The organism is Ruegeria sp. BE3, assembly GCF_056538865.1.
This window is the reverse complement of sequence record NZ_JBQFTW010000003.1, coordinates 1-55,335: the sequence shown is the minus strand read 5'-3', so window position 1 is coordinate 55,335 and position 55,335 is coordinate 1. Positions and strand designations below refer to the sequence as shown.

Here is a 55,335-nt window from a genome sequence, read left to right as displayed (position 1 = left end):
GTCTTGCATCGATCAACCCAGAAAGGCGCAGACGGGACAGTTGCTGCGAGGCTGCAGCCTGGCGCATGGAGAACATGTCCTGAATTTCTCCAACAGATTTCTCCGGTGAGAAGCAAGCACAATATCTGCAGACGACCATCATGCGCCATGGCCTTCAGAAAGTCGGTTACTTCAAGGGCGTTTTCGCTGAGGTCTGCCTTCAAGTGGCGCTCCAAAACAGTGCTAAATCTTGATATCACAATGTCTGTTAACAGTCCCTTCGCCGCGCGGATAGAGTAGCAATCTATTTACATGCCTGCGTATTGGTTGGCCACTGCTGGCTATTGGACCTTTCAGTATTTCCGCTCATACTCAGAGCATCTGAGCATCAGAAAGAGATATTCCCGATGATTAAACTGATCATGTGTTTGCGCCGCCGTTCGGACATTAGCCGAGAAGAGTTTCAGGATTATTGGCTGAACAAGCACGGGCCATTTTTTCAAAAGAACGCGACGGTAATGCGCTCTAAGCGGTACGTACAAAGCCATACAATTGACAGCCCACTGAATGGTGCGATGAGAGAGTCCAGAAACATGCAACCGGAATTTGACGGTTTGGCTGAGGTCTGGTTCTCTTCTGAAGAAGATCTGATGGAGGCGATGGGCACCTCTGAAATGCAAGAACTAAGCGTAGAATTGCTGCAAGACGAGTCCAATTTTGTCGACCACACAAAGTCATGCGCATTTATTGTCCAAGAGCGGGAATTCTAGATCAGTTGAATAAAGTCGTTCAGCCCACAAGTCGCGTTCGCCAATTTCCCCAGCGACGCAATGCTCACTTCATCCCGCAGACCGATCAGGACAATCCGGATCTTTTCTTCAGAAGAGAAGTGTTTGCGTGTTTGGCGCTAAACGCCCCTGACTAACTTGCCAACGGTATATTTCGATGTTCCGGATTTCCTGTTAATCCAAGCCCAAAACCTGTCCGGCGAGCGCTGATGTCAGACACCCAGAGCAACAATACGACGAGATCGAAATGAGCAATCTTGGTTTCACTTACCGGCGCGCCAACAATGGCGACGTAGTTGTCGATCATCACGGTCGGCGTGCAACGATTCTTCGGGGCGACAAGGCGGAATGGTTTCTGCAAGATATGAATGGTCTGGATTTCGAGAGCCAACAGCAGGAAATGGCTCGCGTCACCGGCAACTACAAACGGGGAAATGAACGCAAGGCGCGCAACCATCCCCGCAACCGATAAGCTTTGGAAAAGATACAGAGCCGGCGCCGCGCCGCTGTATTTGGCGCTCCTCAGGTGATCGCATTAACCGTCACGCGTATAACAAGTGAGGTCATGGACTTTGCCGTTTTTCAGGCGCTCGAATTGGATCAACCCGCCGAGGGCAAGTTCATGCAAAACACGTTGCTCGTGCTTTGAGATAGCTGCCGTTCGACCCTGGTCACCGTCGCCGCGACGCGGCCCGTTAGAGGAGACCTCCGCCGAGAGCGCAAAATCGGGGGCCGGTTGAACTCACGGTCAGCGCGGACAAAGCGATCTTTCGCCGGACAAGTGCCAAGGTCTGCTTCCGGATTTTTTGGGAATATCAAACGTTTCTTCTTTGGCTGAATAAGGTGCCAATTGCGGCTTCAAAAAAACACAAATGTCGGCGATCTTGCTTATGCCAGCGTCTATTAAAGTGTTCTGTGAAATATCTACTTGCCACGCCACAGCAACCAATACGTGACACCAAACGCCAGACCGAGTCCAGAATACCCAACGAAATAAAGCGGCTCCAGGTCCGTCGTATCGAGTGTAATGACCTTTCTGGCAACGGCCATCAGGGCAGTTGCAACTACCAGCTTCACATGTATGACATCGGCCGTCAGGTAGAGCGTGACATTCGTGTAAATCTCGATAGCGATCAGCACAACAAGCGCGGCCGCAAAAACCTCCAACAGAACACTGACGTCAAGAATCAGGGCCGGTGGACTTACAAGCTTGATGTAGAACGAGTAACCGGCGTCGATGACGGCAAATCCGATCACAACGACCATGAACAAAGACATCACCCGAACGGCGTGTCGAATGAGCCGATTGCAGCTTCTGACAATCAGATCCTAATGGTCAGGGTCAAGCTCGACATGCGCTTGCGCATTGCGTTGCATCTGATCGGCCATCAAGACCTCCCTATTTTCGACGTTTCATAAAAAGTTCTTCAGCCAAACGTCAGCGCCCTCTGGGCAAGACGACCTGAGCCTGCAAACGCAAGCGAACGCCTTCGGCACCCACTTCGGGCGCTTCGAGCCAATAGCCCGCCCCCGCTTGCAGATTGACCAGCAGCGCCCCCCATTGGACCAGCTTGGAGACCGAAGCGTTTATAGGCACAGCCCAGGCATCAGTTTCCCAGTCATAGGCGCTTTCGCTCTGCAGCGAATAGGTCCACGCGCCTTCGGTGGAATAAGCAAGAAAGGGCTGGACAAAACTCACATTCGTGGAGGTGTCGGGGTTGCTTTCTAGATCCCACAGATGATTGGCCAGCGCACCATAGGTCCACGGACCGGTCTGTCGCAGTGCAATGCCGGTGATCCCAGCAGCCCATGTATCACTCGATACGTCGCTAAAGGTTGGAAAGCGCACAACGGGACCCACGCCCCACGTTATGTCCCCGGTTCCGATTGGCGAGAACCACGCAGAGAAAAGGATATCTCCGAACCCCTCCTGGCGTGTGCCCGGCACAACGTCTTCCTGCCAGATGTAAGGAATGATAGTTCGGGTGATCAGGTTAAGGTCATCGTTCAGTTGAAAGGGCACGACTGGTTGAAAGTTCAGCGTGGTGCGCGAGCCCTGATCAGAGACGCCCAGATTTTCATCATGGTTCAATTGAAACGGAACCGAGACGATTGCCGCAAGCGGGTTGGCCAGTTCCTGGGCCAGATCGGATGCCTCGTCTGCAACGGTTGTGGTTCCGGCACTGGCTGCAAAAAGCAGCCCCATAAGAGTATGGGATCGACGCATAGCCGTGTACTCCTTTTGAAATGCAGGTTGGGCGAGTGGCCTAGTTGATCGGCTCCAACTTCGGGAAGGTCCAATTGCCGTTCAGGATTGCATCCTCCGGCTCATAAAGGCGGATCGCATAGTTCCAGCCCGAAGTGATCGGCAGACAGTTCACGCGGCCATCGTCGCACCCACCGAAATGCAACGTGACCGAGCCGTCTTCTGCTGCTTCGGCTGTGTAACCGTTGTAGCTGTTTATGCCCAGATCATTGGCTTCCAGAAAGCCGTCACCGTTATAGACAGTCACCGACCAGAACGCCCGAACCGGCACATCCTTGACGGTTACCGCATGCGGTGTTTCGCCGTCATTCTGATCGACCGCGTCCAACAGATAGATCGCGGCCTCAGGCGGAAGACCGCCCCAACCCGAGAACGCACCGACCAGAAACTGAACCGGATCAATCTCGTCCTTTGTTCTGCCAAAGGCGCGGGCTGAATCGGTGCCCAGCAAGGATAAATCGTTTATCGCCTGACGCGCAGTGGCAAGTTGTTCGGTGTTCCAGTTGGGCGCGTCAAACGGGCCCGTTCCACCGCCGCTGACGACAATTCCATCCTGTGCCGCTTGCGCGGCGGCAATATCATCCGGGTCAGTCACATCGACGAATGTGCGAAACGCGATGAAACCAAAGCGCGTACCAAGGTCTTCCTGTGTGATTTGATACGTGCCGGGCTCTGCCTCGGCATACATGAAGTGGTCCTGATTGATGACATGCATCGAGATATAGCGGCCATCCGCTTTAGGCAGTGTCACTTCGACGGGTTTGCTCAAATCCAGCAAGATGCCGGAGTAGAGCGTGTCCTGATTCATGCGGATAACCGGCTGGTTGTCCGGTGTGGTGGCTTCGCGCATATGCCCTAACTCGCCAACAGCGAGGCCGAGATTGGCTATGTTGGTGCGAAACATGTGATCTGTCTCGGCGCGCACAAGGGTGTCGACGGTCACATCGACCATGTCTTCGGCCCAAACGCCTGTCGGGAGTGTAAGCGCGACTGTCAGAAGAAGCTTTTTCATCGTAAGCATCCTGTTGTTCAGTTTGCGGGTTCTACGGAGGGGAAGACCCAGCTTCCGTCGATGACCTCTGGGCCCGGCTGATAAAGGCGCACGGCATAGTTCCAGCCATCCATGATCGGGAGACAGTTCATGCGTCCGTCGTCGCAGCCGCCGAAATGCACGGTCACACTGCCATCATCATTCTTGGTGCCTGAGACCGAATTGACCACATACGAGTCGAGGGAATTGAGTTCAAAAAACCCGTCTGCATTATAGAGGCTCACGGACCAGAACGCGTTCACTGGCACTTCCGCTGGGACCTGGATTTTGTATTCTCCAAGCGGCAGGCCGGGCTCGATATTCAGATAAAAGGCCTCGTCTTCGGGCAGTCCACCAAAGCCGACGGCGGTGCCAAGGAAATGGCGCAATGGGTCTACATGATCTGCCGTACCAAAAGTTCGGACGCTGTCTGTGGCGAACCTGCCCAGCTCAATTGCGGCTTGGCGCAGCGCCTCAAAGCTCTCCGTGTCGTAATTGGGCATCTCGAAAGGCGTCGCGGAGGCGGCATCAATGGTGAACCCGTCCTGAATTGCATTGACTGCCGCGACATCCTTGGGGCTCTCGGCATCCACCAGTATTCTCATGAAAACAAGTACGTAGGGGGTATGGAATGTATCCATGTCAAGCTGGAACACACCGCCACCGTCGAACACTTCATTGATGAAATGATCCTGATTGACCACCATCGTCGTCATGTATCGGTCGCCCACATCGGGCAGAGTCAGGGTTGCGCCTTGGCTGATATCAATAACCGCAACGCTGTAGAGTGTGTCGCGGTTCATCCGAATGGTGGGCTGATTGTCGATGGGGGTGGGTTCTTTGAAGTGAAAGAACTGATTTACGCCTCCGGCCAGGCCATTGTACGTCTTCAGTTCATTGTCTGTAGCAGCCCGAACAAAGTTGTTTATGGTAATGGGCACTTCGTATGTCTCAGCAAGTGCATCGACCGTGGTATCAAAGCTCTGAGCGGTCGCTGTGCTTCCAATCAGGACAGCTAAAGCAGCAAGTTTCCAGCGTTTGTGCGTGAGATTCATAGTTTGCCCGCTCCACTAGCCAATTACAGAAATGCATTGTTTGATGGTCCCGGCACCTGATCAAAAGCGCACTCTCGCGCCTCTCATTTTGTTGTTCTTAAAATGCTACAATCGGAGCCTTGGCCATCTCTCTCCAACAAACCACAAAGTTCGAATGTATGCCCTGACAGATTGGGGCGACCGCCTCCGAAAACTGGTCAAAAATGACAGGTAGCGATAGCACTTTGGCCAACAACTAGAGGCTCTCTATTAAAATTGACCCGGCGGCGGGCCTATCGTTCATGCAGTGGTGCCAGTTTGCTAGACTGCTCTCTGCAGTTGGCGTGGTTTAATTCCATTGAGCCTCTGCGAGCGGGCACCTGACTTTTTCATTCAAAAAAGTGTCTTCGGCTTTGACGCAGGTCAGGGACACAGAGCCGCGCTTGTCTATGCTTGACGTGCCCGGCCTTTCAATTGCGGTGTCTTAAGGGAGTTATGATGACAGGGCAGGACGCGCATGCTCGACACAGAACACCACCGCTTACACGCGGGCGGGTCATCGTCCCGCTTTTGCTTGCGTTTCAAGAATCCGGTCAATCTGTAGAAAGTCTCCTTGCGGAATTCGATCTATCCTTCTCGGAGTTGAGCGCTCCGAGTTGTTTCATTCCGCACGACACTGTCTATGCCGTGTTTGAAGCCGTCGCACAAAAGACATCCCCAGACTTTCCAGCACTTGTTGGTCAAACTTCAGATCCGACGATTGCATCCCCATTCGGACAGGCCTTTCGCGTCGCAAAATCGCTGGCTGATTTCATTGCCAGGTTCTGCGTTCATGCGGGAAACAACACAAATGCGGTCACCATGACACTTGATGTCTCTGGCGAGTTCGCCGTGCTGTCCGCCAAACGCAGATTCACGCCATGCTGTTCGCCCGCCTATATGGATGCGTTTCAGATCAGCCGATGGGCTACGTTGCTGCACGAAACTGCAGGTCAGCGTTGGGAAGCAAATAAGGTTCTTGTGCGTGTGAACCGTCCTGATCTTCTCCCGTCTTACTTCTACGGTATCCGGGCGATAGGTGCGGGCTCAGACGGGTATTCCATCCGCTTCCCAAGTGCTTGGCTTTTATTTGAACTGGTTAACCGAACCTCAACCGAGTACGTGTCGACCACTCAGGACGAAAAAAACCCAGTGCCTACAGATTTGCTGAGTTCGATCCAAAGCGTTGCCTACTCAATGGTCGGGCGCACGGACTTGTCGGTTACGACGCTCGCCAAGGCATGCGGTTTTCGAGGCGCGGTTCTCAACAGACGGCTTGCTGCCTATGGGACATCACTGTCTCGCATCGTTATCGAAGCTAAATGTGACCGGGCGAAGCGCCTGCTTTCAAAGTCTGAAATCTCAATGGGCGATATCGCGGCTCAGTTGGGGTATTCTGACGCGACGGCCATGACACGGGCCTTCAAGAAATGGACGGGTCAGACACCCTCAGAGTTTCGCACCCGTGAAATGAATGGCGTTGAGGCGTCTGTTCCGATACTCGACCCGGTCGAATGCGATTGTGAAACGTAACAGGAATACGACGCGGCTCACGTTTTTGCCGCGCTTCAATCTTGGGATCAAAAAAGGGGAGCAGATCGTGGACTTCACACAAGTAAGGAGTATCGTGTGTAGCTTTCTAGTTGCGCCGACTACGCTGCTCTACGGATCTCCAGCAGTGGCTCAGGACTCTGGCTGGAGCTTTTACGGCAGCTTCTACATCTATGGCGCAGATACCGAGACAACCATTGGCCCCTTAGAGTCGGAACTGAGCTTCAGCGACGCACTTGATAATCTAGACCTCGCCTTTATGGGCACGGTTGAGGCGCGACACGGTCGATGGTCACTGATCGCAGACTACATGCGCACAGATCTGACATTTAAAGGCGACACCCCTGGCCCGGTGTTCAGCGGCGCAGAAACCAGCCTGAAGACACAGTTCTTCAGCGGGTATGCGGCGTACACGGTCTATCAGGACCAAGCTCTGGACGTCGATCTCGGGGGTGGGTTTCGTTGGTTTGATACCAGCAGCACAATCACTCTGGTCGGTGGCCCCAGCCCGGCACCAAGTGCAAGAACAAGTGACGATTGGGTAGATCCCCTAATTGCAGCCCGTATCCGGTATCAGATCAATGACCGCTGGTCAGCAATTGCCTTGGCTGACTACGGCGGATTTCGCTCAAATCGCGAAACGGCGCAATTTGTAGCTACAGTGGGGTATGCCATCACTCCAAAGTGGAATTTGCGCGCAGGTTATCGCTACATCATGGTCGACAAAGGTGAAGGTGATAGCAAGTTCAAGCTCTCACAATCCGGACCCGTGTTGGGTGTGACATACAGCTTCTGAGCAAGGGCATTATGCGAAAGGCGGCCATGCCGAACACAAACAGGTCTGAAGTGTCGAAATTGCACCAAGGCGCGAGCAGCGGTGCCGACATGCTTGGGACAGACAATTACAGTTGGATGCGAACAGTCGGACAAAGGCAATTGAGGAAAGGAACGACGAGGCGACTGATTACCAGAGCTTTGCCTACGGCAACCGTGTGTTCGTTCTGTATCCTGGCTGCCTGCGGGCCAAATATCTATGACGAAATTGAACTGATGCCTTCACCAACGGTCTATGCCGAGGCTGCTTTTGACCCTTACAAGGACATCACGGCAGACAACTTCGTGCAGCGTTCGCAGCTATTCTACGCCACAGATCGGCTGCCCGCGGTTCCCGGCGACCCACAAGCCTATTACAACAATGAGCGCGGTCACATTCTGCGTACCGGCATTGCCGAAGTGCAAAGCAACCCCCCATTGGCGACGTTGGAAAAGCTTCGCCACGTTACTATGACGCGCGACCGCGCTAAGGACTACACGCTCAGCTTGTCTGACGTACAAGAGATTGGTGTCATGCCATTCAGCGTCACGCGCTACATGAACGATCCACCTTCGCAACAGGAGATGAAGGCAGCTGGACTTCGGTTTGCCCAACGGATTGACGATCACCTTGCAGCCTCTCGCAACAAAGACATTTTCATCTATGTCCATGGCTACAATGTCGATTTTGATTACTCGACCCTTGTTTCCAAAGAGTTGCAGCACTTTCTGGGCTATCAGGGCGCCTTCATCAGCTACAACTGGCCCGCTACACCCAATCGCCTGGCGTATTTTCGGGATCAGGAATCTGCATTGGCGACGCGCCGCAATTTGCGGTCTCTTGTCGAATACCTGTCGGCAAACACCAACGCCCGGCGCATTCACCTTATAGGATACAGCGCAGGCTCAAGGCTCGCATTTGAAGCCGCCTATCAGATTGCTCTGCAGCCTCGGTCAAAGCCACGGCTGGGACGGCTGATCCTGATCAGCAGCGATCTTGATCGCAGCTACTTCTTGCAATCGATTGAAGACGGCCTTCTGGATGCCGTTACAGATGTGACACTCTATCAATCGCAGACTGATTCAGCGCTGGCGATGTCACGGTTGGTCTTCGGTCGCGACCGTCTGGGTCAGGTTTCCGATGAAGCAATAAATGGGTCTCTGTTTCAGCGCCGACTTTCTGAGATGAAAACCCTACATATCATCGACGTGACCGAGGCCGAAGCGGCCGATACAGGAAACGGGCATTGGTATTTCCGATCTTCGCCATGGGCCAGCAGTGACCTGTTCATTTCTCTGCTTACAGACCGAGATCCTCAAGCGCGCGGGCTTGTGCGTGCTCCGGGCGAAGCTGTCTGGAGTTTTCCACCGAACTATCCGCAGACACTAAAACGGTATCGAAATGGCAGCTAATACTGGGATTCCAACGGATGAGAACCATTTGAACCAGATTTTGATTGTGTTCTATGAGCCTGACAACGCACCTAGAGTGCCAGCGCAAAGCTGACGTTCGAGCAACGCGCAGCATCGGTTTAAGCGGGCTCGTCCCAGACCTCGGAGCAGATGCAACATAAGCCCCTACCCTGTTTTCCGCGACATACTCAACGGCCCATAAAAGACATTGGTCGCACCGTCAGGATGCCGCGTTTGCAAACTGCTTTCTGGACATTCACTGCGCGAGAGTAATTTGGTGCCTGGATAACACGCACCTTGCCGGACCAAAGCGGTCAGACATAAGGTGTGACCGAACGTCAGCTTTTTTATTGATCAAGCCTGAGGCGCGAAATCACTATCGTCGCAACGAGGAGAATAGAGCCGCCGACTGTGAATGGCGCACCAACGGAAAACAGACCGACCAGCAATGCGCCCACAAATGGTGCGGTCAGCAGCGCCAACGTATTTGCGGCTTCGCTCAGTGCCGTTACCGACCCCATCCGGTCGGGCGAAACAGTATTTTGCAAGATGATGCGCACCGGGATCACGGCCATGGCGGACGTCAGTCCCAAAACAAGGAAGAGCAATATGAATGCCTGAAGGGGCATGGATGCGCTCAAGAGATCAAAGATCCCGAGCGTCAGGAGCATGCCGCCCCCGACAAACGTGCCGAACGCGATCCACCTTGGACCCTACGTCTTATGGCACGCACTCTATGCGGCGGACCAAGGTGGCACACATCTACAGGAAGACCGGTAACCTGCGAGCTGTTCAGTTGCTCCTCGGTCATGCCAAGATGGACAGCACTGTCCGCTATCTCGGGGTCGAGATCGAAGACGCTCTGGCGATCTCTGAAAGCGTGGAAATCTAAAAAGTGGGCTGCCTGCAATGGCGGCCCAAAGTTAAAGTTTTTCGAAGTCACCCGCGCTGCGCCGCAGTTCCTTGTAGCGGACATGGACGTGCACGAAATCTATCATCTCCCAAAGAGAAACCGATTTACCGCAGCGCAGTCAAAGTTTCGACTATCTGTTTACGTCTTCTACCTTTTTCAATGGTCCGGTCTGTAAACGTAGGAATTATGAACGGCGGTTTCGCTCACAAGCCATCTCTCTATTTGCTATTTACGCGCCTTTGCAATTAGGCAAACCATATCAAGCAAGAGCGATGCCCCGGCCAAAGCTGTAATCTCAGCATGATCGTACGGAGGTGAGACTTCGACGAGATCGGCCCCGACAAGGTTGACCCCGTCGAGCTTTCGCACCAAAGACTGCCCTTGATAGGTAGACAGTCCTCCGCATACCGGCGTTCCGGTTCCGGGCGCGAATGCCGGATCAAGCGCGTCAATATCGAAGGTCAGGTAAGCAGGCCGGTCTCCTACGGTTTCTTTGATGCGCGCAACCGTTGCATCAATCCCGTTCTCGTGAACCCAATTTGCGTCGAGTACCGTGAACCCGTGGGTCTTTTCATTCAGCGTGCGCATGCCTACCTGTACTGACGTCTCAGAGGATATGATGCCTTCGACAGTGGCATGGTAGAACATTGAACCATGGTCGATCCGCTTTGGGTGTTCTTCCCATGTATCCGAATGGGCATCAATCTGGATCAGCGAGATAGGGCCGTGGCGTTCTGCCTGCGCCTTAAGGATCGGATAGGTGACCGAGTGATCTCCGCCCATCGTCAGAAGAAAGGCACCAAATTTCAGGATTTCCCGCGCTTGGTCCTGAATTTGCAGCGCAATCTGCTCTGGAAAGCCTGGGTCGATATCACAATCGCCGTAATCAACCATGTTCAGGGTTTCGAAGGGATCAAACCCCCAGGGCCAGGGCCCACCATCCCAGGCGAGGTTGGTCGATACAGCACGAATGGCACGTGGCCCGAACCTGCACCCCGGGCGATTGGTCACAGAGAGATCATAGGGAACGCCCCATGTAACCATATCCGCGCTCTTTAGATTGCGGGAATATTGTCGCCGGAACAGACTTGTCGCTCCGCTAAAGGTCGGCTCATACCCCATGCCCATTTCGTTTTGCGCCAGAAAGGCGCGGTCGGTTGAAGTCACCATTATTGGCTCCGTTGATTTTGATGGTTGCTGCCCGAGTGTCGGGGAATTGCAGTTCTTTCCCGCCTTTGCCGGGCTTGGCAGGGTTCAGGTGCCGGATTTTACATTCGTCCAAAGACGGTTGCGATTGCGCAGCGTTTTCGCGCCGACACTCAGATCAGGGAAGAGTCGTCTAAATGTCGCCTCATCCGGGTAGATTCCCGGGTCGGTCAGAATGGCTTCCTCTACAAATGTATCTGCTGCGGAATTCGCATTCGCAAAATAGACGTAGTTGGACACTCCTGCGATGACATCAGGCCGCAGCATGTAGTCAATGAACCGATACGCTTCATCCGCCCGCGTAGAATCCACCGGAATGGACATGAGGTCGATCCACATCAACGTGCCTTCGCTTGGAATTGAATACAGAATTTCGACACCATTGCCGGACTCCATGGCACGGGCCTGAGCTATGCCGGCATCACCACTGTACATCACTGCCAAACAGGCATCTCCTCCGGGCAAATCTGTAGATGCTTTCTGGTTGTGAAAATAACGAATGGACGGTGTGACGGCCTCGAAGAGGTCCTGAACCCTGTCGAGATCGGCCGGGTCATCGGAGTACGGGTCAGCCCCGAGATAGTTCAGCGCCACCGAGACCATTTCTACCGGTGAGTCCAGCACGGCAATCCCACAGTCGGCAAGCTTGGCGGTGATCTGAGGATCAAAAAGAACGTCCCAGGATGTGATGACATCCGTGCCCAGCCGCTCTTTGATCATGGCCGGATTGTAGGCAAGCCCTACCGTGCCCCAAGTGTAAGGTACGCCCAATTGCCGGGCACCGGGCATACTTTCGAGCGACGCCAGAATTTTCGGATTGAGATTGTCGTAGTTGCTCAGGCGCGCTGGGTCGATCGGATGCAACGCCCCGGCCTGAAACTCTCGCTGCGCATTGGACGCGGCGGGGAAAACGACATCGTAACCTGACGCCCCTGTCAGCAGCTTGGTTTCCAGAACCTCGTTTGAATCGTAATAGTCCAGGCTGACATGTGTCCCGGTCTCCTTTTCGTAGTCCGAAATCGTCGTTTCGCCAAAGTAATCAGCCCAATTGTAGATTGAGAGGTCTTCGGCGGAAGCCGGAAAGGTAATCGCGAGGTTTGAGGCAATGGCAACAGCCGAAAGGCCAAAATGCGGTTTCATCGTATCTCCTCCTTGTTGCAGAATCTCGCCCTGAATTTTCACGCCCGGAGAGGCTTTGGTGACGAGGCACAGTCAGCACCCCGGGCGAGCGCTCTGACATCAACAATGGAATTGAATGGCCATCACTGTAAATTTGCGGTAGGATATATATCTTTAGTTATAGGAATTGGCTTTGTTACCAGACAGAGACGACATCTCGGCGGCCAAGTGGGATGAGACCTACGCAATCTTGTTGGAGCGGTTGGAAACAGACTTCTTCCCAACAGCTCTGAGGAAGATTCTGGAACTGCATGTCAATTTTGAAACGATGATCCTCACGCGGTATCAGGATCAAGCACCACCTGTCTCGCTTTATCACGATCTCGACGACGTGCAGGCGGCCATATCAATTCAGTTTTATGCAACCGGCCCATACCTGCTGGATCCGTTTTCGCAAGCGTGTAGATCGGGAAAAGAACCCGGCGCTTACCGTCTGGCCGATTTGGTCAATGAGGCGTTCTTTCGTTCAGAGTACTACCGCACCTTTTATCGCAAGGTTCGGATCAGCGACGAGTTGGGGGTGTTGATCAGACGAAACACCGGGGACTGGGTTGTAATATCCCTGTCGCGAGGCGCCCGTCAGCGCCGGTTTACCCCTGAGGATGTCGCGAAGATCAATTCCATCCATAAGACCCTGTCGGCCGCCGTGATCCGAAACTGGAACCTGAGTGGTGCCGAAGATCAACGGGAAGCCCTGAATCAGGTTGAGGAACGGTTGGCTGCGTTTGGGGCGGACAGGTTAAGCCCAAGAGAGGCCGAGGTCGTGCGCCTTGTTTTGCAAGGCCACTCAGCCGGCTCTGCTTCCGCATTTCTCGGGATCACCGAAGGTACAGTCAAAGTGCATCGCCACAACGCCTACTCCAAGCTAGGCGTCAGCTCGCAGGCAGAGTTGTTTTCCGCAGCCACACGATATCTGGCATCAAAGCAAACTTAGTCTTGGGAAGCTGACAGACTACAAAGTTATTCCGATTGCCGGAATCTGTTGAATTTGGCCCATTCCCGACATTGGGCATAACAATCATTTTCTGCGGTCGCAGCCCGCATTGCCGCCATTCGCTGCACAAGCAAAGTGAGGAGCCACTCGAACTCTCAGCCTAAAGGGCAAAGCTGACGTTCCATATGCAGTTTCGATTAACCACCTTGCTTGTCTTTTTGCAATTTCAATAATTCTGGTTAATTCTTTAAGAATTGTCTTTGGGCGTCAGCTCTTTCTCCGCTTCTATAGATACTATCCGAAGCTGCCATTCCTGCGTCCAGTACCAAGTACCTTAACTTCTAACCAGTGGAAGCCCAACGCGATCACACCCGCCACGAGAATGTAAAAAACCGCCAACAGGATGAGCGGTTCATAGATTATGAACGTGTCTGAACGCACCCGAGAAGATACTGCGTAGATATCGACAACGGTGATGGTCGCAACCAGTGGGGCTGCCTTCAATTGCAGGATGGTTTCACCACCCAGCGTTGGCAATACATTTCGAATTGCCTGCGGCAACCAGATACGGCGAAACATGGTTAGACGTGGCATGCCAAATGCCTTGGCTGCCTCAAGCTGGCCCTTGGCGACCCCTTTGAAGGCACCGCGCATCACCTCTCCTTCGTAGCCGGCATAGGACAACGTCAGCGCCAGTACTGCATAAGGCCAGGCCTGCCGCAAATAGGGCCACAACTCGGAAGAGCGTATCCAGGGGAACTGCGGAAACAAAGACCCAAGCCCATAATACAATAACCAGAGTTGCAGCAGCAGCGGTGTGCCGCGGATGATAGTGCAAAATGCCTTGGCAGGGGCGGCAAGATACCAAGGCCCAACCGCCTGTGCCAATCCAAGTGGAACGGCGAGTAGGAAACCCAAAACTACGGTGACCACCAACAGCCAGATTGTCGTCCAAATACCCTGAAGGGCGAGCGGCGCATATTTCGGGATCCAGTCCCACTGAAGAGAGACGGCGCACCAGACAACGATTCCAGCGAATATCAGCATCATCACAATGCGATGTGGTTGCATCAACGATCTGAAATCAATCATCTGCCCCCTCCTTTAAGGGAGGGTTGGCCGCGACGCGCCCATTTCTCAATCCGAGCGAAGATGCCGCCCGAACACAGCGTTACCATGAGATAAAGAAATCCCGCTGCCAGAAAGAAAGTAAAATAGGCGCGTGTACTGCTTGCAGCCTGGCGGGTTTCCAGTGTCAGCTCGTTGAAACCCACAACAGCGAGCAACGCGGTATCTTTGGTTGCAATCAGCCACAGGTTGGCAAGACCTGGCACGGCGAAGCTCATCATGGCCGGGATTGTCACGCGGCGCATGGTCATGAAGGCGGGCATACCGTAGGACTTGGCCGCTTCGATCTGACCGGGCGGAACCGCCTGAATCGCGCCGCGCAAAATCTCGGTCGCGTAAGCGCCCTGGACCACACCCAGCACCCATATGCCTGCGCCAACACCACTGACCTCAACCCGACCCCCGCCCATCGCGGCAGAGATTTTGTTTATGATGTCAGATCCCACGTAATACAGGATCAGGATCAGGACCAGCTCGGGCACGGCCCGGATCACCGTCGTGTAGATGGCGAGAAGATCGCGCGTGACCTTCCCGCCATAGAGTTTGCCATAAGCTCCGAACAATCCGATCACGAGACCGAGGGCGTAAGCGCCGAAAGCAATCTGCAATGAGTGGGACAATCCGCGCAGCAGATTGCCCCCCCATCCCGGTGGCGAGAGCGACAAAAGCTCTGCGCTCTGCGCCAATCCAAGTGAATCCAACAGTCCGTTCACGGCAGCGGCTTAGTAAATGCTGGCCGAGAAATAGTTCGAAGTGATCTTCTCGTGCGTGCCATCGGCAAGAATTGCGGCGATGCCTTTGTTCAGCGCCTCACGCAGGTCATCTTGCCCTTTGCGCACGCCAGCCCCGACGCCACGCCCCAGAATGGCGGGATCATCCTTCACGGCACCCTTGATTTCGCAACAGGCACCCGCATCCGAATTTACGAAGTCGGCCATGGCGATGCTGTCGGCCTGAGTTGCGTCAATACGGCCTGCGAACAGGTCCTGATTGGCCTCATCCTGAGTTTGATAGACGCGCAGTTCGGAATCCTTGAAGTATTCCTGTGCATAGGCCTGATGGATGGTCGAAGCCTGGATGCCAACAACTTTACCTGCCAGCGACTCTGGCGTCGCTTCGATATCCATCGATTTATCCGCAACTATGACGGCGGGTGTGTTGTAGTAAGGATCGCTGAAATCAATGGTTTTCAGCCGCTCTTCGGTGATCGACATCGAGGCCATGATGGCATCGATCTGCTGCCCGGTCAGCGACGGGATGATACCGTCCCAAGCCACCGGCGTGATAACACAGTCAAGTTCCGCTGCTGCGCAAACAGCATTGATGACATCGATCTCCCAGCCAACCCAGGTGCCTGAACTGTCCAGCGAAGCGAATGGCGGATAGGGTTCGGCCGCAATACCAATCTTGACCTCTTCAGCATTGGCGACACCAGCCGAAAAGATGGCGGCGGCAAGCCCCGATGCGAGTAGTTTCTTGACGTTCATTTTGTTACTCCCTTTTGGTTCATTCGTTTGTTTTGACTGAATCAAGCGACCGAGCTGAGGAATTGCTTCAACCGTTCTGATTTTGGGTTACCGAAAACCTCGGCAGGCGGACCTTGCTCTTCAATGCGGCCCTCGAAGAGATAGACAACGTGGCTGGCAACTTCGCGCGCGAACTTCATTTCGTGCGTGACCAGCAGCATGGTGCGGCCTTCGGCGGCCAGATCGCGGATCACGGTCAGAACCTCGCCCACAAGTTCGGGATCAAGCGCCGAAGTCGGCTCATCAAACAGCATGACCGACGGGTCCACCGCCAGCGCCCGCGCGATGGCGGCGCGCTGCTGCTGGCCGCCCGACAGATAGGCCGGATAGGTGTCGGCCTTATCGCCGAGGCCCACCCTTTTCAGCAATTCATGCGCCCGCGCGATGGCCTGAGCCTTAGGCACCTTCAGCACATGCACCGGGACCTCGATCACGTTTTCCAGAAGCGTGCGATGGGTCCACAGGTTGAACTGCTGAAAAACCATGGCCAGCCGGGTGCGGATACGTTCGATCTGTCGCCGGTTCGCGGGGTTGCCATCGGCGTGCATTTCAATCAGTTCACCCCCGATGGTGATCTTGCCCGAGCTCGGCGTTTCCAAGAAGTTGATACATCGCAGCATGGTGGATTTGCCAGAGCCTGATCCTCCGATGATGGCAACAACATCCCCTTTGTTAGCTGTCAGGGACACGCCCTTCAAAACCTCTAGCGAACCGAAGGATTTGTGCAGGTCTTCAACCTTAATCGCCTCATTGGACGCAGTTGCTTCGGGTGGGGATGTTGCTGCTTCGGCTGTGTCCATATCCAACAATCTTCTGATTTCCGCTTGCAGTAAGCCTCGAAAATCGCAATTATGCAAGTGTATAATAACACCCAGCCATGGATGAACCGGACGTGCAGGACCAAATCCGCAAGTTTACACGTGAGTCCGCCGAGTTTCGGCGCGAGGCGCTGATATTGGCGACTCTGAACCTGATAGCTGAGATGGGTGTTCGCGGGGCCACCGTACGAGAGATTGCAGCCCGCGCGAACGTGACCCAAGGGTTGATCCGCCATTATTTCTCTTCAAAGGAAGAACTGGTTCAGGCTGCGTATGAGCACCACATGAATACGCTGACCGATCAGACAGCGGCTTCGTCAGGAACGGGAAGCGCGGTATCTCAGTTGACAAACTTCGTTGACGCGTCGCTGCGACCACCGATCGTTGATCCAAGCGCCGTAGCCTTGTGGGCTGGCTTTCTGAACAAGGTGCAGAATGATCCGAAAATGCAAAGCATTCACCAACAGACCTATGACTATTTCCGGGGTCACCTTGAGGAGCTGATCGTTGCCGCATTGCAAGAAACCGGGCGCTCGGTCGCAGCGTCGGAGGCAACGCAACTGGCTATTGCCTGTAACGCGGTGATCGACGGCCTCTGGCTGGAAGGGGGTGCGCTTCCGGATGCCTTTTCCGAAGGACAACTGGCACAGATCGGACTGGACTCTGTCGGCGCTATTGTCGGGATTCCGTTGACGAAAGAGGTGGAGCAGCCATGAAAACCACATCAGTGACCGAAAGGTTAGCAGGCCTGGGTGGCGCCAAGTGGGGCGTACATCTAAAAGCCCGCGACCTTATCAAAGCCGGCGCGGATATCGTCGAGATGACGATTGGCGAACCGGATGTGCCTGTGCCCGATGTGTTGGTCGAGGCCACCGTGACCTCACTACGTGCGCAGCGGACAGGGTATTCCAACGGACGCGGTGAAGCTGGACTGCTCGACGCGCTTGCCGTGCGCTATTCAACCTCTCGCGGGCGGGCTTTTTCACTCGAGAACTTTCTCTGCTTTCCCGGGACACAAACCGCCCTGTTCACAGCGATGGCTGGAGTTGCTGAGGCAGGTGATGAAGTTCTGGTTGGTGACCCGATGTACGCAACATACGAAGGGGTCATACGCGCCTCGGGTGCGGAAATGGTTCCCGTTCCACTGCATCCAGAGCACGGGTTTCGCATGCAGGCCGGAGATATCGCGGCGCGGATCACGCCGCGCAGCCGCGCCATTCTTCTAACCACGCCCCATAACCCAACAGGTGCAATCCTGACTGCTACGGAAATTGCCGAAATCGGACAACTCGCGATAGCGCATGATTTGTGGATCATCTCGGACGAAGTTTATGAAGATCTGATCTTTGACGAGGCCGAATTTGCTTCACCATTGGCAGACCCGAAACTGGCGGATCGTGTCATAGGTGTATCATCCATCTCGAAATCACATGCTGCCCCAGGGTTTCGTAGCGGTTGGTGTGTCGGACCAGCAGCGTTTTGTGAAGCGCTGCTGCCGTATTCCGAAACAATGCTCTTTGGCAATCAGCCCTTCATCGCGGACATGACCGAAAAGGCAATCCGCGACGGGTCCGAGGTTGCGCCCGGCATGGCCGCTCGTTTCTCTGGCCGCGCCACCCTGCTGGCTGATCGTCTTGAAGCAGAAACGGATCTGACGGTTCATCGCCCAGAGGCGGGAATGTTCGCCCTCATCAACGTTTCTGCCACCGGGTTTGATGGCGAAGATTATGCGTGGGATCTGTTGCAGGCCGGGGTGGCTGTCATGCCAGGGTCCGCTTTTGGCAACGGTCTGAAAGACTGGGTCCGGGTCGCGCTGACGATTAGTGACGCCGATTTTGCCACAGCGGTTTCTCGCATCATTGATCACGCCAACAGCAAATCACGCGAGGTTGCATGAGCGGAATGACAATCGGTGAAGCTTTGGTTGCCAAGCTTCGCCAAAGAGATGTGACCTGCGTCTTCGGAATTCCGGGCGTTCACACGGTTGAGCTGTATCGCGGGCTTGCGGCCTCGGGCATTCGTCATGTTACGCCCAGGCACGAGCAGGGTGCCGGTTTCATGGCTGATGGCTATGCGCGTGTTTCGGGGAAACCAGGTGTGACCTTTGTGATCACTGGCCCCGGGTTGACCAATACGCTGACGCCCATGGCGCAGGCGCGCGCTGATTCAATTCCGATGTTGGTGGTCTCTGGTGTCAATAAAACCGCTTCACTTGGCAAGGGCTTGGGACATCTGCATGAATTGCCAGACCAACTGGGGCTGGCCAGAACAGTTGCGTTGGTGTCAGAACAAGTTGCTGACACCCAAGCGCTGGACCCGGTTTTGAACCGTGTTTTTCACAGCCTGACAGATGGTCGCCCGGGACCCGCGCATATCGAGATTCCATTGGATATCGCGGCTTCTGAGTATCAAGAAACGCCAGTTGAGGCATTCGACCCAAAGCCCTCGTTCAACCAAGCACAGATCACGAAGGCTGCGAAGCAACTGACTGAGGCAAAGGAAACTGTCATTCTGGCGGGTGGTGGCGCAAAACGTGCAGGGCCCGGTCTACGGGCATTGGCCGAAGCGCTGGATGCCCCCGTGGTGCAGACTGTAAATGCGCGCGGCTTGATACACGGGCATCCTCTGACCGTTCCAGCCAGCCCCAGTCTGAACGCGGTTCGTTCACTGATAGAAAGCGCCGATTGCGTACTAGCTTTGGGAACCGAGCTGGGGCCGACCGACTACGATATGTACGACACAGGCCAATTTGCTAAAATGCCGGGCCTTATCCGAGTTGATCGGTGCGCCAATCAACTGGCCCGTCATGACGCAACGCTTACCATTCTAGGTGACGTTGACTTGGTTGTGGGGGCTCTATCCGAAGCTTTACCGCATGAAGCAAAGCAAAACGGCGGAGCCGAACGAGCCAACAAAACACGCAAAGCCGCCTGGGAGGAGATTGGTGCGAGTTATCGCGATCAGGTAGAAATCCTGAATGCAATTCGCTCTACCGCGCCGAATGCGCTCATGGTCGGTGACTCAACTCAACCGATTTATGCGGGCAATCTTTTCTACGATCATGACCGCGCAGGTGGCTGGTTCAATTCAGCAACGGGATATGGTGCTCTCGGATATGGGATACCTGCAGCCATCGGCGCATCGATCGCCGATCCAACCGCACGGGTTATATGTATTACCGGCGACGGAGGCGCGCAGTTTTCATCGCCTGAGATCATGGCGGCGGTAGACGAAAAACTGCCGATTACCTTCGTGATCTGGAACAATCGCGGGTACCGGGAAATTGCCACGTCGATGCAGGATGTGGGCGTGACCGACATCGGATGTGAACCTTCGCCCCCCGATTTTGCTGCAATGGCAAAGTCCTTTGGTATTCCATTCACCACGGTTCCACCCGAACCGCAGACCATCGCGCAGGCGTTGCGCAAAACTGTCGCCCGGGGCGGGCCGGCAATGATCGAAGTCTCCGCTCCGCCATTCGAACCTCAGAAAGATTGAAACATGTCAGACCCAACCTTTGAATTTTCCCGCGCCATCACCCGACGCCCGGCCCCAACCATTGCCAGCGGATTGCGCGCAAAAGATATCGGCAACCCAGATTTCGACGGGATGGTGGCAGCGCATATGGCTTACGTGGCTGCCCTGAAAAGCACTGGGGCTGAGGTAATCGAACTTAAGCCCCTCGACGCATTCCCTGACGCGCAGTTTGTCGAAGATACGGCCCTTTGCCTTCCGCAAGGTGCTGTGCTGTTGCGACCCGGCGCGCCTTCGCGAATGGGTGAAGTGGCCGAAATGGCACCGACACTTCAAGCACGCTATGAAACGGTCTTCGAAATCAAAGGTCCGGGCCATATTGAAGGCGGAGATATCCTTGTGACTGGTCGCGAGATTCTCGTGGGTCGGTCTGACCGCACGGATGCAAATGGTGTCGCCGAACTCGCTAAGATCACCTCGGACTGGGGCCATAACTTGCGCGAAGTGTTCACCCCTGAAGGTGTATTGCACTTCAAGACAGATTGTTCCTTGATGGATGCCGAGACAATCCTGTCGACCCGTCGATTGGATGCATCGGGTTGCTTTGAAGGCTACCGGGTATTGTATGTAGCCGACGGCGAAGAAGCAGCCGCCAACGCAATCCGCTTCAACAATTTGGTGTTGATGGCCGCTGGCTTCCCGCGCACAGCAGAGATGTTGGATCAGGAAGGGTACTCGGTCGTTGAAATCGACAATACCGACTGTGCAAAGCTGGACGGTGGCATGTCATGTCTTTCGTTAAGGTTTTGAAGCGTTTGTCGCAGACTTTTGGCCATTGGGGTTCTTGAAGCTAATAAACAATTGAACCGTCCAAATTAGTTCCACTGACCAGACATCTGTTGATCACGCGGCAATCGACATATTGGGCTCATTCCGGACCTCGGCGCCATTGCAGCACAGTTCCCTGCTCCGCTGTCAGCTCATTGGGTAGAACCGGCCCTAAGCCGACCTTGGACGTGGGTCGCCAATGCTGCATTCGCAGCCTGCTTTGTTGACATTCGCTGCGAACGCATCGCTGCAGCTGGTTCAGGTGATTGAAAAGCGAGACAAACCGAACTTTCAATCAATGGTTCTGAACGTCCGCTCTCCTATTCCCGAGCATGTAAGTGTTTCGCCCATTCCTTACTGAAGTCTCCGAGTGGACAGAGATGATCATAGAGGTGTTGTCCCAGATCAGTCGACGCATATCCTTCGGCAACGCGATGAACAAATCCCGCCGCTTGAAGCTCTTTCAGTCGGGTGTTGAGTGCCGCAGGTGAGATTGTTTCGCACTCTTCTTGCAGCATTCGGAATGTGCATGGGCCAGCCTCGCTCAACGTCCAAAGGACTCCCATAGCCCAGTACCGTCCAAGCAGGTCGAACAGAGCCATAATGGGCGCGCCGCTTTTTGAGCCACGGACAGGCTGACCTGGTATCGGTATCTTAGTCACTTGCTATACTTTCTGTAGCGATTTATGTTGCTATGTAATTTGTAGCAACCCGAGCCAGTATTGCCAATGACCAAGACTGATACTTACGAAGTCCGTGATGATCGGTTCAAACGCAGCATCAAACTGGATGAGCCGATCGACCAAATCTGGACAGGGGGTAAATGGACAGAAGGACCGGTGTATTCTCCGACGTTCAGATGCCTGATTTGGAGCGACATTCCCAATGATCGACGGCTCCGCTGGGACGAACTAACCGGAGCAGTCGGAGACATCCGCTCAGGCCTCGGATGCTACACGAATGGCTCAACGCTCGACCGGCAAGGGCGGATCGTGGCATGCGAGCATGGGACGCGCAGTGTCACCCGGATTGAGCATGATGGGTCGGTTACGACTCTGGCCAGTCATTTCGAGGGAAAGCGGTTCAACAGCCCCAACGATGTTGTGGTGCGATCAGATGACACGATCTGGTTCAGTGATCCGGCCTACGGGATAGAGTCTGACTACGAAGGGTTTCAGGCAGACCCAGAGCTTGACGGTGAACATGTCTATCGTCTCGATCCGGCCACCGGCGATGTCACACAAGTGACTACTGACTTCGCCTGTCCGAATGGACTTGCATTTTCGCTAGACGAGCAAACGCTCTATATCGCTGACAGTGGTGGCACGCGTTACGCAAGCGGAGAGCATCATATCCGCGCGTTCTCCGTTGGTGCAGACGGCAAGCTCTCAGGCGGGGATGTCTTTGCTGAATGCGAAGAAGGCGTCTTTGACGGATTTCGGCTCGATACCCAAGGCCGTATCTGGACGAGCGCAAAGGACGGCGTTCATTGTTACCACCCGGATGGCACGCTGCTGGGCAAGATTTTCGTCCCAAAAGAGGTCTCGAATGTTTGCTTTGGCGGGCCGAAACGCAATCGCCTGTTCATCACCGCCTCCACAAGCGTATATGCGGTCCTCCTGCCAACAACTGGCGCTTTGCTGTTCTGATGGCAGAGACTTTTGTGCTGAAGGCCCGCACGGGCCGCGCGTTTCGTCTTGTCCAAGGCGCACAATTGAGAGTTACCAATACCTTCGGCTCTCAGGTAATCGACGCGCGGGCGTTCATGGCTGATGACATCGACTTAACTGCGTTCTGGGCCAGCAAGGCAATACGGTATCCGTCCTGTGCAAACCGGCGGGCAACCGATGCTCCGGTTCCGTCACCGACACCTGTAATCAGACAGACTTTATCGTTCATGGCGGCTCTCCTTTGGGAAGGATCAGCTTGTATCAAGCTGCTCTAAATCAAGGATTTCATATCCGCAGCGAAGGTCGGAAACGCATATAGCGAGGACTTGAGATCGCTGGCAGAGATGCCGTGACGCATGGCCATCGCAAAGAGATGAATCAGTTCGTCACCGTGATGGCCCAGAATATGAGCACCCAAGACTTGATCGGTACTCTTGTCGACTAAAACCTTGGACCAGGCTGCCGTTTCCGCATAGGTCTTGGTGGAAAACCAACCGGACATATCAGAAACCGTAACTGAGACATCGAGACCCTTTTCCCGCGCTTCGGCTTCAGTCAGGCCCACGGTGCTGAGCGCTGGAACGGTGTAGACGGCGCTGGGGATCACGCTGTAATCCGGCCTTTTAGTTGGTCCATGCACGATGTTGTGGCCGACAATCTGACCCTCATACGTTGCGATGGGGGAAAGTTGAGCGGAGCTGGTGACAGCATCGCCCGCAACCCAGACTGAAGAGTTGGAGGTGGACCGCATCGTATCGTCGATCAGAATGCGAAGTCCGTCATGCCCGACACCGGCGGCATCGAGGTTAAGCCCGTCGATATTGGCGACGCGGCCTGCGCCGTTGACGACCCGCTCGGCTAAAAGACTTTGGTTTCTGCCGTCATGTTCGAATTCAACACGCAACCCGTCGGCAGTCTTCTCGATTGCCGTCACCGATACTCCGGTTTTGACCGCTACGCCCAGGCGTTCGGTTTCCGCTTGCAGAGCCGATACGGCGTCACTGTCCATACGCGGCAGCAACTGTGGCAACGCTTCAAGGATTGTCACCCGCACTCCGGCTCGCGCGTAGACATGACTGAACTCCATGGCAATGACGCCGCCGCCAATGAAGACAACTTCTTTCGGCACTGTCGCATCGGAAAGAACTTCGTCGGACGTGATCATGTGCTCGGTGCCGGGAATAGGCAGAGGCCTTGGCTTCGATCCTGTTGCGATAACGATGTCCTTGCCATGTATAACCTGACCGTCGACCTCAACCTCGTTCGGCCCGACAAAACGCGCGGTGCCTCGAAAGACATCACCGCGTTTTTCGGCCAACCCCTGCATGGCTTCAGGGATGAAACCAATCAGGTCTTTCTCTCGGTCGATCAGTTTCGTCCAATTGAGCTTTGGCTTGCTGACTTCGATCCCATGGATGGGGGCTTGTTCGATCTCGTGCATTGCATGGGCGGCCGCCACCAGAACCTTTTTTGGCGTGCAGCCGCGATTGGGACAGGTCCCGCCGAAATCGCGCGCTTCGATAAAAGCAATCGATTTTCCGGCTCCATGTGCCACGGAGGAAACACCGAACCCTGCATTGCCCCCACCAATAATGATCACATCATATGACTCGCGCATATTGTTACTCCTCTCGTTCTAATTTCCGATTGCGGATCTTTGTCTATAGAGATCACATGGCGGAACCGAAACTTTCGGTGTGGATCTGCTCGGCGGGAACGCCTTGGCTTTCCAGGTCAGCCTGCACGTCGCCCATGAAACTGACTGGTCCGCACAAAAAGTAATGCGCGTCAGGTTTTTCGATCAGTCAAGCACGCAACGCTCCGGTGACGCGTCTCCGGGAATTGTAGTCGCGGCCATAGACATCTCCAGTTGCCGGTCTGCAAACGGTTAGGCAAGCTCACGCGCAATATGACGTGCCTGGGCCTGAGCTGAGGCGACCGAAGCTTTGTGACGCTCATCCGCGAATTCCTGATACTCGGCCGCAGCTTCGAACATGCGTTCTGCGCCTAGGTACTTGCGCAAGGTGCCTATATGCGCAGAAAGGTGGCCCGAGTCATTGCGAATCCCACCGTTCTCAAAGCCGAATTCGCCAGCCGATGTCAGCAGCACCAGTGTTTTTCCGGACATGATCGGTTCCAGAGGGAAGTCGCCGCGCGCCAAATCAAACGTAAATGTCTTATTGATCCGGATGATCTGATCAAACCAAGCCTTCAGGGCTGCGGGCATGCCATAGTTATACATGGGCGTCGAAATCAGAAGGATGTCGGAGCGGTCGAGCTCTTCAATCAGCGTATCAGACAAGCTGACCAAAGCGCTCTGTTCAGGAGTGCGTTCTTCATCCGGTGTAAAGACGGACGCGATCCAATCGTTGGAAATGAAGTCCGGCGGGGTCATTCCGACGTCACGCACAATAATTTCGACGTCCGGATCAACCGTTTTCCATTCTTCCACGAAACTGTCCGCCAAAGCGCGGGAAATGGAGTTATAGGCCGCAACAGGGTTGTCGGTGCGGCGCACGCTTGCGTCAATTCTCAGGATTGTGGTCATCTTGTCACCTAGTCAGTTTGCAATGAACCATTCAAAGGTGAAGCCAGAGACGCACAGGTACAAATGAAGAGAATTCTGAATAGAGTGAGCTGACCTCAGCCATCTCTAATCGCTGAAAAAATCTTCTCCAGATGAGACGACGTCGCAAGTATATCCGCGTCCCTGTTTGCGCCGCCGCTCAAGGATAGGCTGACCCCCGGTCTCCGTTCTCCAAATGGAATGGAAATTGTTGGGGCATTGAGGAAAGCGGCTTTCATCGATACCGACAGGATACGGGCGTTTTCCCGTGCAAAGACCCCTTTACCGCGGGTCACGGCTTGAACAGACGGCGGGTACGACGGCAATGTCGGGTAAAGCAGCATCTTCCCTGCCAGTTCCCTGCCAAAGTCTGAGATGAGTGCCCGCCGGATTTCCAGCAATGCCTGCAGATCTGTGCCAAGGATTGAAGCCGCCTGAGCAAGGCGATCCTGCACATTTGGGTCCAGTCTGGCCTGCTGGTCTCCGACCAAGCTTGGCAGAATACGAAAGGCTTCGGCACTCACCAGCGTTCCATAGGTTTGGAAGATCTCCGTGACACGAGTGAAACTACGGATATCAACCCTTTCCAATTCGATGCCATGATCGGACAATTGCTGCTGGGCCTGTTCGTACATAGCCCTGATTTCCGGGGTAAATCCCACCAGGGCGTCTTCCCTCAGGCACAGAATATGACGGCAGGCGTCCCCGGTTTCTTTGCAATCCGACAAAACGCGATCTACAGCGCAAATCTGACTGACGTTAAAAGCGAGTGAGCCTGGCGTATCCAGAGAAGGCGCCAGTGGTAAAATCCTGGCGCTTTCATAACGGCCCATAGTTGGGCGAAACCCCACCAGGCCCTGACAGGCGGCCGGAATGCGCACGGAGCCGGAGGTATCTGTGCCCAATGCGATGTCGGCCAAGCCCAAGGCAACGGCTGACGCCGATCCGCTCGAGGACCCTCCGGGCACCAGTGTGCTATCCAACGCATTTAGAGGGGTGCCGAAATGCGGATTAACTCCGAGCCCGGAGAAGGCGAACTCCGACATGTTCACATGACCCAGAATGATCGCGCCCGCAGAACGTAGCTTGGCCACGATCGGGGCGTCATTGTCTGCTGGTTGAGGATCGATGGCCAAAGATCCCGCATGGCTTCGGAGCGCTTGCACGTCGATATTGGCCTTCACCGCAAGAAACTGGCCGTCCAACGGGCCAAGCAGGCTCCCTGCGGCCTGCCGCGCGGAGGCGGATCGGGCATCATCCAACAGTCTATCTGGCGCAACGCTAAGGAATACCTCGCGCTGCGCGTCGAGCGAAGCCACGAAGTCGCGCGCCCGTTGAAGGATATTCATGTCGTCAGAGCCGGAGCCTTATAATAAGGCAGTTCTTCAACCCGTACGCTTTGCCGGTCTGCCTCATATTGCGTGCGCACGTGCTGCGCGATCTCTCCGAGAGTGGCGAACCAGACGTCACCCCTGTTCAAGATGGTTTCCATCCAGTCTTCCACCTGCCGCCACCGCGCCAAACGCCCGGTCAGGAAGGGATGCCAAATACCGATCCAGAAGCCACCTTCTTCGTATTGGGCTTCGAATTCCTCCCAAAATGGGGTCAGCCCGGCGCGTGGCCCGGCGACGGGCATCATGTAGCCAATCTCCTCAAAATGGGCGAATTGCGGCCAGTCGTCGGTCCCCCAATGCGGTGGAAGTTCGACCAAAGTCCGCCCGCCGGATCGCATGAGATATGGCACATCATCCGCCATCAGCGAACTGTCATAATCGAATTTATGCTTGTTCAGCAGGTCGATGATGGCTTGCGTCACATTGTAAACCGGTGCGCGATAGCCTTTTGGCACATTGCCCAGAACCCGCTTATGCGACTCCAGCGCGCGTTCAAACCAATAGGCTTGTTCAGACGCGCTGTGGTTTGTCGGGTCTTCGTGCAAATAGCCATGATGGCCGATTTCATGACCATCTTTCAGGATGGCTTGCATAGTATCTGGATATTGCTCCACGACCCATCCGGGTGCGAAGAAGGACTGTTTCAGCCCGAGGCGTTTGTAGGTTTCTAGAATCCGAGGGATGGCAACCGTCGGCCCGTAGCGCCCCATCGAGATCGGATACAGGCGATCATGCCCGTCGACCGGCTTTGCGATATGGATCAGGCTGTCCGCATCGATATCAAAGGTGATCGCACAGGCGCATCGCGCGCCGTTTGGCCAGATTATCTTTTTCTGCATGGTCTTGCTCCTCTGTCACAATTGCGGGGCATTGTTCGTCAGCCAATCGTCATACCAGCGCTGCAATGCGGATTTGACGACGGCATATTCACTGGCGCTCAGCCTTTGATCCGCGGCGCGCTGCATGCTGTCGGTGATGTTTTGAAGAATTTTCTTTTCGTCGCACTTTTGGGCCTCGCCGTGCGAAACGGCCAGTTGTCCGCCGGTGAAGACGCTCTGGATGTCCGTGGATTTTGCCGAGCTGACCAACAGCTCAACCGGATCAATGCCGGGGTTTAACCAGGGACCTTCAAGACGGTCCAGGCGCAGGATCACAAAGTCGGCGCGTTTTCTAACGGACAGGCTTCCGATGCTGTGATCCATACCCATCAAACGCGCGCCACCCAAAGTGGCCATGTCGAAAACATCCTTCGCGGTCAGGCTAGGGTTCGCCCGATCACTCGACCAATAAAGGCTTTGCGCCAGACGCATTTCGGCGAACATATCGTCATCGCCTGCCAGGCTGGTCCCATCCATCCCCAGTGCGAGGTTGATGCCCATCCGCTTCATCAATGGCGCGGGTGCAATGCCGGACCGCAGCCGCAAATTGGAGCTAGGATTGCACACAATATGCGCGCGCGCCTCGGCGACTCGCGCCAGATCTTTTTCGTCCGCCCAGACCATATGCGCCAAAGACAAGCCGTCAGTGAGCAGGCCAGCTTTGCCCAATTCTGCGATGGCACCCTGAAAACTCCAGGCTGTAGCCGACAGGTGCTGCAGCCGAGACTCTTCTGCATGGGTGTGAATGCGCTGGCCGCTTTCGCGAACCTCCCTGGCAATGTCGCGAAGGATCTCTCGGCCCGTCCAATGCGGTGCCGTGGGGCCAAACCACACATCAGCGCATTCAGATGCCGCGTATTCGCCATTCATCCGGGACAGAAGCCGTACAAAGCTTTGCGGTGCAATACGTGTACGCGCAACGTGTTGGCGTTGCAGTTTGCATCGCAGAACCTCGGGCAAGGTGGTCAGAAACGACTGGCTTTGCCCATATGGATGCACAAGCTGGTTGTGCCATCTCTCGCCCGGCGCGATGGCACAGGACAGGCCAAGCCCATTATATACGGCGATTTTGTCCCTTATCTTCACTTCGGCAATGGCCGTTGTCTGACCCGTGGTGCCAGCATCCACAACAGCCGTTACCCCATTCTTCAGCAAGCGCATTGCCGCGTATTCGGTGGCGAGGCGCGGCGCAATGTCGGCTGCGCCAGCGGAGGCGAAAATCCAAGGCTCTAACAGGTCATCCCGTATCCCTTGGTTGATCAGGTTCACCCCATAACAATGGTGATGAGCATTCACAAACCCGGGCAGGATCGCCGTGTTTGTGTCCGAGTGCACCCTTGCGCTGGGATAACGTGACTTCAATACGGCCAGAGGTGCTAAGCCACCTATTCTACCGTCTAGAACATAAAGAGCGAAGTCGTTGTGACTGTGAAAAGCATCTTCGATGATCCAGCGGGCAGAAAATATGTCGCCGCCATTAGCCGTCATGAACAACAAATTCCAGCGCGCTGGGTTTGCCTTCGTCCCCATTGACTGGAGTGATATCTTGCGGGCAGGCCGACATCACGGCGTAGACTGGCATCTCAGCTTTGAATGTCATGCTATCCCCCGCCTTTGACACCGGCGCAGCCCAGGCAAGGCTGCCATCAGGGTGAACTGGGACGTTCATCCACAGATTGAAGGGCGCTGGCACATGCGGTGCTTTTTTCCCGATAGCAAGCAAGGCCTGCCTCAAGTTGTCGGCGCAATTGTCGTGGTAATCAGTAACGCCCAATTGCTTGTACCGGTTGGCATCGCAAGCGGCGACCGTTGTGTCATGCACACCCGGCGATGTGTCTTGGGTCAGCGTCAGAAGAGGATTGCGCAGATTGCTGACCAACCTGTCACCGACCTTTGGGAAAACAGACAGAAGATCCGGATGCACATGCGGCATAGACAAATATTCATGCAGCTCTGCCGCATTGAACGCCCAGAAATCGCAGACTTGCCAGCCGGTCGGATTGGTGATGGTCAATGTCTGCCCGGCTGTCAAACGCACCGCGACACCGCAACGTGCTGGCACTGTATACCGTTGTGCAATGACCGGGACGCCGTCGGCAGAGACCGTGCTGTCCAGAGTTTGATTGAAACCATGGGGTTGGGAAGGGTCAAAACTTTGCATGTGCAAGAACTCCTGGTTAGGGGTTCAGAAACGCATGCTTCTCGGCAATTTAGAAATGACAAAAATTCAAGCGACGGATTAGATCGTTGCGGACGCGCTAATCTTCAAAAAACCTTTGACCGACGGCGCTGTCACGAAACTCATCTGCTTGGTCCAATAGCCATTCCCGGAACGCACGAACGCGTGCACGATTGGCGTAAGTTTCCGGGCAAACGAGAAAATAGCTCTTGTTCTTCAATGCCGTATCAAAGGGGGCGACCAGCATATTACGTTCCAGAAAACGCGCGGCGGCCAAAAGGCTGACCAGGGCCACACCATGACCATCGCTTGCCGTCAGCAGGCAGATGTGTTCCTCGGAATAAGTGACATAGGGCTCGACATCACCAGTCTGCAAGCCAGCCGCGTCCATCCAGCGCTCCCAACTCGGATCCGCATCGGAAAACCCGCTCCATTGGTATTCGATCAGACGAGACTTCAGAAGCTCTTCGGGGGAACTCAGTGACTTCGTCTTTTCCACGCTGCAGACAGGGGCTACCCAGTCATTCAAGACCCAAGCCACATTGCTGTCAGGATAATCGCCAAAGCCATACCGAATGGCCACATCCACATCACTGGATTTGAAATCCACCAGTTGATCGCTTGACAGAACCCTTACCGAAATCTCCGGGTATTTCTCGTAAAAGCCTCGCAGCCGCGGGCTCAGCCAGTTGGCGGCAAAGGACCCGGTGGTTGAGATTGTCAATGTGCCCGCAAGGTCGTCTTCCTCCAGCGCGAGAGAGGCGGCCTCGATGTTCTTGAAGGCCTCAATAATGTGGGGCGCGTAATTGGCCCCATCCTCCGTCAATTTCAAGGCGCGGGTCAGCCGGTGGAACAGGGGTACCCCAAGTTGATCCTCCAGCGATTTGATCTGATGGGAAATGGCAGTCGGAGTGACGCATAATTCATCGGCGGCATCCTTGAAACTCAGATGCCGGCAGGCTGCTTCGAAGGCCTGAATGCTTTTCAACGACGGTATCTTCGCCATGACGCGCGGCTTTGCTCTCCTGATGCGATGCTATTTCGTCGTTCCACTCTAACCCGATTGCCAGTTCTCATGTGGACGAATTTCTCAGCTATGAGGTGAAAACATCTAATTTGAGAAGATAGGACATTCTCTCTTGAATTTGCGTGAAAGTTGGGAGGTTGTCTTGGATCCATTTTTGAAAGTCACCGGCATCGACAAGTCGTTTGGCGCCGTTCGTGCATTGCACGATGTCAACCTGCTGGCCTCGAAGGGCGAGTGCATTGCGATTTTGGGCGAGAACGGAGCGGGGAAAACCACGTTCGCAAGCGTTTTGATCGGTCTGTATCAGCCCGACAACGGCGAAATCAAACTGGGCGGAACACCTGTTTCGGTGACCAGCCCAGCAAAAGCTATTGAGCATGGGATTGGCATGATCCACCAGCATTTCAGCCTGGTCGGCGCGATGAACGCCGAAGAGAACATTCTGATCGGCTTGCCCAGCACAAAGAGGGGTGCCGAAGCGCGGGCGCGCATTCGGCAGCTTTGCAGCGACTTTGACTTTAACGTCGATTTCGACATCCGCGTCACGGAAATGCCTGTGGGCATGAAGCAAAGGGTGGAGATCCTTAAGGCGCTGTTTCGCGATGTATCGATCCTGATCCTGGATGAACCCACCAGCGTTCTTGCCCCGACCGAAGTTGCGCCGTTTCTCAAAGGGGTGCGCAAGCTGGTCGCCAACGGCTGCCTCGTCTTTTTCATCAGCCACAAGCTCGATGAAATCCGCGAAATTGCCGATCGCGTCATGATAATGCGCCATGGGCGTGTCGAGGGAGTCCTTCCGGTTGCGACCACGCCGATGGCCCAGATGTCAGCGCTTATGATGGGAGAAAAGTCGACCGGCGAAACTGTCGAGACGCCCAAGGCCAAAAAGGCGCGCAACGACATCAGCTCAGCACCGGACGCTCTGGTTGTCTCTGATGTCTGCCTGATCGATCCAGGCGGCGCGGAAATCCTGCAGGATCTGACCCTCTCCGTGAAGGCTGGCGAAATTCTCGGAATCGCCGGGATCGACGGCAATGGCCAGACGGAGTTGAGCGAGGTGATCACCGGCCTCAAAAGACAAACCAGCGGCGCCATCCACCTTAATGACACGGAGATATCAAGCGCCTCCATCGCTTCGCGCATTGCAGATGGGATAGGCTTTGTGCCCGAGGACCGCCATGCCGAAGGCTTGGTCCTGTCGCTCAGTGTCGAAGAAAATATGGCTTTTCGATCCATTGGCGAAGACAGGTTCATGGCTGGCGGTCTGATTTCCCGGCGCGCGATGCACGAGATCACGTGCGACGTGGTCGCGGCCTTTGACATTAGGCCCCCAGACCCGAAATTGAACGCCTCAGCTTTGTCCGGCGGCAATCAGCAAAAAATCGTTCTGGCCCGTGAAGTGGCCCGGGCGCGCAATCTCTTGGTCGTCGTACAGCCGACAAAAGGGCTTGATGTCGGCGCAACGGAATTTGTTCAGAACCAGATCCGTGCTGTCGCCCAAAGCGGCGTGGGCGTTCTCTATATCTCCACTGAACTTGAGCATGTGCTCGACATCTCTGACCGCGTCGCCGTGATGGCTTTTGGTCGGATCACGGGTGTTGTCGATCCAGAAAACACAACTCTTCAAGACATTGGGCTCTTGATGACCGGAGCGCCGGAGGAGGTACAATGAACAGATTTACCATGCAACGCCGGATTGCGATTGCTTTGCTTTCAGCGCTGAGCGTTGGCGGCGTGCTGATCCTGCTGGACGGGCACAACCCGTTTGAAGCCTATAAGGTTCTGTTTCTGGAATCTTTCCTGAATTACTGGGGCTTCTCCAATACTTTGGTCAAAGCCTCGCCGATGCTTCTGGCCGGGCTGGCCGTGATCATTCCGATGCGCGCCGGTGTGTTCAATATCGGTGGCGAGGGGCAGATTTATATTGGTGGGTTGTTCGGCGCCGTCTTCGCTTTGGCGATCCCCAATCTGACCGGTCTATTGGGCGTGCCACTGATATTTATCGCCGCCGCCGCCGGTGGGGCGTTTTGGGCGGCAATTCCTGCGTATCTCAAAGCCTATCGGGGCACGAATGAGGTCATTGTCACGCTGCTGATGAACTTCATTGCGATCCACATCGTCAGCTACGCCGTGGCTGGGCCGCTATTGGCCGAAGGCGCGCCATATCCTTATTCCGAGGAAGTCTCAGAAGCCTATCGCCTGCCCATTCTGATGCCGCGATCTGATACCCATGTGGGCTTTGTATTCGGGCTGGCCATGGCGGTTATCTTGTATTTCTGGCTGCGCTTCACGCCATCGGGCTTCCAACTGGACCTTGTCGGGCACAATGCCCGCGCTGCGGCCTATGCCGGAGTGGACCAGAAAAAGACCGTCATCCGCGCCATGTTGATTGGCGGCAGCCTTGCAGGCATGGCCGGCGCAATCGAGGTGATCGGGTTGAAGTACCGCCTGTTCCACCTGTTTAGCGATGGCTACGGCTATGACGGAATTGTCGTCGCCTTCCTTGCGGCTCTTAACCCAATTGTCGCGCCTTTGACCGCGCTGTTCCTTGCCGGGCTTTCTGCCGGCGCGGGAACGATGCAACGTGCCGTCGGGGTCGACAGTTCCGTCATCGAAGTGGTCGAGGGGCTCGTCGTAGTTTTTGTCGCTGCCGCTCTCGTGACACCGCGAACCACGTCAAAATCCATTCTGAAACTCCTGACAAAAAACCTGGGGCTGCGCAGTCAAACACAACGCCGGAAGAAAGAGGCATAAGCTATGATTGATCTTGTTTTACTGGGCGACGTCCTTGCCGGAACCGCCCGATTGGGTACACCAATTGCTTTTGCTGCCCTTGGCGGGGTGATCGCGGAACGTGGCGGGCTGTACAACATCGGCCTCGAAGGTCAGATCCTAGCCGGAGCGCTTGGCGCTGCTGCTGGTTCTTTCGCAACGGGCTCCGCCGTGATCGGGTTCGGATGCGGGATAATTTGCGGCCTGATCTCTGGCCTGCTGCTTGGGTATATGTCGATCCGGCTGCGCATCAACCAGCTGGTTGGTGGTATCGCGCTCAACCTGCTGCTGGCCGGACTCACAGCATTTCTGTCCCGTCAGATATTTGGTGCTCAGGCCGGAGGGGCGCGAGTAAACGGATTCTCGCAGATCTATTTTCCCTTCTTGTCAGATCTTCCCGTCGTTGGCCCGTCCCTGTTTTCCCAGGATCCGCTGTTCTACCTATTGATCGGGTTGGCAATAGCAGCCTGGTTCTGGCTGATGAAATCCCACAAGGGTCTGGACCTGCGCGCCGTTGGCGAAAACCCGAAGGCCGCGGACTTGGCCGGGGTTCCTGTCTTTCGCATGCAATATCTCGCGATTGCAGCTAGTGGAGCCCTCGCGGCGCTTGCCGGAGTGCATCTGGTCTTGTCGCAAGTCTATGTGTTTGCGGAGGGCATGAGCGCGGGCAAAGGCTTCATTGCGCTTGCGGCAATCATCCTGGGACGTTGGTCGCCCATCGGCGCGATCTGCGCGGCGCTTTTCTTCGGCTTCTGTGATGCGGTGCAATTCAAACTGCAATTCACCTCGCCAGAGATTCCCTATCAGCTCTTCCTGATCTTGCCTTACCTGGCATCGCTTATCGCACTCGTGGTCCTCGGAGCCAAAGCCAGCGCACCTGCAAGCGTCGGACTGCCTTACGACCGAGAGCATCGATAAATCTCAGCCGTGACGTGAGAAACCATCGTTTTTCACGTCGCGATCCTCCCGTCACCCTGACAACACATATCCAGTATGGGAGAACAACAATGCAATTGAAGTCCAAACTATTGGCGGGGCTTGCGGCACTGATGTTGGCAGGGTCTGCGACTGCTGACGGGATCGAACGCGCCGCGATCGTTATGCCCGGATCGATTTCTGACAATGGCTGGAACCAAGCCGGATTCGAAGGTCTCACCAAGGCAGGTGAAGCGCTCGGCTTTGAAGCCGCTTTTTCCGAAAGCGTGCATCAGCCCGAACAAATCGAAGTCCTGAGCGACTACGCACGCCGGGGGTATGACCTTGTGATCGGTCACGGCGGAGAATTCCAGGACGCCGTGGAACGTGTCGCTGCACGCTTCCCGGAAACCATGTTCATGGTGAACAACGGACTGGGCACCAAAGACAACATTGCCAACGCGGATTTCTATTTCAGCCAAATCGCTTATCTGATGGGCTACGTTGCAGGCTCCATGTCAGACACAGGCACCATCGGCATCATCGCGGCGCAGCAGTTCAAGTTCACGACCGACACGGTTGCTGGCTATGAAGCGGGTGCCAAAGCGGCCAATCCGGACGTCAGAGTTCTGGTTACCTGGACCGGTGACTGGGATGACATCGCCAAGGGCAAAGAAGCTGCCTTGAACCAAATTTCCCAAGGCGCCGATGTCGTCTGGCCGACAATGGACAGCGCGACGCTGGGCTCCATGCAGGCCGTTCAGGAAAAAGGTGTCTATGGTATCGGCATCTATCGTGATGCGATCAACGAATGGCCGGAAATCCTACAGTCCGCAATCTTGGATGTCCGAGGCAACATGCGGTCCTACCTGGAACTGGCAGCTGCTGGAAAACTGGAAGGTGCACTCTACCGGGCGGATATGGGCAATGAATTGGCCATGCGGATCGGGTCGTTCCATTCAGATATCCCGGTGGACGTTGTGGATGAAGTCAACAATCTGATCGACGCCATGAAGTCAGGCACTTTGGTTGTAAATCCACAATAACGCTCCCCAATAATCGCTACTCCTTTTACTCTCGCCTCCAAGTCTGGGGGCATTTTTTTATCATAGTAATCAATATTTTAAGTATTTCGCTTGTGCCGCGTGGGACTGTGTTTCCCCCGATTTCGTCGGAGTCGCTGTGCTTTCTATTGATGGTTTTTAGTTCTGCAATGTCCGAGAACAAACAACTCCAGGGCTGCCTAAGATCCAACCATGCAAAACGCTCAATCAACATCGTCCATGCAAAATCTGTGACCAGACATTCCTGCGCATTGCAGCATCGGTCGAACTGGGCTCACTCTGCGCTTTAGGGCAAGCGCAGCGTGCAGCGACCAGAAAAGTCTCGCTTCGATGAGACGGTCCAATCCAGCCGTTCAAGAATGTCCGACTCTGCACTACAGCATTCCCCGAAGAAGACATTGCAGGACTGCCCCGCACTTTGGGTGTTCTTGGTCGGTCCAGGTTTAATGTTAGAGTATCATCGGCCCTTGCCCCTAAAGCGGACCTGCATCCAAATCCCAATAGGGTGCGTCGTGCCCGATGCGTTCCACGACGAAATCCAAAAACGCGCGAACTTTCGCTGGCATGTGCTTTCGTTCAGGGAAGACTGCGTACAGCGCCTGTTCAGGTAGGCGATATTCGGGCAGCACCCTGACCAGACGGCCACTGGTCAAGTGGGCTCCGGCAACAAAGGTCGGCAGGCGACCGATACCAAGACCGTCAAGCAGCACGGTGCACAGGGCTTCACTGTTGTTCACGCGCAGAACACCAGATGTCTGAACGCGCATGTCACCCGCGGGCCCGGCTAAGCGCCATTCCGAAGGGTCGCGCGAATAGGCGTAGTGAAGGCAGGAATGCGCCAGAAGATCCTCAGGTGTTTCTGGCGTTCCGGACTGCGCAAGATAGTCCGGCGCAGCGACAATCACGCAGTGGATCGGGGCGAGTTTGCGTGCGATCAGGGCCGAGTTCGGCAACGTTCCGGCGCGTAAGGCCACGTCGATGCCCCCTTCGACGAGATCGACAAATTTGTCATCCATCGTCAGGTCAATTCTGATCCCCGGATATTGCCTGAGGAATGCAGCAATCATAGGCGCAACATGCAGTTGTCCAAAGGACATGGGTGTACTGAGCCTTAGTAATCCAACCGGTTGCCCCTGCAACGCCGCAACTGCGTCTTCGCCGTCCTGCGCTGCGTCAAGCGCCTGCGCCGCGTGGGCCAGATAGATTTCACCCGCCTCGGTAAGGGAAATGGACCGCGTCGACCGATGAAAGAGCTGCGTTCCCAGATGGGCCTCCAGCACGCCGATCCGCTTGCTGACCGCTGATTTTGTAAGACCCAGATGCCGGGCGGCGGCTGCGAACCCGCCATAGTCCGCCACAGCAACAAAAACGGGGATAGCGCCAATTTCAGTCATGTTTTGCGATCCTTTGGGCGAATTATTCTCACCTATAAGCTTCAAATTCACACGATTATCATCAAATAGAAAGCCTAATAGTTATCTGCATGTCCTGTTAACGCCGGAGGCTGACATGCCCAAGATGCTTATCAACGGAGTTCTGCGTGACAGACCGCTCGCCTCGGACGGTCGTTTTCACCGCCTGCAAAGCCCATTCACGAGCCACATCAGCGTGCAACCGGGCGCCCCGTTTCCGAACACGCCCGGCCGGTACCACCTTCACCTGTCCAAAGCCTGCCCCTGGTGTCATGGCGTCGATCTGATTCTAACTTTGAAAGGCTTACGCAATGCGTTCAGCATCACATGGATGGACCCGGTCATGTCGGAAAACGGCTGGGTCATCGACCAGACGCTATTCGACGACCAAAGCGGTGTAAAACGCACCCGCTTCCTTTACGATGTCTATCAGAGTGCCAAGCCGGATTACACGGGTCCGATCAGCGTGCCTGTGCTGATGGACAAGGTGACGGGCCGGATCGTCAGCACCGAATCGACCGAGATCATGAGCATGCTTCAGACGGCGTTTCCCGATACCGCGGGACCCGATCTTCGCCCGTCCCATCTTTGCGACGAAATCGACCGGATCGCCGAACAAATTCAGTCACCGATCCGCGAAGGCGTCTATCGCGCTGGGTTTGCCACCAGCCAGATCGCGTATGGCGAGGCCGTAACGGCGCTCTTTGCCTGTCTCGACGCGATTGAAGAAACGCTTGGCCAACGCCGGTTTCTGGCTGGTGACGTGCTGACAGAGGTTGATCTGAAGCTGTTTCCGGCACTTCTGCGGTTTGACCCGGTCTATGTGACCCACTTCAAGACCGACTACAAACGCATCAGCGACTATGTCGCCCTGCCCCGCTATCTGGCCGACGTCATGGGGTTGCCAGGCGTGGCCGACACTGTGGACATGGCCCATATCCGTCAGCATTACTTTCTCAGCCATCGACACATCAACCCCAGCGGAATTGTGCCAATCGGCCCGGCTTCCCTACGCTCGACCAATATGCCGGAAATGGGGGCCGCGTGATGCCTGATATAGTCAGAAGATCCGGTGTTTCAGCGCTGATCATGGCCATCGGCGTCCTGGTGGGGGTCAGTTTCACTTTGTCCAAATTCGTCTCGATGGCGGGAATATCTGCTCTGACCGCTTTGTTCTGGTAGGTTTTTCTGGCAAGCATCGCGCTGTTGGCGTTGTGTTTGCTGCCGAAGAAGCGCGTGGCGCTCGACACGCGGCACATCCCCTATTATGTCGGTGCCGGAGTTTTCGGTGTCAGCGGCCCCGCTGTGATCGGGTTTCTGGTGCTGGAGCACGTAAGCCTTGGGTTCTATTCCGCCCTCGTCACGCTGTCACCGCTGTTTACCTTTGCGATAACGGCACTGATCGCGCGCAGGATGCTGCCGTTGCACCGCCTGATTGGTATTCTGATCGGCCTTGCAGGGGTCAGCCTTGCCACCATGGGTGGATTTGACCTGTCGGGTGTCGAGCCGGCGTGGATTGCCCTGTCGCTTTTGGGGCCCTTGTTTCTGGCCTGCGGCAACGTCTTTCGCAGCTATGCCTACCCGCCCGGCGGCGATCCGTTGGGGCTGGCGACCGGAACGCTTCTGTCACAGCTGTTGCTGATTTCCGCCCTGTTACTGGGACGCGGCAGCACAATCAGCGACGTCTCGGTGCCCCCTGCCCTGCTTGGCGCAATCTTCGGCATCGGATCCATCACCGCGCTCTGCTATGCGCTGACCTTCGAAGTACAGCGGCGCACGGATGGCGTTGGGTTCGCGCAGGTCGGCTATTTTGCCACGCTTTCCGGCATCGCAATCGGGGCAATTGTCTTTCGGGAACCTCTTGGCCTCGGACTGCTTGGGTCCCTCGCAATCCTGTTCCTTGGGCTAGCCGTCACCAACGGCCACCTGAAACTCCCGCCGGTCCTGCACCGACGGTCACAGGCCAACCAGACTTAGACCCACCGATAACTTTCAAACCGAAAAGGAAACCAAAACATGCAAATCACGGCCCCCACCACAGCGGCTCACGCGCCCCGGATCGCGTCCCTTTATTCAGCGGTTGACGCGCTCGACGAAGCCGGCGTTGTCGAGCATGTCACCGAAGACGTGAAATTCCAGCTTGGCAATTTCGAACAGATTGACGGGCGCATAGCCGTGCAAGCCGCGAACGCGGAATTCTTTGCCACGATCCAGGGTATGCAACATACCATCACCGGCATCTGGTCCAGCGGCGATACCGCGTTCTGCGACGGCACCGTTCACTACACGCGCAAGGACCAAAGCACACACGACGTGCGCTTTGCTGCACGGTTCAACTTTCGCGAGGACAGGATCGCGGATTACCGGGTGTATGTGGATATCTCGGGTCTTTGACGCGCATGGTCAGGGTGGCGCGCGTTGCCTGCCGCTCTGGCCGACACGGGCAGAAGCGGCCATAATTGCGATCCAGCTTCGGAAGAGGGTTCGATGACCGATCGCAGCATTCTGGCACAGCTCATGACGATGTCCGACGTCGTCTGGGACCGACACACCAACCCGTGGAGCGGCTGGAGCCGTCTGAGCATCCCGCCCCTGTTCGTTCTGGCCGTCTGGAGCCGGGTTTGGCTGGGCTGGTGGTGCCTTGTTCCAATCGGAATTGTTGTCTTCTGGACATGGTGGAACCCGCGCGCCTTCCGCAAAACGGCCAATCCGGATAACTGGATGTCCAAAGGTGTACTTGGGGAACGGATCTGGCTTGCGCGCGCGAAATCGCCGATCCCTGCAAGGCACCACCAGATGCCTCTTGTTCTGGCCGCAGTCAGCGCGGTCGGTATCGGCCCCTTGGTCTGGGGGCTTTGGCAGCTTCAAATCTGGCCGACGCTTCTGGGGTTGCTGCTGGTTATGGGTGGCAAGCTGTGGTTTCTGGACCGCATGGTCTGGCTGTTTGAAGACACCCGGGCGGTGAGCGCCGGGCAAGGAATATAGCGGCGCAGTGAAAACGGAAAGCAGGAGCATCAGATGCCCCTGCCATTCCGGGTTCGCCAGGGCGCGCTTAAGTTTGCGGCCCCCCATGCGCCAAGGACCGCTGCGCCAGCCCCAAAGATATCAGGGATACACCGGCGAATATCAGGTTCAGGCCGGCAAGAACCCCCAGCAGAACAAGGGACGTGCCATTGACGATACCGGACAGGATCAGGCCGCCAAGCAGGATGGCCATCGCGCCGGACGCAATCATCAGCGCCATGGGCCGCTCCTGACCCGACCGAATGGCAATTACGATCCGCAACACACCTTCGGCCAGAAAAACCGCGCCAAGCGCAAGGGTCAGTGCCAGAACGCCGCTGAACGGATCAAGCAACAAGACAAGCCCTGCAAGTACGTTCAGAACACCGATGGCCAACAGCCAGAAGAACCCTTTCCACGCCTTTTCCGCAAATGCCTGAATCGCTGTGACGATGCCCCCGCCCAGCAGGGCCACGCCGACAAAGGCTTCGACGGCAAGCGTGGACATCAGTGGGAAGGTTACGGCGCACAGCCCAACGCAGAGCATGGCGACGCCAAGCACGATCAGCCAGAACGGTTGAGGCTGCCAACCGGCGGCCTCTTCCATGAGCGCGGGTTTCGGTAAGGTTTCGTTAACTGAATCAGTCATGTCGACCTCCGGGATCATGGTCAGGCGACCGATTTGTCGAGGTGGTCGCGATAGGCGGCAACGGCGGCGTGCAGGGCCTCCCAATGGTTCTTTGCCTGATCATGTGCGTCCGTCACGGCGTCCTCACCTTCTTTCTGGATGCGGTCGGCAAGGTCGGTGACCTTGTCTTTTGCTTCCTGCAGGTCGGATTGCAGCTTTGTCACCTGTTCCTGGGTCCACTTGTCGGTCGCGTTGCCCGCGTCCTTGACCTTCTGTTCGAACGATTTCAGCTCGTCCTCAACACGGGTATAGTCGTCTTTGGCTTTCTGTACGAATTCGGAAAATGTTGTCATGGTTCAGTCCTTTCATGGGTCATATTTTTGCTGGGCCCGTTTGAGCGCCATGACCCGGACCCTCGCAAATCCCCGGCAGGCGTCCGAGTGAGTCACGGTTAAACCGCCGGGCTGTCTTGTGACGAGGCCCGTCATCGGACAAAGTTGAGCGACGGAGGGAAACATGCTTGCCGAAGTAAGCTCTGCCATAGATCCGCGCGCCATTCAGGAACAGTTGAAGCGCATCCTCGTCAGTCCGCATTTTGCGGATACCACACGCCTGAACCGCTTTCTGTCGCATATTATCGGCGAAGCGCTGGCCGGCCGGTCCGAGACGCTGAAAGGCTATGCAATCGGCATTGACGTATTCGACAAGCCCGAGGATTTCGACCCCACCATCGACACGATTGTCCGGGTTCAGGCCAATAAAATGCGCAGTCGGCTGGATCTCTACTACGCACAGGAAGGGCGAGAAGACCCAGTTCGAATTCATATTCCCAAGGGTTCCTACGCCCCGGTTTTTGAGATCGCATTTGACCCCGAACGCCGGACCGATGCCGAAACACCCCACGTGGCAACAGGTCGGGTTGCGGTTGCGGTTATGCCCTTTGACAACCTGAGTGGAGACCCCTCGCAGGAATATCTGGCCGACGGGTTTACCGAGGAAATCATCTCGGCCATCGCCCGGTTTCGCGAGGTGAGTGTGCTGTCCCGGCACGTCACCTTTCGCTTTCGCGGGCGCGGCCGCGATCCGCGCGCAGTCGGAAGCGAACTGGATGTACAGTATCTGGTTGAAGGCAGCGTGCGTCATTGGGACAATAAGCTGCGCGTGACCGCCCAGCTGATTGACGCAGAAACCGGCCAACAGGTTTCCACCGACACCTATGACCGCGACTTGAGCGCATACAGCCTATTTGAAATTCAGGACGACATCGCCGCCCGGATCGCCACGGAAATCGCGGAACCCCACGGAGTGATCCATCGAACGGGTGCCGTGCAGCGCAGGGCGCAGACGCACACGCTGGACGCTTATCAGTGCAGGTTGCTGGCCAGCGAATATTGGCGTGAACCCACGGCCGAAAAACACAAGAAGGTTCGCGACCTGCTGGAGCGCGCGGTTGAGATCGATCCCGAATATGCCGGGGCCTGGGGGATGCTTGCGATTGTCTACGGGGACGAAGTGCGCGGCGGTTTCAATTTTCACAAGTCCCCCCCGCCCATTGATCGCGCGCTGGAGGCCGCACAGCGGTCGGTCGCTCTGGATCCGTTGAATGCCACCGGCCAGCACGCTTTATTCCTAACCCATTTTCACCGCGGCGAGTTCGAGAGTTTTGAAGAGGCGGCAGATAAAGCCTTGCGGGCCAACCCGAACTACCCGGACATGTTGGCCGATCTGGCGGCCTGCTTTGCCCTGCGCGGAGATCTCGATCAGGCTACCAGACTCAGCGCCCGGGCGATCGAGCTGAGCCCCAACCCGCCCGGCTGGTACCACGCAAGCACGTTCCTGATCTGTTTCATGAAAGGTGATTACAGCGGTGCGCGGTCAGCGGCGCGCAAGGTCGGTGGTGGCATGTGGAATGGCTCTGAAGTGCTTGAGCTTATGTGCGTCCCTTACACGGAACCGGACGCCGACCTGGCTTCAACCCTGTTGGCCCTGAAGACCAACATTCCCAATGTAGACCGGTTTATCCGGACGCTCTACGCGATCTGGCATGTGCCATCGGACATCTCACAGAAAATGACCGAGGCGCTGCGCACAACCGGGGCGCTGGACTGAGGTTCGGCCTTCAGGGATTTAACGGTGACTCACTCTGCCCGTTCAACCGCTGTGCGTAGGATTGTCCTGACATCGCAACCAGGCCCGGAAACGACCAATGCTTACTCTGCCTCAGCGCCTTGATCTGATGAAACTTGCGACGGATATCGCAAAAACCAAGGCCGGCTGGTCTGAAGAAAAGCCGGCCAAACTGGAAGAGGAAATCCTGTCCATTTTTGAGCGGCTCAGACCAAGCGTCGAAAACGGCAGCGCCTTTGACAACACCAGCATGTCGGATGTGAAAACCGCCGTTGATGTCGCCTCGACCATTGACGGTTTCCTAGAATAGCCGGCCTTTCTTCACAAACCCAAACAATGCCGTTTCGCATCAATATGTTGCGCGCTCACAATTCTAACAACTATCAAGTGCAATCGCCCCGACCCGAACCTCAAGTATGGTTCTCGCACACTTCGCTAGCAGCGCGCTTTCCTGCCTTCGCTGCGATTGTGAAAACTGGCGCTAAATGTATTATCTCTATCGGGGCAAAGTTGAATTGCGTTACACTTGTACTAAAGTCAGATTTGAGATTTTTGACCCACTTGAGGATGCCGTTATAAACAATAGACTGCGAACCTTGCGACCGAGCATCAATTCTGGACGACACAGCACAATGCCCCAGTTGCCTCGCATACCAGACCCTTCTCAAAAGTGTTTTTAGTATTCTGATGACGAGCAAGCACGGAACCTGGGCCTGAGTTGATCTTGCTCAGCGCGTTTTCGAGAAAGTCGACGCGAACACCCGGCGCCCACGCCACGTTGTTGTTGGGAACTGCAGGTTCCGCTGCACATATCGCCAACACTTCGTCTTTTAGACTAATTGGTCTCTGTGACGAAGGTACGTTTCTAGCAGGTGAGAGATTCCATCCGAACATTTGGTGGTAGAAGTTATCTGGGAATGCGCCGCTACGGGATAGGTAGTGTTCATGCGTAAATTGACGAGCGGGGACAGGATATTCGTGCCGCGAAACTGATACACCGAAGAATGCGCCAAGCGGATCACGTAAGAGGCAGTTCCGACCAACCCCAGGAACTTCAAAGGGAGGTTTAACTACTGATCCTTCAAGCTTGACGGCGAGTTTGGCGGCCTGATCTACATCTTCGACTTCAACATAAGGAATCCACCCTTCAAAGAGCACCTGATTTTGAGAAACAATCCCGGCCCCTGCCTCTCCATCGAGAGTGGCGAGGACAAAATCTCTATGGCCGCCGCCCCATGCGAAATCTGTGGCGTGTTCGACAATATAGCTCCAACCTGCCACGCTTTCATAAAATGACCTGGAAGCTTCCACATCAGGCGTGAAAAGATCGTGCCAGACAATTCGGCCAACTTTTTCTTTTGTCACCGCGACTTCATCCAAACTGCTTCCGTTCGCCATAAGTCTCGCTTGCGGTCCAAACATTGATGCAGATCAATTTGCGCGGTTCTGGTCCGTGAAGTCACTTAATTCAGTGGCTCCGTTGGCGGTCAGCCATTCTGCAAACTTACCCATAGCATCCATTGCGGGGCGATCCGAAGGCTAGGCGAAGCAATATTTACCAGCTTTAACGGCTTCACTGAAGGGTTGTATCAGGCGGCCGTGTTCGATGTAGCGTTCGAACATGGGCACAGGTAACAAGGCCGCCCCAGTACCAAAGGTTGCCAGCTCGGCAAGGGCCACTGATCTGTCCAGAATTGGTCCCTTTACACGCGGGCAAATCGATCCAACTGCTTCGAACCAACCTGGCCATCCGGCACCCTGAATTACGACGGTACCGCGTCGGCTGCATATTGAGACAGGAATTCCTCTGAGGGTGGGATCTGAGTGATGACATCAATCAGTACCCCGTTCGGATCACGATAAATCGCATGGCGTTGGCCAAACGGCTCGCTCACAAGTGACTTTGCCACCGGAACTCCTTCTGACCGAAGTCGTTCATCCACTTTGTCGACATCCTCGACTTCAAAGTTGAGGATCATGCCCTTAGACGCACCGCGGGAAACCTCCGGGATCGTCTCGTGGTCCGACTGGACGATCGCGAGATTGACCGACGAATCCACTTCACTTTGTAGATGCACATACCAATCCGCCTGGAACGCAGCGCGGAAGCCAAAGTGACGTTTGTAGAACTCTGCTGTCTCAGAAACCGTTTCAGACTGAATGACCGGGTAATATTGAGTGACACGCATTTTTGATCTCCCTAACTTACATGCACTTTGTATGTATCATAGATTTGCAAATACATGCAAGATGTATGTAAGGTACTTGTAGTGATATTCGGAGCCGTTAGATTTGCCCACAGAAAAACCCGCCCGACGCAGCCAGGCAGACCGACGCGCCGAAACGCGTGCCAAACTCGTAGAAGCTGCCCGAGAACTGTTTGTGAATTCGGGATTTGCCGATACTGCAACCCCAGACATCGTGCGTAGGGCCAGCGTAACCCGCGGCGCGCTGTATCATCATTTCAAGGACAAGGCTGACCTTTTCCGCGCCGTCGCAGAAGAGGAGGCCAAAGCAATCTCACACCATATTGACCAGAAAACGCGCAATGTGGCCGATCCCGAACAGGCCATGGTGACAGGATCGAATGCCTTTTTTGATGCGATGTTGGTTCCAGGTCGAGTGCGCCTCCTGATGGAAGAGGCCCCAGCGGTATTAGGGCACAGCACCGCTGTCGCATTGACTCGGGCCAATGGAACAGAAGAACTTCGTGAAGGGCTTTCGCGGGCTCTTCCTGAGCATTCACCAAAACAGATCAATGCTTTGACTAACCTGTTGTCGGCCGCGTTTGATCGCGCCGCTCTTGAGATCGCCTATGGGAGCGATCCAGAGGTCTACAAGGAGGTTATGAACCATTTGATTGGTGAAGTACTCAAGGGCAACTAGCAGACCTCGGAAGCCCCGCAGTATGGGTCCCTACCACTTTTTCCGTGAACTACTCGGCCCAATCCTGACGTTCAGTACAGTGTCGCGATGCTGTGGTCGCAGCCCGCTTTCCAGACATTCGCTGCGCCCGCGAGTTAACTGACCTGCTCGAACTTACCCACTGCGGACAAAGCGGCCTTCGAATCAGCATTTGTGATTGGCCGTGATCCGCTTTCTAGCTCCATGCACTCTCTTTCTTGGTCAAAATCGGCAAAATCTGAAACAGTCTAGCGCTACGTTGAATACTAAAAAGGCGCGTTGGTACGGAATGGAAGAGGGAGCATGACCTTTTCAATAATACAACCAATTCAAAAAACTGCTCACAGCATCCATTCTACCGGTAGCCACCTGACGACTGTAGTAAGACCTCTCTGTAGGCCATTGGTTTCCGGATCCGTAGTATGCACAGTGACTGTGCCATCTTGTTCTTCTTGAACCCAAATCATTTCATTGCCGTTATTGAGCTTAACGCGATAAGAAAATTCCGGTTTGTTCAATTGCTCTGTCAGTGATGCAGCAATCGTTGGACTTTCGATCATGATGCCCATTTCAGTGTTGAGATGCGCAGACCTTGGATCGAGATTAAAAGAGCCAATAAAGATCCGCTCGCCATCCGCCCCAAAGGTTTTTGCATGCAGCCCTGATGCCGACCCAGCTAGGATCTCTGGCAGGCTTCTGTCGCGATGTTCCCGCCGCAAGGCTCGTAGCTCCAGCAGTTCTACTCCACTATTCAACAAATCATATCTGTAACGCATATACGCAGCGTGAACTGGCATGACGTCTGTCGCGTCCAAAGAATTGGTCAAGATACGGACCCTAACACCTGACTTGGCCAACTCCTCCAAGACCTTAGAGCCTCTTTCGCCAGGAATAAAATATGCCGAAACAAGGTCCAGTGAAGTCCGTGAGCTCTTAGCGAATTCGATCAGTTGTTCGACCAATAGGTCTTCACTTTTGACTTCGCCCAAGCCCTTCGCCGGATCGTCGACAAAAAGTGTAACCTCGCTCCAATCAAACTTCAGAGTATGTGCTGCGATGTTGTCGGCCAGTTCACTATCCTGAATTGCCTTTTGGTAACCTGCGCCAACGGCGGTTCGCCGTGCCGCATCCGCCTTAGCTTGCAGACTGCCTACGGCTGGAGGATCTAAGAAAAGTCCAGCATCATAAGAAGATGCACTGTTCCAATAAGCGTCGAATGATTTCGAAACATCGTCCACAATCGGCCCGATGGCAATCGCATCTAAATCAAGGTAGTGCGTTCCACCCCCATAGTCGAAATAGATGTCGCCGATGTTGCGCCCCCCAACAATCGTTGCGACCCCATCGACAGTCATCGACTTATTGTGCATCCGCCGGTTTAGTCGGCTGAAGTCAAATGCGTAAGAGAGCAACTTGGGTTTTCTCAGCGTAAACGGATTGAAAATACGCACATTCGCGTTGGGGAGCGTGTCTAGCTCTGAAAGTAGATCGTCCAACCCTGAGATACCGTTGTCATCGACCAGTAGTCTGACGCGAACACCGCGTTCTGCTGCCGCCCTAAGCTCGTCAAGGAGCATGAGACCTGTTACGTCATCTTGCCATATATAGTATTGCGCATCGATTGAGGAGGTAGCTTCTCTCGCAAGGATAGCCCTGGCTGCAAATGCGGCGCGTCCATCGCCCAAAGGCCGAACTCCGTCGAGACCGGGGTTGCGATTAAGAGCATATTGAATGGTTTCGCCCAATGCTCCAGCCCAATCGGCGTCCAGTTTCAGCGTTTGCCGCGAAAAATTCTGCTCAGGCAGCGGAAAAGCCAACCTTAAGCAAACTACGGTGAGTGCAATCACTGTTGTCGCAATCAAGCATACTCTGATCAGCCGCATTTAGTTTCCTATGTTTGCAAGCCCGGGTTGCCCCTTTTGTCGAATTTGGGCTCAGATGTAGTTGAGTTTCTTGTTGATCCAAAACAGGATTTCCGCCAGCACTGAGATTGCGCCAGCCCCTTCGGTTATTACCAAAGCGGTTCCTGACACACCAAGCTTTGCACGATCAGACGGAAGGCCTTCTGGGATATCGATAGTTACAATGTAGCTCGACGCGCCTGTAAGTTCGCGCATGCTAGGCAGCCCGCCCCTCGTATCCAACGCGCCCTCTCGTGTTCCCGGAGGGATTGACCGTATTGTGGTCTCAAATTCCTGACCTGGCATAGTGCCCAAAGCAATCCGGATCGTATCGCCAACGGCCACGTTGGGATAGCTGCTTTGCGGCAACGCCGCAATGAGCAGCCGATCTGAAGGGAGTAGAAAATTCACGGCGCCTTGTAACGTCGTAACACGATTGCCTGGGCGGAGTGAGAGCGCCGTTACAACACCGTCATCCGGCGCTCGAACGACCGTCTGCTGCAACGCCCACTCAGCTTGGGCCAGCGCCTCCTGAACTTCAACGACACCGACGTCGACTCCGTCCACCTGAGCCGCGATGCGTCGTTCGAGGCTCTGCCTACGCGCTTGTGCTGCTCGCAGCCCGGCTTCAAGTTGCTCAATCGTTGAAACGGCTTCCTGCAATTGGAACTCAGCTGCAGCACCGCGTCCGGTAAGCTGGACGATGTCATCGCGACGCTGCACACCGAAAGAAAGTTGGGCTTCAAGAGAATCAATTTCTGCAAGCGCCGCCGCATAGTCTGTCTGTAACTGGTCTGCTGCGGACTGTGCTGATGCGAGCGAGGCTTGAAGTCGGGCAACTTCAGCCGCGTAGGTGGTGTCATCTATTCGAAACAACACATCACCCTTCGCCACCGGTTGGTTTGCCGTGACCGCTACTTCAGTGACTGGGCCGGATACGTTCGGTGCAATGTTGATGACAGCACCTTGCACGGACACAGTCCCGGATGGTGTCGTGTGGTTTAAGGCTCCAACAACAACCAACGCGATGACCAAAGCTCCACCGTACACGACTGTCTTGAAGAACCCGTTCCAAGGCAGGATTTTGAGCTTCGCAAAAACCAGCCAAACAATACCAAAATAAAGACCGAGAATAATGAGCATCGTGAATTGCCCTCACCGTGTTTCTTTTGTTCAGTTGCCGTCAAAACTCGTGCGTATAGCTGATACCAACCAGATCACGTGTTCCGAAAGTGTTGTCGATATGGCTGCCAAATACGCTGATGCTGTCGTTCGGCGACGCATTGAAGGTAACGCCCGCACCAACGGTGTACCCAGAGTAATCGTTGGAACCGGCAGATAGGACACCACCGGTCTTCACAACCCATCGTTCTGACAATGGCTTGAGGCCAAGTATACCGATATAACCGCCCTTACTGGCAATTTCAGCGGGAAAGGCATCAGCAAACTCAATATCGCTGTTGCCGATCCGACCGTCGGTATAGTTTGCTCCCAGTGCCGGGAACAAAAGCCATCCTTTAGGCTGAAAGCCCAACGCGGCAAGCGGCACAAAGGTCCCTATGGCGTATTGCGTTTGTTTGACGCCACCTTCCAGCTCTTGCTCGGACGCTGAGAAATTAACTATTCCAAAATCGAAGAGATAAGAGCCACCAACGCGCCACTGATCGTCTTCTGAGACCGAGACGTTGATCTTCGTTACGGGCCCGAAAGCAACCGAGCCGAATACGGTGCCAAAGTCACTATAACGAACGCCGATTTTCGTTACGATCTTTGTCGGATCATCCGATAGTTTTTCGTCTTCTCCGGTCTGAGCCCAAGAAGTGGAAGCAGCAATAGCGAGCATGGTTGCAAGATATTTTCGCGATGTCGTTCGCCCAATCGTCATGCATTGGTGCCCCTGTCATCACTACCAGATTGGCTATGCCGTTTTCTTGCCACTGCGCAGGCAATAGTGAATACAAGGTTGATTGGAACCATCAGCATCATGAAGGCCAGAACGCTCGTTGAATAGGCCGGATCAAAGCAGCACGCATCCACAAGTAGATAGACAAGACCGACATTGCGAAGGTTTGTGCAGGTCGCAAGGACCTGCCGATACTCCTTATTCTCGCCGCCTAAAAACCAGCCGAGCGCCATTAGGGACAGAATGAAAACCAATATCGCGATCAGGCTCGAAGGCCCCAATCCAACAGCGGCTTCCTGCCGGATGCTGATGCTTGCTACGACAGATGCAATGAAGGAGACTGTCGATATAAGCATCGCCGGTTTGTAGATATGCTCGGCGACATCCGGGTAAAATCGTCGGATCAAAATCCCAAGAAGCAAGGGGATTCCGATCACACCCACGATGCGGATCATTAGTTGGTCCCAAGCGACACGTTCCAGCGCGGCGGTTGGCAAAACGACCTGAGCGGCCGACGGCGCAAGAACCAAGCCGATGATTGAAAGTAAAACCAGCAGGGCCCCGGCCGCGCTGACTTGTCCCGGCGCTTTGGTCGAAAATTGGACCGCGTTGATGCCGCCGGGGGCGACTGCCAACAAAAACAAAACGGCGCTAACTGATCGTGGTAGTGGGAAGACCCCGATAATCAGGATTGCAATGACGGGCGGTATGAAGACATTTGCAGCAAGAAGGCGCGGTAGTCTTTCACGTTCCAGAACCGTTGCACCCATTTCGCGCAGCGTTGCACTCATCCCGATGCAAAGCATGGCTAGAGTAATGAAGATATGGATGAATAGGGTGACGGATTGCTCAAACGGCAGCGGCGACTCCATCACAGCGGTTCCACATTCCAAAGGATGCTGATCGTAGCGTAAATAGCGACCGCCAAGATCAACCCGGCTGAGACCAGCGCAGGTGAAATCGGAAATGGCTTTCCGGAGATATCAGAGATCCGCTTAAGAAAAGTAATTTGCTGTATGATGGCGACAGATAGCATTATTACCGCCAGTATCAGCATGAATAATCCGACAAAACGTGCATGTTCTATCGGAACCTCTTCCAACCCAGGTACATCAGTCAAAATTCTGAATAGTGCGGGTATAGAGAAGCCAAAACCAACGAGCGACGTAGCCGTTCTCATATATCCCATGGTCGTCCTGTCCGAAGCGAGCCGGGACCGCTCGAACGCCAGATCTGTTCGTTCGCCGGCCAACTGATTGTTAGAACGCTGCGGCATGTCCTCGTCGTCAAAGTCCATTGGAGGCCTCAGTTAGAAAATCAGGTTTCACTTGGTTTATCCTCGACTCTCTCCTCGCGAATTTCCCGAACGAGGAAATAGTCGAGAAAGGTTCGGACGAAGGCGATGGCTGTCAGTTTCGCCAATTCTTCGATTGTTGGGTCTGTTGCAGTCGCTATAATATCCGCGCCTAGTTGCAGTTCGAGCGCCACAATCAGGTATTTTCCAAGGATGCGCCGTGCGACAGGCTCGGCATCCGACTTCCGATGCATAATGAACGCTCGTGCAAAGGCGATGCCTCCAGCAGCAACAACGATGACGCTCGCCGCTTCGAATAGAACCTGGATGTAGCTCGCCGCTTGAACGATCAGGATTTCCAACTCATGCATGGTAACTATCCTGTTGCGACAGTTACAACTTCGCTATTTTCGTTCCCGACAGACGAACCAGAGCAAGCATCGAACAACTCACGCAAGTGCGCTTGATCAAGAGTTGTTTTGTGTGCGATGGCAACGATCCGGTTTGCCGGATCCTCGCCCCCCCAAGGGCGGTCTTTCGTCAACTCGACCCGCCGCCCGACAACTTGCAGCAAATAACGGCTGTTCGGGTCGTCATCCAGGTAAACAAATCCCTTGCAGCGATAGATATTTGAAGGCAGTTCTCTCTTGATCATTCGTTCCAATGCTTTGCGCTGCAATGGCGCGTCGCGCGTATAACTCCAGGTGCTGAAGAAAGAACCGTGATTGTGCTTATGATGATGTTCGTGGTCGTGGCTATGCGCTTGATCAGCCATTGCGCGAGAAACATCGAAACGACCGACAGACAGCAGGATTTCGAGTGGAACGTTACATTTGACGGCAGGAACGATGCGAACCCTTGAGAAGAAGCCGTCTATCCACCTCTTTACCTTTGCAGTTTCCTCGACTCCTGCCAAATCAACTTTGTTAAGGATTACAAGATCCGCAAATCCGATCTGCTGCAGCTTGAGCTTGGCAAGGTCCGGGTCGTCATAAGTAAAGACTTGATCGGCGTCGACGACACACGTCACACTGTCAAGCCGTATCAGATCGCGATATGCTGAATCCACGAAGGTCATATAGATGCTTGCCGGATCTGCAACTCCGCTGGCTTCAAGCAGTATGTACTCAATGGGATCATCACGCTCGATCAACGCTGCGACCGACTCAACGAGATCATCTCGGATTTGACAACAGACGCAGCCGTTCGCGAGGCTAATCATCCCATCTTCGACGTCGACAACCAGTTCTGCATCGACATTGATCGAGCCGAAATCATTCACAAGAATGCCAATTTTCAACCCATGTTCACCCTTTAAAATCCGGTTCAGCAGAGTAGTTTTTCCCGCACCCAGAAACCCTGTTAGGATCGTCAGCGGGACAGGTTCTTTTGGGGCGTTGTTCATGGCTACATCCTTTTGCAAGAACTGTGATCGCGCCGCGTGGCTAAGAAACGCGGCGCTTATTTTTAGTCAATAATCAGATCAATCCGTATGATCGCGCGCAGCAATCAGGGCGTGGAGGTCGAAGCGGAAAGTTTCTTCGTCGTAGTGCTGCGTCAGTGGACGGAGTACGTCCTCAGGCATGTAGAGGGCCGGATCTAGTTCCCGTTCCCGCAGGAAGGCATCCTGTTGTTCCTCACGCGGCAAACGCGGTTTCGGAATCTGAATGTAATCCGGCATCTCGCCATCCGGGAACGGTATCGTTCTGGGATCTGGTGGCTGCATCGCCGGCATTTCCGGACGCAGGGCCATACGTTCCCAGATACGATCCTTTGTGACGTTGATTACCTTGGTGTCTGGTCCACCAAAGAGGAATAGACCATCCCAATGCGCGCGAATTTCCGCGATGGCTTCGCCCGCCGATTCCTCGGTGTAGTGGCAGATCACACCGGCCCGAGGTTGAATTTCGTTCATCAGATATCCCGCCGCATAGTAAGGCGTGTGGTAGGTATCCAGAGTGAATTCCAGAACTTCTTTGGGCGTGCCGTATTTGTAGTTGAGTAGTTGCGGTAGATCGGCTTGTCCTTCGGTCACGAAAATATCGCAGCCTTTCGCAAACTCGATTGTGCTTTCATCAGGGCGCCCGTCGCCTGTCCAGACAAAGGACAATCCGGCTTCTTCCCAATCCACGCGATATGCTGACGCACCGCTTTTCACGTGGCTTCGCGCCCAGTGCGTGACTTTCAAACCGGGTTCTTCCAGAACCACACCGCCTTCGTCTTTGTAGTCGAACTCAACAACTTCGGTGTCGTAGCCGGCGCCAATCGGGCAGTGGTCAAAGTTCTCAAGATGCCATGTCATCATCTCATGCATCTTGTCGACCATATATTGGGTGCCCGTCTCTGGCCGGTCACCTGATGGGCCGAAAATGCGCAAACCGTTGCGCCAGCCTCCCGACCATGCGCGGAACGGCATGAAGTAGGGCAAGTCTGCATAGTGGTCGACGTGCAAGTGGCTGATGAAGATATCGCGCACCATCGGCGGCAAAATGCCAAGCTGAATAATATTCCTTACGCAGCCATTGCCGAAATCAAAGAACAGGCGGCGCGGGAATGGAGTACCGTTCCCCAGCTCCAAGACAATGCATGTGCCGGACTGTACCATCGTCGGAGGCCAAGGCGTGCTACCCGGAAAACAAATCCGCATCTCGCCTTTTGGCAAAAGCTCGTTGGGTGGGAAAAAGTTGTTGCTTGTACAGCCGGGTGTCGGCCGGAAATACTCCGGCAGCGTAATGCCACCGCCGGGGCGTTGCCCGTAAGGGTTGCGTGATTGGCTCATTTTTGGATCCTCCGAGAGTTTTTTTGGTGCACAGTTTTTTGTTTTTTCTTGGTTCCTGAAGACAAGGACCTGCGTTTCCTAACCATCGCCGATATCAACTAGCATCGCTGAGCCTCTGCGTAAGTCGTCGAATTTCGGACAGCAGCTCGTCTCGAACAGTCTCCCATTCTTTTCGTACAGGAGACTTTTCTGGTGAGAGGGCTACGTGCTTAAGAACTTCATCAAGGTCTTCCACCGCCTCACGTACATTTTCGTTCCTTAGCGCTCGGGACAGAGCCGCCTCGGAATACTCAGGTATGAGGGCGTGGAGTTCCCTGCAGTTCATGGTTGAGTGTGGCCTTTTTGTATTCACTTTAGCCAATATGTTAGAAGGTGGGTGGAGCGGAAAGAAAGTGAGTTACGGTGAGCTAGGGGTGAGTTCAGCTTAGATTCAGAGAGGCGGGATGGTTATTAAAACACTGAAAAAATAAGAAAATGGATGTGAGTCTGGGGAAATGATAGAGGCTGGAGAAATTAGGCGAACACTTGAGCGGGTCCTTTCATCCGCAGAGTTTGCTGGCTCACCCAGGCTGCAGTCCTTCCTAAGATACATTGTCGAACAGGAACTTGACGGTCACGGGCGCTCCATAAAGGGCAAAGTTATCGCGACAGATGTCTACGATAAGGAGCTTGACGAGACCGGTGGGGCACTAAACCTCGTTCGGGTTGAGGCCCGTCGCCTTAGGCGTGCCTTGGAGAACTACTACAGTGACGCGGGCAAATCAGACCCTTTACGCATAACTATGCAAACCGGGGGGTATCGACCACAATTTGAACCATCCGTCGCGACGAAGCCAACTAGCGGGCAAAGCCAGTCGGCATCATCGCACTCTGGCGGTTTCTGGCGTCGCAAATTCCTGTTACCGCTCATCGGAACAACGCTTTTGTTGGCATGTGTCCTAGGATATTTTGGACTACGCGGTTCCCAATCGAACACACAGTTCGCAACCAATAAAAACCCCGCAGAATTGGCTGCGCTTCGGGAGAAGTCATTCACCAGTGTTCAGGCTGCAAACTTAGCTGAGCAAACACGGGGATTGTTTTTTCCTTTGTTCGACCTCCGACGGCAAGCCATTAACTTGGAAACGTTTCGGTATGTGATTGACCTCGATCCGCAACTTGCTGCAGGTTATGCGGGTTCGGCCCAGGTGCTCACACTTAAGTCACTTCTGACAAGCGATGCTGACGCTTCAACCGCTTTAGTTGCTGAAGCTTTGGAAATGGCAGAACGCGCTACCACGCTAGATCCCTTGGATGGTTGGTCGCAAGCCGCTCATGGCTGGACCCTTGCTGTGACTGGAGATAGTGAAGGAGCGCTTAGACGTGCCCGAATTGCCTTGGATCTTAGCCCTCAAGACGGACATACTTTGGATCTGATAGGCATCACGGCCCTAGTTGTAGATGATCCCGTGTTAATGGCCGAAGTTTCTAATCCACAACGGTCTCGACTAGGCGTGGGTCGTTTCGCATACAACAACATCTATGGGGCTGCACAACTTATGTTGGAGAACTATAGTGAAGTCATCGATGCCTTTTCCAAAGCAGCAGAGCGAGGCCATCCTGTGAGTCCGCCAAGCCTCTTTTTGCTCGCCACCGCCTATCACGAAACAGGTAATACTGTGGGGGCGGAGAAGGCAATTGTCGAAATGCTGGACACTTGGCCAGACTTCCCTGCCCGCAGCGTCGTAGAACGTTTTTTTGTGAAAGATCGTGAGACTCGTTCACGTGTGCTATCCGTGCTTGATCTTTATTCACCAAGTTGAGTTAGCGGACGTGAAGCGAGCCGAAGGGTTAACAGCCTGAATACTGTTGTTTTCGCCGCCCCAGTCGCGAGTACTCATACGCTTTTTCTCCGAGCCGTTGCGCGCGAAAAGCAGACTTTGCAAAGTCCGGTTGACCACATTGTCCACCAATGGCGACAGTTCTGCTTCGCGACTGGGCTATACATAGCCCTCAAAGCG

General features: G+C 54.8%; 59 protein-coding genes and 1 pseudogene (1 of these 60 only partly in view). 24 read left to right on the top strand and 36 right to left on the bottom strand.

Annotated features, from left to right (window positions below):
- A protein-coding gene (locus ACR0AZ_RS09975; protein ID WP_480667350.1) for an ArsR/SmtB family transcription factor crosses the window boundary here: on the bottom strand, positions 1-142 show its 5' portion. It extends 101 nt beyond the left edge of the window; only the first 142 of its 243 coding nucleotides appear in the window; it begins with the start codon at positions 140-142; the stop codon falls past the left edge of the window.
- Positions 143-386: 244 nt separating this feature from the next.
- On the opposite strand from ACR0AZ_RS09975, the gene ACR0AZ_RS09970 reads away from it, so the two are divergent.
- Positions 387-749 (top strand): EthD domain-containing protein, encoded by a 363-nt coding sequence (locus tag ACR0AZ_RS09970; protein ID WP_480667349.1) that lies wholly within the window; start codon positions 387-389, stop codon positions 747-749.
- 151 nt (positions 750-900) lie between these two features.
- On the opposite strand, the gene ACR0AZ_RS09965 is transcribed toward ACR0AZ_RS09970, so the two are convergent.
- From ACR0AZ_RS09965 to ACR0AZ_RS09940, 6 genes are all read right to left on the bottom strand, one after another.
- Positions 901-1,224 (bottom strand): hypothetical protein, encoded by a 324-nt coding sequence (locus tag ACR0AZ_RS09965; RefSeq protein WP_480667348.1) that lies wholly within the window; start codon positions 1,222-1,224, stop codon positions 901-903.
- A 78-nt stretch (positions 1,225-1,302) separates the two neighbouring features.
- Positions 1,303-1,371 (bottom strand): hypothetical protein, encoded by a 69-nt coding sequence (locus ACR0AZ_RS09960; protein WP_480667472.1) that lies wholly within the window; start codon positions 1,369-1,371, stop codon positions 1,303-1,305.
- Positions 1,372-1,691: 320 nt separating this feature from the next.
- A complete protein-coding gene (locus ACR0AZ_RS09955; RefSeq protein WP_170738391.1) occupies positions 1,692-2,045 on the bottom strand; it encodes a phosphate-starvation-inducible PsiE family protein in 354 nt (117 codons plus the stop codon).
- A gap of 160 nt (positions 2,046-2,205) precedes the next feature.
- Positions 2,206-2,994 (bottom strand): transporter, encoded by a 789-nt coding sequence (locus ACR0AZ_RS09950; protein ID WP_480667347.1) that lies wholly within the window; start codon positions 2,992-2,994, stop codon positions 2,206-2,208.
- 40 nt (positions 2,995-3,034) lie between these two features.
- On the bottom strand, positions 3,035-4,045 hold the full coding sequence (locus ACR0AZ_RS09945; protein ID WP_480667346.1) for a DUF1254 domain-containing protein: 1,011 nt from the start codon (positions 4,043-4,045) through the stop codon (positions 3,035-3,037).
- A gap of 17 nt (positions 4,046-4,062) precedes the next feature.
- Entirely contained in the window at positions 4,063-5,118 is a 1,056-nt protein-coding gene (locus tag ACR0AZ_RS09940) for a DUF1214 domain-containing protein (RefSeq protein ID WP_480473230.1), read from the bottom strand.
- Positions 5,119-5,592: 474 nt separating this feature from the next.
- Between ACR0AZ_RS09940 and ACR0AZ_RS09935 the strand changes: the two genes are divergently transcribed.
- The 3 genes from ACR0AZ_RS09935 (at position 5,593) to ACR0AZ_RS09925 (ending at position 8,913) form a co-directional block, all read left to right on the top strand.
- Entirely contained in the window at positions 5,593-6,669 is a 1,077-nt protein-coding gene (locus ACR0AZ_RS09935; protein WP_480485034.1) for an AraC family transcriptional regulator, read from the top strand.
- 145 nt (positions 6,670-6,814) lie between these two features.
- Positions 6,815-7,483 (top strand): outer membrane protein, encoded by a 669-nt coding sequence (locus ACR0AZ_RS09930; RefSeq protein WP_480667345.1) that lies wholly within the window; start codon positions 6,815-6,817, stop codon positions 7,481-7,483.
- A gap of 254 nt (positions 7,484-7,737) precedes the next feature.
- Positions 7,738-8,913, top strand: coding sequence for an alpha/beta hydrolase (locus tag ACR0AZ_RS09925; RefSeq protein ID WP_480473236.1), 1,176 nt, complete (start codon positions 7,738-7,740; stop codon positions 8,911-8,913).
- 347 nt (positions 8,914-9,260) lie between these two features.
- On the opposite strand, the gene ACR0AZ_RS09920 is transcribed toward ACR0AZ_RS09925, so the two are convergent.
- Entirely contained in the window at positions 9,261-9,584 is a 324-nt protein-coding gene (locus ACR0AZ_RS09920; RefSeq protein WP_480473238.1) for a hypothetical protein, read from the bottom strand.
- Positions 9,585-9,619: 35 nt separating this feature from the next.
- Here ACR0AZ_RS09920 and ACR0AZ_RS09915 point away from each other — a divergent pair.
- A pseudogene (locus ACR0AZ_RS09915) lies at positions 9,620-9,805 on the top strand (integrase); the annotation flags it as partial.
- 246 nt (positions 9,806-10,051) lie between these two features.
- On the opposite strand, the gene speB reads toward ACR0AZ_RS09915, so the two are convergent.
- Together speB and ACR0AZ_RS09905 are read right to left on the bottom strand one after the other, a co-directional pair.
- Positions 10,052-10,996 carry an agmatinase gene (gene speB, locus ACR0AZ_RS09910; protein WP_480473240.1) on the bottom strand — a complete coding sequence of 315 codons (945 nt, stop codon included), beginning with the start codon at positions 10,994-10,996 and terminating at the stop codon, positions 10,052-10,054.
- Positions 10,997-11,080: 84 nt separating this feature from the next.
- Positions 11,081-12,172, bottom strand: a complete 1,092-nt coding sequence (locus ACR0AZ_RS09905) for an extracellular solute-binding protein (protein ID WP_480473242.1) — start codon at positions 12,170-12,172, stop codon at positions 11,081-11,083.
- Positions 12,173-12,344: 172 nt separating this feature from the next.
- On the opposite strand from ACR0AZ_RS09905, the gene ACR0AZ_RS09900 reads away from it, so the two are divergent.
- On the top strand, positions 12,345-13,145 hold the full coding sequence (locus ACR0AZ_RS09900; RefSeq protein ID WP_480473244.1) for a helix-turn-helix transcriptional regulator: 801 nt from the start codon (positions 12,345-12,347) through the stop codon (positions 13,143-13,145).
- A 294-nt stretch (positions 13,146-13,439) separates the two neighbouring features.
- Here ACR0AZ_RS09900 and ACR0AZ_RS09895 read toward each other — a convergent pair whose 3' ends face one another.
- The 4 genes from ACR0AZ_RS09895 to ACR0AZ_RS09880 are packed head-to-tail and all read right to left on the bottom strand — an operon-like array spanning position 13,440 to position 16,599.
- Positions 13,440-14,237 carry an ABC transporter permease gene (locus ACR0AZ_RS09895; RefSeq protein WP_480667344.1) on the bottom strand — a complete coding sequence of 266 codons (798 nt, stop codon included), beginning with the start codon at positions 14,235-14,237 and terminating at the stop codon, positions 13,440-13,442.
- Positions 14,234-14,986 carry an ABC transporter permease gene (locus ACR0AZ_RS09890; protein ID WP_480473248.1) on the bottom strand — a complete coding sequence of 251 codons (753 nt, stop codon included), beginning with the start codon at positions 14,984-14,986 and terminating at the stop codon, positions 14,234-14,236. The genes ACR0AZ_RS09895 and ACR0AZ_RS09890 overlap by 4 nt, the downstream gene beginning before the upstream one ends.
- Before the next feature lie 9 nt (positions 14,987-14,995).
- Positions 14,996-15,760 (bottom strand): transporter substrate-binding domain-containing protein, encoded by a 765-nt coding sequence (locus tag ACR0AZ_RS09885; RefSeq protein ID WP_480473250.1) that lies wholly within the window; start codon positions 15,758-15,760, stop codon positions 14,996-14,998.
- Between the two features lie 41 nt (positions 15,761-15,801).
- Entirely contained in the window at positions 15,802-16,599 is a 798-nt protein-coding gene (locus ACR0AZ_RS09880) for an ABC transporter ATP-binding protein (protein WP_480473252.1), read from the bottom strand.
- Positions 16,600-16,676: 77 nt separating this feature from the next.
- Between ACR0AZ_RS09880 and ACR0AZ_RS09875 the strand changes: the two genes are divergently transcribed.
- Genes ACR0AZ_RS09875 through ACR0AZ_RS09860 form a run of 4 tightly spaced genes read left to right on the top strand, consistent with a single transcriptional unit; the run spans position 16,677 to position 20,901 of the window.
- A complete protein-coding gene (locus tag ACR0AZ_RS09875) occupies positions 16,677-17,333 on the top strand; it encodes a TetR/AcrR family transcriptional regulator (RefSeq protein WP_480473254.1) in 657 nt (218 codons plus the stop codon).
- Entirely contained in the window at positions 17,330-18,514 is a 1,185-nt protein-coding gene (locus ACR0AZ_RS09870) for a pyridoxal phosphate-dependent aminotransferase (protein ID WP_480473256.1), read from the top strand. Before ACR0AZ_RS09875 ends, ACR0AZ_RS09870 begins: the two co-directional genes overlap by 4 nt.
- Positions 18,511-20,115: a 5-guanidino-2-oxopentanoate decarboxylase gene (locus ACR0AZ_RS09865; RefSeq protein WP_480473258.1), complete on the top strand. Its 1,605-nt coding sequence runs from the start codon at positions 18,511-18,513 to the stop codon at positions 20,113-20,115. Before ACR0AZ_RS09870 ends, ACR0AZ_RS09865 begins: the two co-directional genes overlap by 4 nt.
- 3 nt (positions 20,116-20,118) lie before the next feature.
- Positions 20,119-20,901 carry a dimethylarginine dimethylaminohydrolase family protein gene (locus ACR0AZ_RS09860; RefSeq protein ID WP_480473260.1) on the top strand — a complete coding sequence of 261 codons (783 nt, stop codon included), beginning with the start codon at positions 20,119-20,121 and terminating at the stop codon, positions 20,899-20,901.
- 338 nt (positions 20,902-21,239) lie between these two features.
- Here the strand turns inward: ACR0AZ_RS09860 and ACR0AZ_RS09855 are convergent, their stop codons facing one another.
- The gene (locus ACR0AZ_RS09855) at positions 21,240-21,521 is read right to left on the bottom strand and encodes a winged helix-turn-helix transcriptional regulator (RefSeq protein WP_480667343.1); all 282 of its coding nucleotides are present in this window, start codon (positions 21,519-21,521) and stop codon (positions 21,240-21,242) included.
- A gap of 126 nt (positions 21,522-21,647) precedes the next feature.
- On the opposite strand from ACR0AZ_RS09855, the gene ACR0AZ_RS09850 reads away from it, so the two are divergent.
- Complete coding sequence (locus ACR0AZ_RS09850) at positions 21,648-22,568, top strand: SMP-30/gluconolactonase/LRE family protein (RefSeq protein ID WP_480667342.1); 921 nt, start codon at positions 21,648-21,650, stop codon at positions 22,566-22,568.
- Between the two features lie 91 nt (positions 22,569-22,659).
- On the opposite strand, the gene ACR0AZ_RS09845 is transcribed toward ACR0AZ_RS09850, so the two are convergent.
- The 8 genes from ACR0AZ_RS09845 to gcvA all read right to left on the bottom strand — a co-directional run bounded on the left by ACR0AZ_RS09845 (position 22,660) and on the right by gcvA (position 30,612).
- Positions 22,660-22,818, bottom strand: a complete 159-nt coding sequence (locus tag ACR0AZ_RS09845; protein ID WP_480667341.1) for a hypothetical protein — start codon at positions 22,816-22,818, stop codon at positions 22,660-22,662.
- 42 nt (positions 22,819-22,860) lie between these two features.
- The gene (locus ACR0AZ_RS09840; RefSeq protein WP_480667340.1) at positions 22,861-24,207 is read right to left on the bottom strand and encodes a dihydrolipoyl dehydrogenase family protein; all 1,347 of its coding nucleotides are present in this window, start codon (positions 24,205-24,207) and stop codon (positions 22,861-22,863) included.
- A gap of 270 nt (positions 24,208-24,477) precedes the next feature.
- Positions 24,478-25,137 carry an FMN-dependent NADH-azoreductase gene (locus ACR0AZ_RS09835; protein ID WP_480667339.1) on the bottom strand — a complete coding sequence of 220 codons (660 nt, stop codon included), beginning with the start codon at positions 25,135-25,137 and terminating at the stop codon, positions 24,478-24,480.
- 95 nt (positions 25,138-25,232) lie between these two features.
- Positions 25,233-26,504 (bottom strand): amidase family protein, encoded by a 1,272-nt coding sequence (locus tag ACR0AZ_RS09830; RefSeq protein ID WP_480667338.1) that lies wholly within the window; start codon positions 26,502-26,504, stop codon positions 25,233-25,235.
- A complete protein-coding gene (locus ACR0AZ_RS09825) occupies positions 26,501-27,388 on the bottom strand; it encodes a polysaccharide deacetylase family protein (RefSeq protein ID WP_480667337.1) in 888 nt (295 codons plus the stop codon). The genes ACR0AZ_RS09830 and ACR0AZ_RS09825 overlap by 4 nt, the downstream gene beginning before the upstream one ends.
- 15 nt (positions 27,389-27,403) lie before the next feature.
- Complete coding sequence (locus ACR0AZ_RS09820) at positions 27,404-28,915, bottom strand: amidohydrolase family protein (RefSeq protein WP_480667336.1); 1,512 nt, start codon at positions 28,913-28,915, stop codon at positions 27,404-27,406.
- Positions 28,905-29,588 (bottom strand): DUF1989 domain-containing protein, encoded by a 684-nt coding sequence (locus tag ACR0AZ_RS09815; RefSeq protein ID WP_480667335.1) that lies wholly within the window; start codon positions 29,586-29,588, stop codon positions 28,905-28,907. The genes ACR0AZ_RS09820 and ACR0AZ_RS09815 overlap by 11 nt, the downstream gene beginning before the upstream one ends.
- Before the next feature lie 97 nt (positions 29,589-29,685).
- Complete coding sequence (gene gcvA / locus ACR0AZ_RS09810) at positions 29,686-30,612, bottom strand: transcriptional regulator GcvA (protein ID WP_480667334.1); 927 nt, start codon at positions 30,610-30,612, stop codon at positions 29,686-29,688.
- Between the two features lie 133 nt (positions 30,613-30,745).
- Here gcvA and ACR0AZ_RS09805 point away from each other — a divergent pair, with 133 nt between their 5' ends.
- The 4 genes from ACR0AZ_RS09805 (at position 30,746) to ACR0AZ_RS09790 (ending at position 35,366) form a co-directional block, all read left to right on the top strand.
- Positions 30,746-32,305, top strand: coding sequence for an ABC transporter ATP-binding protein (locus ACR0AZ_RS09805; protein ID WP_480667333.1), 1,560 nt, complete (start codon positions 30,746-30,748; stop codon positions 32,303-32,305).
- Positions 32,302-33,387 (top strand): ABC transporter permease, encoded by a 1,086-nt coding sequence (locus ACR0AZ_RS09800; protein WP_480667332.1) that lies wholly within the window; start codon positions 32,302-32,304, stop codon positions 33,385-33,387. The genes ACR0AZ_RS09805 and ACR0AZ_RS09800 overlap by 4 nt, the downstream gene beginning before the upstream one ends.
- Before the next feature lie 3 nt (positions 33,388-33,390).
- Complete coding sequence (locus tag ACR0AZ_RS09795; RefSeq protein ID WP_480667331.1) at positions 33,391-34,323, top strand: ABC transporter permease; 933 nt, start codon at positions 33,391-33,393, stop codon at positions 34,321-34,323.
- An 89-nt stretch (positions 34,324-34,412) separates the two neighbouring features.
- A complete protein-coding gene (locus ACR0AZ_RS09790) occupies positions 34,413-35,366 on the top strand; it encodes a BMP family protein (RefSeq protein WP_480667330.1) in 954 nt (317 codons plus the stop codon).
- Positions 35,367-35,857: 491 nt separating this feature from the next.
- Here the strand turns inward: ACR0AZ_RS09790 and ACR0AZ_RS09785 are convergent, their stop codons facing one another.
- Entirely contained in the window at positions 35,858-36,778 is a 921-nt protein-coding gene (locus ACR0AZ_RS09785; protein ID WP_480667329.1) for a LysR family transcriptional regulator, read from the bottom strand.
- Positions 36,779-36,893: 115 nt separating this feature from the next.
- On the opposite strand from ACR0AZ_RS09785, the gene ACR0AZ_RS09780 reads away from it, so the two are divergent.
- From ACR0AZ_RS09780 to ACR0AZ_RS09760, 5 genes are all read left to right on the top strand, one after another.
- Positions 36,894-37,844, top strand: a complete 951-nt coding sequence (locus ACR0AZ_RS09780; RefSeq protein ID WP_480667328.1) for a glutathione S-transferase family protein — start codon at positions 36,894-36,896, stop codon at positions 37,842-37,844.
- Complete coding sequence (locus ACR0AZ_RS09775; RefSeq protein ID WP_480667327.1) at positions 37,844-37,978, top strand: hypothetical protein; 135 nt, start codon at positions 37,844-37,846, stop codon at positions 37,976-37,978. The genes ACR0AZ_RS09780 and ACR0AZ_RS09775 overlap by 1 nt, the downstream gene beginning before the upstream one ends.
- A 6-nt stretch (positions 37,979-37,984) precedes the next feature.
- Entirely contained in the window at positions 37,985-38,773 is a 789-nt protein-coding gene (locus ACR0AZ_RS09770; protein WP_480667471.1) for a DMT family transporter, read from the top strand.
- Between the two features lie 39 nt (positions 38,774-38,812).
- A complete protein-coding gene (locus tag ACR0AZ_RS09765; RefSeq protein ID WP_480667326.1) occupies positions 38,813-39,190 on the top strand; it encodes a nuclear transport factor 2 family protein in 378 nt (125 codons plus the stop codon).
- A gap of 93 nt (positions 39,191-39,283) precedes the next feature.
- Entirely contained in the window at positions 39,284-39,781 is a 498-nt protein-coding gene (locus tag ACR0AZ_RS09760) for a DUF6653 family protein (RefSeq protein WP_480667325.1), read from the top strand.
- Positions 39,782-39,848: 67 nt separating this feature from the next.
- On the opposite strand, the gene ACR0AZ_RS09755 is transcribed toward ACR0AZ_RS09760, so the two are convergent.
- Both ACR0AZ_RS09755 and ACR0AZ_RS09750 read right to left on the bottom strand, forming a co-directional pair.
- Positions 39,849-40,448: an HdeD family acid-resistance protein gene (locus ACR0AZ_RS09755; protein ID WP_480667324.1), complete on the bottom strand. Its 600-nt coding sequence runs from the start codon at positions 40,446-40,448 to the stop codon at positions 39,849-39,851.
- 20 nt (positions 40,449-40,468) lie between these two features.
- Positions 40,469-40,780, bottom strand: coding sequence for a hypothetical protein (locus ACR0AZ_RS09750; RefSeq protein WP_170637314.1), 312 nt, complete (start codon positions 40,778-40,780; stop codon positions 40,469-40,471).
- Positions 40,781-40,943: 163 nt separating this feature from the next.
- On the opposite strand from ACR0AZ_RS09750, the gene ACR0AZ_RS09745 reads away from it, so the two are divergent.
- Together ACR0AZ_RS09745 and ACR0AZ_RS09740 are read left to right on the top strand one after the other, a co-directional pair.
- Entirely contained in the window at positions 40,944-42,536 is a 1,593-nt protein-coding gene (locus ACR0AZ_RS09745) for a tetratricopeptide repeat protein (protein ID WP_480667323.1), read from the top strand.
- Positions 42,537-42,633: 97 nt separating this feature from the next.
- The gene (locus tag ACR0AZ_RS09740; protein ID WP_480667322.1) at positions 42,634-42,864 is read left to right on the top strand and encodes a hypothetical protein; all 231 of its coding nucleotides are present in this window, start codon (positions 42,634-42,636) and stop codon (positions 42,862-42,864) included.
- A gap of 299 nt (positions 42,865-43,163) precedes the next feature.
- Here the strand turns inward: ACR0AZ_RS09740 and ACR0AZ_RS09735 are convergent, their stop codons facing one another.
- Entirely contained in the window at positions 43,164-43,952 is a 789-nt protein-coding gene (locus ACR0AZ_RS09735; protein WP_480667321.1) for a VOC family protein, read from the bottom strand.
- A 365-nt stretch (positions 43,953-44,317) separates the two neighbouring features.
- A complete protein-coding gene (locus ACR0AZ_RS09730; RefSeq protein WP_480667320.1) occupies positions 44,318-44,743 on the bottom strand; it encodes a VOC family protein in 426 nt (141 codons plus the stop codon).
- A gap of 103 nt (positions 44,744-44,846) precedes the next feature.
- Here ACR0AZ_RS09730 and ACR0AZ_RS09725 point away from each other — a divergent pair, with 103 nt between their 5' ends.
- Positions 44,847-45,440 (top strand): TetR/AcrR family transcriptional regulator, encoded by a 594-nt coding sequence (locus ACR0AZ_RS09725; protein WP_480667319.1) that lies wholly within the window; start codon positions 44,847-44,849, stop codon positions 45,438-45,440.
- 359 nt (positions 45,441-45,799) lie between these two features.
- On the opposite strand, the gene ACR0AZ_RS09720 is transcribed toward ACR0AZ_RS09725, so the two are convergent.
- The 8 genes from ACR0AZ_RS09720 to gntH form a co-directional block, all read right to left on the bottom strand.
- Positions 45,800-47,341, bottom strand: coding sequence for a phospholipase D family protein (locus tag ACR0AZ_RS09720; protein WP_480471047.1), 1,542 nt, complete (start codon positions 47,339-47,341; stop codon positions 45,800-45,802).
- A gap of 51 nt (positions 47,342-47,392) precedes the next feature.
- A complete protein-coding gene (locus ACR0AZ_RS09715) occupies positions 47,393-48,502 on the bottom strand; it encodes an HlyD family secretion protein (RefSeq protein WP_170791980.1) in 1,110 nt (369 codons plus the stop codon).
- 40 nt (positions 48,503-48,542) lie between these two features.
- Entirely contained in the window at positions 48,543-49,202 is a 660-nt protein-coding gene (locus ACR0AZ_RS09710; protein ID WP_480593091.1) for a hypothetical protein, read from the bottom strand.
- A 38-nt stretch (positions 49,203-49,240) separates the two neighbouring features.
- Positions 49,241-50,134, bottom strand: coding sequence for a bile acid:sodium symporter family protein (locus ACR0AZ_RS09705; protein WP_480471049.1), 894 nt, complete (start codon positions 50,132-50,134; stop codon positions 49,241-49,243).
- Positions 50,134-50,559: a YidH family protein gene (locus ACR0AZ_RS09700; RefSeq protein WP_152456708.1), complete on the bottom strand. Its 426-nt coding sequence runs from the start codon at positions 50,557-50,559 to the stop codon at positions 50,134-50,136. Before ACR0AZ_RS09700 ends, ACR0AZ_RS09705 begins: the two co-directional genes overlap by 1 nt.
- Before the next feature lie 20 nt (positions 50,560-50,579).
- Positions 50,580-50,927, bottom strand: a complete 348-nt coding sequence (locus tag ACR0AZ_RS09695) for a DUF1622 domain-containing protein (protein WP_152456707.1) — start codon at positions 50,925-50,927, stop codon at positions 50,580-50,582.
- Between the two features lie 5 nt (positions 50,928-50,932).
- The gene (locus ACR0AZ_RS09690; protein ID WP_480471051.1) at positions 50,933-51,961 is read right to left on the bottom strand and encodes a CobW family GTP-binding protein; all 1,029 of its coding nucleotides are present in this window, start codon (positions 51,959-51,961) and stop codon (positions 50,933-50,935) included.
- Positions 51,962-52,039: 78 nt separating this feature from the next.
- Complete coding sequence (gene gntH, locus ACR0AZ_RS09685) at positions 52,040-53,335, bottom strand: guanitoxin biosynthesis MBL fold metallo-hydrolase GntH (RefSeq protein ID WP_152456705.1); 1,296 nt, start codon at positions 53,333-53,335, stop codon at positions 52,040-52,042.
- Between the two features lie 731 nt (positions 53,336-54,066).
- Between gntH and ACR0AZ_RS09680 the strand changes: the two genes are divergently transcribed.
- The gene (locus tag ACR0AZ_RS09680; protein WP_480471052.1) at positions 54,067-55,137 is read left to right on the top strand and encodes a tetratricopeptide repeat protein; all 1,071 of its coding nucleotides are present in this window, start codon (positions 54,067-54,069) and stop codon (positions 55,135-55,137) included.
- The last annotated feature ends 198 nt before the right edge of the window (positions 55,138-55,335 follow it).

Coding starts and splice junctions, on each gene's coding strand:
- ACR0AZ_RS09970 (WP_480667349.1), top strand. CDS start 387: ATGATTAAACTGATCATGTGTTTGCGCCGCCGTTCGGACATTAGCCGA.
- ACR0AZ_RS09965 (WP_480667348.1), bottom strand. CDS start 1,224: ATGGTTGCGCGCCTTGCGTTCATTTCCCCGTTTGTAGTTGCCGGTGAC.
- ACR0AZ_RS09955 (WP_170738391.1), bottom strand. CDS start 2,045: ATGTCTTTGTTCATGGTCGTTGTGATCGGATTTGCCGTCATCGACGCC.
- ACR0AZ_RS09950 (WP_480667347.1), bottom strand. CDS start 2,994: ATGCGTCGATCCCATACTCTTATGGGGCTGCTTTTTGCAGCCAGTGCC.
- ACR0AZ_RS09945 (WP_480667346.1), bottom strand. CDS start 4,045: ATGAAAAAGCTTCTTCTGACAGTCGCGCTTACACTCCCGACAGGCGTT.
- ACR0AZ_RS09940 (WP_480473230.1), bottom strand. CDS start 5,118: ATGAATCTCACGCACAAACGCTGGAAACTTGCTGCTTTAGCTGTCCTG.
- ACR0AZ_RS09935 (WP_480485034.1), top strand. CDS start 5,593: ATGATGACAGGGCAGGACGCGCATGCTCGACACAGAACACCACCGCTT.
- ACR0AZ_RS09925 (WP_480473236.1), top strand. CDS start 7,738: ATGCCTTCACCAACGGTCTATGCCGAGGCTGCTTTTGACCCTTACAAG.
- ACR0AZ_RS09920 (WP_480473238.1), bottom strand. CDS start 9,584: ATGCTCCTGACGCTCGGGATCTTTGATCTCTTGAGCGCATCCATGCCC.
- speB (WP_480473240.1), bottom strand. CDS start 10,996: ATGGTGACTTCAACCGACCGCGCCTTTCTGGCGCAAAACGAAATGGGC.
- ACR0AZ_RS09905 (WP_480473242.1), bottom strand. CDS start 12,172: ATGAAACCGCATTTTGGCCTTTCGGCTGTTGCCATTGCCTCAAACCTC.
- ACR0AZ_RS09895 (WP_480667344.1), bottom strand. CDS start 14,237: ATGATTGATTTCAGATCGTTGATGCAACCACATCGCATTGTGATGATG.
- ACR0AZ_RS09885 (WP_480473250.1), bottom strand. CDS start 15,760: ATGAACGTCAAGAAACTACTCGCATCGGGGCTTGCCGCCGCCATCTTT.
- ACR0AZ_RS09880 (WP_480473252.1), bottom strand. CDS start 16,599: ATGGACACAGCCGAAGCAGCAACATCCCCACCCGAAGCAACTGCGTCC.
- ACR0AZ_RS09875 (WP_480473254.1), top strand. CDS start 16,677: ATGGATGAACCGGACGTGCAGGACCAAATCCGCAAGTTTACACGTGAG.
- ACR0AZ_RS09870 (WP_480473256.1), top strand. CDS start 17,330: ATGAAAACCACATCAGTGACCGAAAGGTTAGCAGGCCTGGGTGGCGCC.
- ACR0AZ_RS09865 (WP_480473258.1), top strand. CDS start 18,511: ATGAGCGGAATGACAATCGGTGAAGCTTTGGTTGCCAAGCTTCGCCAA.
- ACR0AZ_RS09860 (WP_480473260.1), top strand. CDS start 20,119: ATGTCAGACCCAACCTTTGAATTTTCCCGCGCCATCACCCGACGCCCG.
- ACR0AZ_RS09855 (WP_480667343.1), bottom strand. CDS start 21,521: ATGGCTCTGTTCGACCTGCTTGGACGGTACTGGGCTATGGGAGTCCTT.
- ACR0AZ_RS09850 (WP_480667342.1), top strand. CDS start 21,648: ATGACCAAGACTGATACTTACGAAGTCCGTGATGATCGGTTCAAACGC.
- ACR0AZ_RS09845 (WP_480667341.1), bottom strand. CDS start 22,818: ATGAACGATAAAGTCTGTCTGATTACAGGTGTCGGTGACGGAACCGGA.
- ACR0AZ_RS09840 (WP_480667340.1), bottom strand. CDS start 24,207: ATGCGCGAGTCATATGATGTGATCATTATTGGTGGGGGCAATGCAGGG.
- ACR0AZ_RS09835 (WP_480667339.1), bottom strand. CDS start 25,137: ATGACCACAATCCTGAGAATTGACGCAAGCGTGCGCCGCACCGACAAC.
- ACR0AZ_RS09830 (WP_480667338.1), bottom strand. CDS start 26,504: ATGAATATCCTTCAACGGGCGCGCGACTTCGTGGCTTCGCTCGACGCG.
- ACR0AZ_RS09825 (WP_480667337.1), bottom strand. CDS start 27,388: ATGCAGAAAAAGATAATCTGGCCAAACGGCGCGCGATGCGCCTGTGCG.
- ACR0AZ_RS09820 (WP_480667336.1), bottom strand. CDS start 28,915: ATGACGGCTAATGGCGGCGACATATTTTCTGCCCGCTGGATCATCGAA.
- ACR0AZ_RS09815 (WP_480667335.1), bottom strand. CDS start 29,588: ATGCAAAGTTTTGACCCTTCCCAACCCCATGGTTTCAATCAAACTCTG.
- gcvA (WP_480667334.1), bottom strand. CDS start 30,612: ATGGCGAAGATACCGTCGTTGAAAAGCATTCAGGCCTTCGAAGCAGCC.
- ACR0AZ_RS09800 (WP_480667332.1), top strand. CDS start 32,302: ATGAACAGATTTACCATGCAACGCCGGATTGCGATTGCTTTGCTTTCA.
- ACR0AZ_RS09795 (WP_480667331.1), top strand. CDS start 33,391: ATGATTGATCTTGTTTTACTGGGCGACGTCCTTGCCGGAACCGCCCGA.
- ACR0AZ_RS09790 (WP_480667330.1), top strand. CDS start 34,413: ATGCAATTGAAGTCCAAACTATTGGCGGGGCTTGCGGCACTGATGTTG.
- ACR0AZ_RS09785 (WP_480667329.1), bottom strand. CDS start 36,778: ATGACTGAAATTGGCGCTATCCCCGTTTTTGTTGCTGTGGCGGACTAT.
- ACR0AZ_RS09780 (WP_480667328.1), top strand. CDS start 36,894: ATGCCCAAGATGCTTATCAACGGAGTTCTGCGTGACAGACCGCTCGCC.
- ACR0AZ_RS09775 (WP_480667327.1), top strand. CDS start 37,844: ATGCCTGATATAGTCAGAAGATCCGGTGTTTCAGCGCTGATCATGGCC.
- ACR0AZ_RS09765 (WP_480667326.1), top strand. CDS start 38,813: ATGCAAATCACGGCCCCCACCACAGCGGCTCACGCGCCCCGGATCGCG.
- ACR0AZ_RS09760 (WP_480667325.1), top strand. CDS start 39,284: ATGACCGATCGCAGCATTCTGGCACAGCTCATGACGATGTCCGACGTC.
- ACR0AZ_RS09755 (WP_480667324.1), bottom strand. CDS start 40,448: ATGACTGATTCAGTTAACGAAACCTTACCGAAACCCGCGCTCATGGAA.
- ACR0AZ_RS09750 (WP_170637314.1), bottom strand. CDS start 40,780: ATGACAACATTTTCCGAATTCGTACAGAAAGCCAAAGACGACTATACC.
- ACR0AZ_RS09745 (WP_480667323.1), top strand. CDS start 40,944: ATGCTTGCCGAAGTAAGCTCTGCCATAGATCCGCGCGCCATTCAGGAA.
- ACR0AZ_RS09740 (WP_480667322.1), top strand. CDS start 42,634: ATGCTTACTCTGCCTCAGCGCCTTGATCTGATGAAACTTGCGACGGAT.
- ACR0AZ_RS09735 (WP_480667321.1), bottom strand. CDS start 43,952: ATGGCGAACGGAAGCAGTTTGGATGAAGTCGCGGTGACAAAAGAAAAA.
- ACR0AZ_RS09730 (WP_480667320.1), bottom strand. CDS start 44,743: ATGCGTGTCACTCAATATTACCCGGTCATTCAGTCTGAAACGGTTTCT.
- ACR0AZ_RS09720 (WP_480471047.1), bottom strand. CDS start 47,341: ATGCGGCTGATCAGAGTATGCTTGATTGCGACAACAGTGATTGCACTC.
- ACR0AZ_RS09715 (WP_170791980.1), bottom strand. CDS start 48,502: ATGCTCATTATTCTCGGTCTTTATTTTGGTATTGTTTGGCTGGTTTTT.
- ACR0AZ_RS09710 (WP_480593091.1), bottom strand. CDS start 49,202: ATGCTCGCTATTGCTGCTTCCACTTCTTGGGCTCAGACCGGAGAAGAC.
- ACR0AZ_RS09705 (WP_480471049.1), bottom strand. CDS start 50,134: ATGGAGTCGCCGCTGCCGTTTGAGCAATCCGTCACCCTATTCATCCAT.
- ACR0AZ_RS09700 (WP_152456708.1), bottom strand. CDS start 50,559: ATGGACTTTGACGACGAGGACATGCCGCAGCGTTCTAACAATCAGTTG.
- ACR0AZ_RS09695 (WP_152456707.1), bottom strand. CDS start 50,927: ATGCATGAGTTGGAAATCCTGATCGTTCAAGCGGCGAGCTACATCCAG.
- ACR0AZ_RS09690 (WP_480471051.1), bottom strand. CDS start 51,961: ATGAACAACGCCCCAAAAGAACCTGTCCCGCTGACGATCCTAACAGGG.
- gntH (WP_152456705.1), bottom strand. CDS start 53,335: ATGAGCCAATCACGCAACCCTTACGGGCAACGCCCCGGCGGTGGCATT.